Origin of the sequence: Prevotella herbatica, from assembly GCF_017347605.1 — a bacterium.
Lineage (GTDB): Bacteria > Bacteroidota > Bacteroidia > Bacteroidales > Bacteroidaceae > Prevotella > Prevotella herbatica.
Window position 1 is genome coordinate 3448946 of the sequence record NZ_AP024484.1, and the last position, 57671, is coordinate 3506616.

At 38.4% G+C, this 57671-nt stretch carries 45 protein-coding genes, 1 pseudogene and 1 riboswitch (2 of these 47 running past the window's edge); of the genes and pseudogenes, 16 read left to right on the forward strand and 30 right to left on the reverse strand.

Annotated features, from left to right (window positions below):
- From prwr041_RS13300 to rhuM, 6 genes are all read right to left on the reverse strand, one after another.
- Positions 1 to 18 carry the beginning of a FimB/Mfa2 family fimbrial subunit gene (locus prwr041_RS13300; RefSeq protein WP_207154263.1) on the reverse strand. 699 nt of this gene lie to the left of the window's left edge, so the window shows 18 of its 717 coding nt (coding positions 1–18); it begins with the start codon at positions 16 to 18; its stop codon lies off the left edge, out of view.
- A gap of 212 nt (positions 19 to 230) precedes the next feature.
- Positions 231 to 1403 carry a fimbrial protein gene (locus prwr041_RS13305; protein ID WP_207154264.1) on the reverse strand — a complete coding sequence of 391 codons (1173 nt, stop codon included), beginning with the start codon at positions 1401 to 1403 and terminating at the stop codon, positions 231 to 233.
- Positions 1404 to 1449: 46 nt separating this feature from the next.
- Complete coding sequence (locus tag prwr041_RS13310) at positions 1450 to 2919, reverse strand: tetratricopeptide repeat protein (RefSeq protein ID WP_207154265.1); 1470 nt, start codon at positions 2917 to 2919, stop codon at positions 1450 to 1452.
- A 41-nt stretch (positions 2920 to 2960) separates the two neighbouring features.
- Positions 2961 to 3560 (reverse strand): DUF3575 domain-containing protein, encoded by a 600-nt coding sequence (locus prwr041_RS13315; RefSeq protein ID WP_207154266.1) that lies wholly within the window; start codon positions 3558 to 3560, stop codon positions 2961 to 2963.
- A 378-nt stretch (positions 3561 to 3938) separates the two neighbouring features.
- Positions 3939 to 4817: a tyrosine-type recombinase/integrase gene (locus prwr041_RS13320; RefSeq protein WP_207154267.1), complete on the reverse strand. Its 879-nt coding sequence runs from the start codon at positions 4815 to 4817 to the stop codon at positions 3939 to 3941.
- 438 nt (positions 4818 to 5255) lie between these two features.
- Entirely contained in the window at positions 5256 to 5393 is a 138-nt protein-coding gene (gene rhuM / locus prwr041_RS13325; RefSeq protein ID WP_237072255.1) for a RhuM family protein, read from the reverse strand.
- Between the two features lie 705 nt (positions 5394 to 6098).
- Between rhuM and ligA the strand changes: the two genes are divergently transcribed.
- The 10 genes from ligA to trmD all read left to right on the forward strand — a co-directional run bounded on the left by ligA (position 6099) and on the right by trmD (position 20676).
- Complete coding sequence (gene ligA, locus prwr041_RS13330) at positions 6099 to 8126, forward strand: NAD-dependent DNA ligase LigA (RefSeq protein WP_207154268.1); 2028 nt, start codon at positions 6099 to 6101, stop codon at positions 8124 to 8126.
- A 32-nt stretch (positions 8127 to 8158) separates the two neighbouring features.
- Positions 8159 to 8788, forward strand: a complete 630-nt coding sequence (locus tag prwr041_RS13335) for a DUF3575 domain-containing protein (RefSeq protein ID WP_207154269.1) — start codon at positions 8159 to 8161, stop codon at positions 8786 to 8788.
- The gene (locus prwr041_RS13340; protein WP_207154270.1) at positions 8785 to 9837 is read left to right on the forward strand and encodes a DUF5119 domain-containing protein; all 1053 of its coding nucleotides are present in this window, start codon (positions 8785 to 8787) and stop codon (positions 9835 to 9837) included. Before prwr041_RS13335 ends, prwr041_RS13340 begins: the two co-directional genes overlap by 4 nt.
- Positions 9838 to 10065: 228 nt before the next feature.
- A complete protein-coding gene (locus prwr041_RS13345; RefSeq protein WP_207154271.1) occupies positions 10066 to 11208 on the forward strand; it encodes a fimbrillin family protein in 1143 nt (380 codons plus the stop codon).
- Positions 11209 to 11561: 353 nt separating this feature from the next.
- On the forward strand, positions 11562 to 12713 hold the full coding sequence (locus tag prwr041_RS13350) for a fimbrillin family protein (protein ID WP_207154272.1): 1152 nt from the start codon (positions 11562 to 11564) through the stop codon (positions 12711 to 12713).
- A gap of 191 nt (positions 12714 to 12904) precedes the next feature.
- Positions 12905 to 13951 (forward strand): fimbrillin family protein, encoded by a 1047-nt coding sequence (locus prwr041_RS13355; RefSeq protein WP_207154273.1) that lies wholly within the window; start codon positions 12905 to 12907, stop codon positions 13949 to 13951.
- Positions 13952 to 13961: 10 nt separating this feature from the next.
- Positions 13962 to 15644 carry a fimbrillin family protein gene (locus tag prwr041_RS13360; protein WP_207154274.1) on the forward strand — a complete coding sequence of 561 codons (1683 nt, stop codon included), beginning with the start codon at positions 13962 to 13964 and terminating at the stop codon, positions 15642 to 15644.
- A 16-nt stretch (positions 15645 to 15660) separates the two neighbouring features.
- Positions 15661 to 17916: a fimbrial tip adhesin FimD gene (gene fimD / locus prwr041_RS13365; protein WP_207154275.1), complete on the forward strand. Its 2256-nt coding sequence runs from the start codon at positions 15661 to 15663 to the stop codon at positions 17914 to 17916.
- Complete coding sequence (locus prwr041_RS13370; protein WP_207154276.1) at positions 17913 to 19916, forward strand: hypothetical protein; 2004 nt, start codon at positions 17913 to 17915, stop codon at positions 19914 to 19916. Before fimD ends, prwr041_RS13370 begins: the two co-directional genes overlap by 4 nt.
- 85 nt (positions 19917 to 20001) lie before the next feature.
- A complete protein-coding gene (gene trmD / locus prwr041_RS13375) occupies positions 20002 to 20676 on the forward strand; it encodes a tRNA (guanosine(37)-N1)-methyltransferase TrmD (RefSeq protein ID WP_207154277.1) in 675 nt (224 codons plus the stop codon).
- Here the strand turns inward: trmD and prwr041_RS13380 are convergent.
- Positions 20668 to 21519 carry a patatin-like phospholipase family protein gene (locus tag prwr041_RS13380; protein WP_207154278.1) on the reverse strand — a complete coding sequence of 284 codons (852 nt, stop codon included), beginning with the start codon at positions 21517 to 21519 and terminating at the stop codon, positions 20668 to 20670. The two genes, trmD and prwr041_RS13380, sit on opposite strands and share 9 nt — an antisense overlap.
- 107 nt (positions 21520 to 21626) lie before the next feature.
- Between prwr041_RS13380 and prwr041_RS13385 the strand changes: the two genes are divergently transcribed.
- The 4 genes from prwr041_RS13385 (at position 21627) to prwr041_RS13400 (ending at position 28071) form a co-directional block, all read left to right on the forward strand.
- A complete protein-coding gene (locus tag prwr041_RS13385) occupies positions 21627 to 23027 on the forward strand; it encodes an aminopeptidase P N-terminal domain-containing protein (RefSeq protein ID WP_207154279.1) in 1401 nt (466 codons plus the stop codon).
- Positions 23028 to 23043: 16 nt separating this feature from the next.
- A complete protein-coding gene (locus tag prwr041_RS13390; RefSeq protein ID WP_207154280.1) occupies positions 23044 to 24246 on the forward strand; it encodes a C1 family peptidase in 1203 nt (400 codons plus the stop codon).
- Positions 24247 to 24424: 178 nt separating this feature from the next.
- Positions 24425 to 26170, forward strand: a complete 1746-nt coding sequence (recJ, locus tag prwr041_RS13395; RefSeq protein ID WP_207154281.1) for a single-stranded-DNA-specific exonuclease RecJ — start codon at positions 24425 to 24427, stop codon at positions 26168 to 26170.
- Complete coding sequence (locus prwr041_RS13400) at positions 26170 to 28071, forward strand: RecQ family ATP-dependent DNA helicase (protein ID WP_207154282.1); 1902 nt, start codon at positions 26170 to 26172, stop codon at positions 28069 to 28071. Before recJ ends, prwr041_RS13400 begins: the two co-directional genes overlap by 1 nt.
- A 40-nt stretch (positions 28072 to 28111) precedes the next feature.
- On the opposite strand, the gene prwr041_RS13405 is transcribed toward prwr041_RS13400, so the two are convergent.
- From prwr041_RS13405 to prwr041_RS13425, 5 genes are read right to left on the reverse strand one after another with little or no spacing between them, the layout of a single operon-like run.
- A complete protein-coding gene (locus tag prwr041_RS13405; RefSeq protein WP_207154283.1) occupies positions 28112 to 28597 on the reverse strand; it encodes a cob(I)yrinic acid a,c-diamide adenosyltransferase in 486 nt (161 codons plus the stop codon).
- An 11-nt stretch (positions 28598 to 28608) separates the two neighbouring features.
- A complete protein-coding gene (locus prwr041_RS13410; protein ID WP_207154284.1) occupies positions 28609 to 29619 on the reverse strand; it encodes an iron ABC transporter permease in 1011 nt (336 codons plus the stop codon).
- 1 nt (position 29620) lies between these two features.
- The gene (locus tag prwr041_RS13415) at positions 29621 to 30757 is read right to left on the reverse strand and encodes an ABC transporter substrate-binding protein (protein ID WP_207154285.1); all 1137 of its coding nucleotides are present in this window, start codon (positions 30755 to 30757) and stop codon (positions 29621 to 29623) included.
- Positions 30757 to 31854 (reverse strand): YncE family protein, encoded by a 1098-nt coding sequence (locus prwr041_RS13420; protein ID WP_207154286.1) that lies wholly within the window; start codon positions 31852 to 31854, stop codon positions 30757 to 30759. The genes prwr041_RS13415 and prwr041_RS13420 overlap by 1 nt, the downstream gene beginning before the upstream one ends.
- Positions 31855 to 31880: 26 nt before the next feature.
- Positions 31881 to 33851: a TonB-dependent receptor plug domain-containing protein gene (locus prwr041_RS13425; RefSeq protein ID WP_207154287.1), complete on the reverse strand. Its 1971-nt coding sequence runs from the start codon at positions 33849 to 33851 to the stop codon at positions 31881 to 31883.
- Between the two features lie 18 nt (positions 33852 to 33869).
- A riboswitch (cobalamin riboswitch) is annotated at positions 33870 to 34047 on the reverse strand.
- A gap of 133 nt (positions 34048 to 34180) precedes the next feature.
- Between prwr041_RS13425 and prwr041_RS13430 the strand changes: the two genes are divergently transcribed.
- A complete protein-coding gene (locus prwr041_RS13430) occupies positions 34181 to 35650 on the forward strand; it encodes an SLC13 family permease (protein ID WP_207154288.1) in 1470 nt (489 codons plus the stop codon).
- 83 nt (positions 35651 to 35733) lie between these two features.
- On the opposite strand, the gene prwr041_RS13435 is transcribed toward prwr041_RS13430, so the two are convergent.
- Entirely contained in the window at positions 35734 to 38700 is a 2967-nt protein-coding gene (locus prwr041_RS13435) for an outer membrane beta-barrel protein (protein WP_237072256.1), read from the reverse strand.
- Positions 38701 to 38842: 142 nt separating this feature from the next.
- Here prwr041_RS13435 and aroB point away from each other — a divergent pair, with 142 nt between their 5' ends.
- Positions 38843 to 39889 (forward strand): 3-dehydroquinate synthase, encoded by a 1047-nt coding sequence (gene aroB, locus prwr041_RS13440; RefSeq protein WP_207154289.1) that lies wholly within the window; start codon positions 38843 to 38845, stop codon positions 39887 to 39889.
- Here the strand turns inward: aroB and prwr041_RS13445 are convergent.
- From prwr041_RS13445 to metH, 17 genes and pseudogenes are all read right to left on the reverse strand, one after another.
- Complete coding sequence (locus prwr041_RS13445; RefSeq protein WP_207154290.1) at positions 39866 to 40840, reverse strand: AMP-binding protein; 975 nt, start codon at positions 40838 to 40840, stop codon at positions 39866 to 39868. The genes aroB and prwr041_RS13445 overlap by 24 nt on opposite strands.
- Positions 40837 to 41868, reverse strand: a complete 1032-nt coding sequence (locus prwr041_RS13450) for an o-succinylbenzoate synthase (RefSeq protein ID WP_207154291.1) — start codon at positions 41866 to 41868, stop codon at positions 40837 to 40839. The genes prwr041_RS13445 and prwr041_RS13450 overlap by 4 nt, the downstream gene beginning before the upstream one ends.
- 51 nt (positions 41869 to 41919) lie before the next feature.
- A complete protein-coding gene (gene menB, locus prwr041_RS13455) occupies positions 41920 to 42744 on the reverse strand; it encodes a 1,4-dihydroxy-2-naphthoyl-CoA synthase (protein ID WP_207154292.1) in 825 nt (274 codons plus the stop codon).
- On the reverse strand, positions 42741 to 44381 hold the full coding sequence (menD, locus tag prwr041_RS13460) for a 2-succinyl-5-enolpyruvyl-6-hydroxy-3-cyclohexene-1-carboxylic-acid synthase (protein ID WP_207154293.1): 1641 nt from the start codon (positions 44379 to 44381) through the stop codon (positions 42741 to 42743). The genes menB and menD overlap by 4 nt, the downstream gene beginning before the upstream one ends.
- Complete coding sequence (locus prwr041_RS13465; protein ID WP_207154294.1) at positions 44368 to 45372, reverse strand: chorismate-binding protein; 1005 nt, start codon at positions 45370 to 45372, stop codon at positions 44368 to 44370. Before prwr041_RS13465 ends, menD begins: the two co-directional genes overlap by 14 nt.
- Before the next feature lie 2 nt (positions 45373 to 45374).
- Positions 45375 to 45797 carry a PaaI family thioesterase gene (locus prwr041_RS13470; RefSeq protein ID WP_207154295.1) on the reverse strand — a complete coding sequence of 141 codons (423 nt, stop codon included), beginning with the start codon at positions 45795 to 45797 and terminating at the stop codon, positions 45375 to 45377.
- Between the two features lie 769 nt (positions 45798 to 46566).
- On the reverse strand, positions 46567 to 48411 hold the full coding sequence (locus prwr041_RS13475; protein WP_237072257.1) for a DUF4906 domain-containing protein: 1845 nt from the start codon (positions 48409 to 48411) through the stop codon (positions 46567 to 46569).
- 34 nt (positions 48412 to 48445) lie between these two features.
- The gene (locus prwr041_RS13810; protein ID WP_394370800.1) at positions 48446 to 49345 is read right to left on the reverse strand and encodes a FimB/Mfa2 family fimbrial subunit; all 900 of its coding nucleotides are present in this window, start codon (positions 49343 to 49345) and stop codon (positions 48446 to 48448) included.
- Between the two features lie 48 nt (positions 49346 to 49393).
- Positions 49394 to 50599 carry a hypothetical protein gene (locus prwr041_RS13485; RefSeq protein WP_237072259.1) on the reverse strand — a complete coding sequence of 402 codons (1206 nt, stop codon included), beginning with the start codon at positions 50597 to 50599 and terminating at the stop codon, positions 49394 to 49396.
- Between the two features lie 111 nt (positions 50600 to 50710).
- Positions 50711 to 51787: a hypothetical protein gene (locus prwr041_RS13490; protein WP_237072351.1), complete on the reverse strand. Its 1077-nt coding sequence runs from the start codon at positions 51785 to 51787 to the stop codon at positions 50711 to 50713.
- 147 nt (positions 51788 to 51934) lie between these two features.
- A pseudogene (locus tag prwr041_RS13695) lies at positions 51935 to 52177 on the reverse strand (DUF3868 domain-containing protein); the annotation flags it as partial.
- A 27-nt stretch (positions 52178 to 52204) separates the two neighbouring features.
- Entirely contained in the window at positions 52205 to 52804 is a 600-nt protein-coding gene (locus prwr041_RS13495; RefSeq protein WP_207154297.1) for a DUF3575 domain-containing protein, read from the reverse strand.
- A 378-nt stretch (positions 52805 to 53182) separates the two neighbouring features.
- A complete protein-coding gene (locus tag prwr041_RS13500; RefSeq protein WP_207154298.1) occupies positions 53183 to 54061 on the reverse strand; it encodes a tyrosine-type recombinase/integrase in 879 nt (292 codons plus the stop codon).
- A gap of 551 nt (positions 54062 to 54612) precedes the next feature.
- The gene (locus prwr041_RS13505) at positions 54613 to 54942 is read right to left on the reverse strand and encodes a heavy-metal-associated domain-containing protein (RefSeq protein WP_207154299.1); all 330 of its coding nucleotides are present in this window, start codon (positions 54940 to 54942) and stop codon (positions 54613 to 54615) included.
- Positions 54943 to 54963: 21 nt separating this feature from the next.
- On the reverse strand, positions 54964 to 56964 hold the full coding sequence (locus prwr041_RS13510; protein WP_207154300.1) for a TonB-dependent receptor plug domain-containing protein: 2001 nt from the start codon (positions 56962 to 56964) through the stop codon (positions 54964 to 54966).
- Positions 56965 to 57054: 90 nt separating this feature from the next.
- On the reverse strand, positions 57055 to 57432 hold the full coding sequence (locus prwr041_RS13515; protein ID WP_207154301.1) for a hypothetical protein: 378 nt from the start codon (positions 57430 to 57432) through the stop codon (positions 57055 to 57057).
- Positions 57433 to 57600: 168 nt separating this feature from the next.
- A protein-coding gene (gene metH, locus prwr041_RS13520; RefSeq protein WP_207154302.1) for a methionine synthase crosses the window boundary here: on the reverse strand, positions 57601 to 57671 show its 3' end. It continues 2692 nt past the right edge of the window; the window shows 71 of its 2763 coding nt (coding positions 2693–2763); its start codon lies beyond the right edge, outside the window; its stop codon occupies positions 57601 to 57603.

The window sequence follows — 57671 nt, forward strand, 5'->3', positions numbered from 1 at the left end:
ACGACCCGAGAGAAACATATAGGTATGCACCGTTCCCGCGACGGAATCAGGCAGAAGCGCTCCCGTCTTTGTCACAAGGCGCACGCCGACACTATACTGCACACGACTACTATCGTCGTCGTTTATGCAGCCGGTCAGTAACATCAGCAGTGACAGTATCGGGATTATCATTATTTGCCTTTTCTTCATCGCGTTACGTGAATTTCGTTGTTATTCTTTTTTCTTTCGTATTAATTGAATGTATTCGACTGAGTGGCATCAACGAACGAATTAACTGTGACGATATTGGCTGTAACAGTCTCTGGGTCCAAAGATTTTGTTGGACTGTCTGCACCCTTACCCTTAATGATTACGTCTACAATATAGTTCTTGTTTGGATATACCTGCTTAGGGGTTGTACCTTCAGCGGCATTACCGTTATCAGAGTTGTAGTTGATGTTAACTGGATAGTAGACTGGAACTGTAGTACCTTTACCGTCAGGATCAAAGGAACCTTTGATAACAAGCTGTGTGGGCTTTGTGGAATTGTTGGGCATGGTATAAAGATACAATAGGTTCGTACCGGCTGTGCCCCAGTTAGACGTCGTCGCAAGTGTCTTATCCTTAAGGGTACCATCAAGGGTACCTGTTCCCAGATAAGACTTTAAAGAAGCATCACCTATCAGACCATTATAATAATTAGGGGTATTGGTAGGGGTTGTCAAATAATTATAGACGTATGAGGTCGGGGTATTTGCAGGATAGAAATCGAAGTCTAACTTATCAGGGACATTGTACATAAACACCTCTGTTGGAGTGAATGTAGCGTCCTTGTAGGCTCCGGTTGCATCAAAGGCTACTTTGAGAGATTTCAGGGTTACCTTTGCTACCATGTGGGATACAGCTACGTCTGCCGTGTAAGCTGGGGTGGTCCCGATTTGAGTTATTTTTGCAGCACCAAACATGGGAAGATTTGCTGGGTCTACAGTTCCAGTACCACTTACAGGGAGAGCATCATCAATCCCGAGAGTACTTTTTTCGAAGGCTAATTCGGTAAGAACACCAGTGAAGGTTCCAGCTGGAGCATTCACCGCTACAAGTATATGATCGTCTGCAACAAGCTGACTGGTGATGATTTCAGGAGCAGCTGCATTCAGGGCATCCTGTATTGTCTTTACGGCACCTGTTGTCTTATCAAAGATGCCTATCGTGACGCGGTTGATTTTATTCTCAGCATCCGTACCAGGATCTGTATAGGCTGCCGCACGAGTGTCGGCAGGTTTAAGATTTATCTTCAGGGTCTGAGTACCCGTTGAAGGCTTCTCTGTGCTCAGGTTTTCATCACTTGAGCATGATGTAAATAAGCCCTGCGTGGCTATGGTTGCCAATGCGAAGAAGGCTAGTATTGCTGGTTTTGTTCTCATAATTATAAATCAATTTAATTATTAATATTATTTTTATTCCTTTTCGTTATTTCATCTTCATCAGTTCGCTCAAAGCTTTGTCTGCCTGAGTAACTCCGGCTGCCTTTGCCATCTTTAGGTAAACCTCTGCCTTATCGCGGTTGCCCTCGCTAAGATAAAGAAGTCCCATATTGCAGTAGGCTCTTGAATCAGTCTCCCAGCGCTTAAGATACTTATGCGCAAGGGTTACATCGTTACGTGTGAGAGCCACACCGGCTGCATTGATGTTTGCCTCGGGATTATCAGGGAAGAGACGGGCTGTCAAGTCCACGATATCGTTGTATTCGCGAGAACCTTTCTTATAGAATCCTGCTGTGGCATAGAGTTCACCCAGCGTCATCGTTGCAGGGTTTGAACCAAGATGCTGCATGGCAGAGTTGCTGTCGAAACCATCGTGACGGAAGGTCAGCGTATATTTGATGCGGTATACCTTCGGGAAGATGAACTTCACCATATACTCATAAGGCATACCGTGACCGATGTTCTCAATTTCACGCTCACGACCGTTGACTACGTCGATACTCTTGATGATGTCTACAACTGCTTCGCGGAGGTTCATGCCGCTACCAGCTACAAGAGAAGAGATGCTGTCCCAGTCTTCAGCTAGCCAACTCACGTTAAGGTCGTTGCGATTGGTGAGCTTCTGCTTCATCAAATACTTCTTTAAATCAAGGGAACGTTCCATTGCCTCACTCTCGTTGCGGCGGTAGTTGCCGATAGGAGCACCGAAACCGTTGATGCGAAGACCTACGAGGCTCGTACCGTAACGCTGCAATTCACTTTTCACGTCAGTGGCGATGGTATTGAACACGGTGCGGTTGAATCTGCTGCCGCTGAGTTTGGCGAGCGACTTGTTACCGAAGATTTGAATCTCACCGCTGCGATGGAACTTGTCAATGTCGGAGCCCTGAGGCTGAAGAAACTGAACATAGTCCATCAGGTTATAATAATGTACATTGGGATCGGGATTATCATTGCTCATGTCGTGAAGATAGATGTTCTTCAGCACAAGGTCCTCATAGACGTGTCCGCGGTGACCGGTACAGTTAAGTTCCTCACTCTCCACATACATGCGGCACTCCTGCATCCAGTCCTTATAAGGAACTGTGGTGTCGTAGATGAAGTAGCGCTTGGCAGCATGGCTGTCCTTGACAACGATGGGCATGTTGCGGCGATTGTCGGAAAGGACTTCTGTGCGATGAGCATCGCGCTCACGCTCACGACCATTGATGACCACTGAAGACAGGACTGAGACGGCACTGTCTGTCTTCAGGACAGGAGTGAAGACGAGCGACTCACAGCTGCCAACGACACTGCTGTCGTAGCTTACCTTCATGCGGACACGGAGTAGGTCGCCCTGACGGGTGAAGTTCTCGGAGTTGACGTAGATCTGACCGCCGTAGACAGTCTGGGCGGATGCTGCGGATACCGTTCCGCTGAAGGCAAGAAGAAAGAATGCAGATTGTAATAGTTTCATTTCTCTATAAATATTATTTCATTGTTATTATCTTATTATTATCACTTAATGATATACACCAGTGATACCGAAAGGGAGACAGGACCGACATAGTCCCTACCCTTTGTATATTCAAGGTAGCCATAGGTTCCCTCACGGTAATGGCGATAACGCAGATGGAGATAGCCCGCAGAAAGGGATGTATCTATGCCCCAGTGGGGAGAGAGAATCCTGTGCCAGCCGAAGGTGAGTCCGGCACCGTTGAAGTTGCCTTCAGCACGATGACTGGTAAGACGAAAAACGGGAATGCGGTTTAGGTTGAAACCTCCATGAATGCCAAAGACTCCGATATAGGGACCACGGAAGGACTTACGGAACCAATGACGGGCTTCGTACTGGACTGACCAGTTCTTCCATTTACGGTCACTGCCGTAGGATATAGGGCAGTAAGTTGAGGAAACGCTCAGGGTAAGAGTACTGTCAAGGCGGACCTCAGCACCCAGGGATGGAATGCATAATGCGTCATAAAGCAAATTGGACTTCAGCGCGACATGCTGCGCATGAAGGCGCAAGGATGGCATAGATACCAATAAAAGCAAAAATGACTTTAATATAATATCACTCATCCTACATTTCGTACTATGAAATTTTAATTTACTCATCCAATTATCTCTTCTATAATTACACGTTCCGTTACTTTACAAGTAACAGAAAGGAACATAAGACTTTTAGGGTACAAAATTGCACGAAGAGGGCTGGCACGCGTAAATTGTTGTTACGTGTGACAGGAGGATATAGATGAGAAAATATTTAAAATATGTTCAAATACGAGTATGTTTTGAACGTCTGTGTCCTCATTAATATGTTTTTCCGCGGTTTTTGGTTAATTAATGCAAAATTATATGTAACTCAATAAATTAATCACTACATTTGCCAAATAATATTTATAGCTGTTACTTGTAAAGTAACGGCTGTTTTTATTTGTACCTGAGAGTCTGTGTTATGGGCGTAATCGCCTGTCAAAAAGACAATTCAACACTTCATTTATTTTCCACGCACCTGCATACCTTTCTGTTGGCAAGCCCGATCTCTTTGGCATTGAAGCCCTTGAGATATATCTGCGTGGTCTTGATGTCGGCATGACCGAGAGCGGAACTGATCACCTCCACAGGAACATGACAGTACAAAGCTGTGGTAGCCCAAGAATGGCGGATGGTGTAGGAAGACACATGAGCCTTGATACCAAGCTTACTGGCAAGACGCGAAAGACTGGCGTTGAACTTGCGAAGCAATGACTGGTAATGGCGATAGCCCTCCTCGGTATTCATGTCTGAAGGGCATACTGCCGCTTTCTCTATAAGAGCAACAGTTTCTTTATTAACAGGAATACTCACACAGACACCCGTCTTACGGCGACTGTAGTTCAGAGATCCGTCTTTGACTGAATCAGCGCCGACATGCTGAAAATCAACAAAGGGAATACCACAGAGACAATACATCAGCCTGGCGATCTGCTGGGCACGGATAAGGGCTGGACTGCTTACCTTGCCAAAAAAGAGTTTATTCAGGTCAACAGGCGACATCGCCTTCTTATGGCTTTTGTCAATGCCCGTAAAAACATCGTGAAACAGGTTATAGACATGTTTGGCAAGCCCTGCATAAACAGCTTTGTTATATAAGGCACGGAGCATGCGCATATAAGTGGACTGAGTATTGGGGGAATAATGCCGCTCTATAAGATACCTTTTAAACAGATAAAGTGAATTACGGTTTATCTCACTGAAACGGATAACATCGTGACCGAGACATTTACAGAATGAGCGCAGTGAAATGTCATAAAGGTGCGCGGTTGCAAAACGACCCTCTTGCCGAAGGTCATAAATACAGGTTTGGGTAAAAGATGAGAATGTTACTGACATAATAATTAAAATAATATTTAAAAAGTGAATTACAAATTTACAAATCAAAGACCAATAAAAAGAACCTACAATCTCATTTTAAATTTAATAACAGACGAATCACTGTTATTTAAGTACAGATTATATATGTCAGTCAAAATAATAGACAAAGGGGGTTCCTTGCAGTTCCCCACTAATACTCTTTACTGTATATATTTGCAGTATCTGCTAAAACAGATGCATATTCCCGCAGATTTCTTTCTCTTTGTATGTAGCTATACTATCTGTAAAACGGCCTATTCTCCCGCAGATCTCACAGATAATCGCAGACGAACCACAATAGTAACACTAACTGTCTTTCTCTGCGTAAATCTGCGAGAAAATTACCAGATAACCAAACCGTTATTAGATATGTGCAAAGATAGAACTATTGTTCATACAAAGCGCCATAATAACGCACTAGAAAACAACTTTACCTTTCCATGATGTTAATCCCATATTATCACCTGAAGCATCAGCACGGTTCACAATAATTTCTGCTGCAGTTTTATTGGTAACAGCATATAATAATTTATTTTGTGTTTCTGCAAAAAACATTTGTACAAATGAGATGAATTTTCATAAAATACACACATTTTACAATCTACAGCAAGCTTTTTATGTTTTAAATTCATCATAAATAACGAAGAGACAATAGGGGAATTAGAAATAATGTAAAATATATTTAAAGCAATTTTATCTTAAAGTGATACATATATATTTATCAGCATCCGAATATTTCTTAATAGTTTACAAGAACGTGGAGGATAGTGGAGGTTGGTGGAAGCACATCTTCACCGCTAATACACTATCAATCAAGCATTTATATTACCAATAGAGGTTGTTTGCTCTTTTTAAAAGTTTTGGGATTTTTTTATTTTTCATAATTTAGTATGTAAAAGAATACTCATCAATATTTTTTTTACAAGTAAGTCGTTGCACCTTACCAGATTGGTTGTTATTCATTCTTACATGATGTGTGTACAGAAAGAACTTTAAATATCCAAACATTTAAATCTTTCTATAAGAAATACTATAAACCTAAATCGGTATACTTAGAAAAACATTTAACGATAAGCTGCACAACACATTAATGATCAAACAAATCCAGTTATATAATAACCACTTGTACCATGTCGCTATAAAAAGTTTCTTAATCAAAACTTTGTAACACTCATCAAGTCATTTAGTTAAAGTACAATAACTATTTTGGCGAATTATAATTTTTTATTTAACTTTGCCGGTTAAAAGGAAAAATTGTATATGGCAGAAGATAAACTCAGGCTAATGCAGCAATTAGTTGCTCAACTTAACAAAGCAGCAGACGCATACTACAACGGACAAGGTGAACTCATGACTGATTATGAGTGGGATGCCATGTTCGATAAGGTTAAGCAATTAGAAGCTGAGACTGGGCAACGTTTTCCTGACTCTCCAACCAATCGCGTTTCTGAAGACAATATAAGTGGCAATAAAGAAGAACATGAATTTGCCGCTCTTTCACTTGCAAAGACAAAAGATCCTCAAGAACTAGCGAAATGGGCTGAAAGTAAACCAATATGGTTAAGTTGGAAACTTGACGGATTAACATTAGTAGTTACATTTGACAATGGCAAATTGACAAAAGTTGTTACTCGAGGAAATGGACATATTGGAACTAACATAACTAATTTAGCATCAGCTATAGATGGCATTCCTCAAAATATAAATTCTGAGGGACATGTTGTTGTACGTGGAGAATGCGTAATCAGCTATAAAGATTTTGAACAATTCAATATCGAAAGCGAAGAAGAATATGCTAATCCAAGAAATCTAGCCTCAGGCTCTCTTACTCTAAAAGACCTGAACGAAGTGAAACGTCGCCATTTGAAATGGATACCATTTACATTAGTATATACCGACGAGGAAATACTATCATGGGGTGCAAGAATGGATTGGCTAGAAAGAAATGGCATGAAAGCTGTTGAGAGACAATTTATAGAAAATCCTGATTTAGAAAATATCACTAAGGCTATTGACAACTGGACAGTAAGAGTAACTGGAACTTCAAAAGATGACACTAATGAAAATAACTCCAACCCCTACCCTGTTGACGGACTTGTGATTACATACGATGATACTGAATATGCACAAACTGGCAGTATCACCGGACACCATGCTACACGCGCAGGATACGCTTTCAAATGGAAAGATGAAAGTGCTGAAACAGAATTAGATCATATTGAATGGAGCTGTGCAGCAAGAACGATTTCGCCTGTTGCTGTTTTCCATCCAGTAACATTGGAAGGTACAACTGTAAAGCGTGCATCATTGTGCAATATCAGTGAATGTGAGCGACTGGATATTGGTGATAAAGGCACTCGCATCAGCGTAATCAAAGCAAACAAGATCATACCAAAAGTCATTAAAGTTGACAACAAAGTTGGACTATTACAGATTCCAGACAAATGTCCGGTATGTGGTTCACCCACAGAGGTGACAATAAGTCCTGCTAGTCAGACAAAGACATTGCATTGCACAAACCACAAATGTCCTGCAAAACAACTAAGAAAGTTTGCAAGATTTGTAAGCAAGGATGGAGTTAACATAGACGGTATTTCTGAACAGACTGTCGCAAAGTTCATTAATCTAGGATGGGTTAAAGAGTATGCAGATTTGTTTAAGTTGAAAGCTCATGCTATTGAATTATCCTTCATGGAAGGATTTGGAGACAGAAGCGTACGAAACTTATTAAAATCCATCGAGGCTGCACGTAACGTGGAGGCACATCATCTGTTATATGCTCTCAGCATTCCATTGTGTGGTCAGGATGTATGTAATCGTCTTCTCAAAGTTTATCCGTTGCAACAGTTAATAGAAATTGCAAGTGGAAATAGTCAGGGAGTTGTTGCTGGAGGAGATACTCCTTTCGCTGTCATTTCAGGAATAGGACCTGAAAAGAGCGCACGAATTGTAGAATGGTTTCACGATGAGAAAAATCAAACTATTGTAGCCAACCTCCTTAAGCAGATAAATGTCACACAGGAAGATAAAGACACTGAAGGTGACTTATGCAATGGACTTACATTTGTAATAACGGGTGATGTATACGAATACAAAAATCGCAACCAACTAAAGGCATATATTGAGAGCCAAGGGGGAAAAGTAACGGGTAGCGTAAGCAAGTCTACAAGCTATCTGATAAACAATGACTTACAATCCGCCAGCTCAAAAAATCAAAAGGCAAATCAACTTGGCATTAAAATAATTTCGGAAAAAGACTTCATGGAGAAGTTCACACAAGTAAAGTAAAGTAAATAAAATAAATAAGCCCCATACGACTCATGGCAAATTTTAAGAGAATCATTTTTATTACTATATATATAATATGTATAGCCATACCGTCACTTGCTCAAGATGTCGGTAGCAATAGTTATTCTCCCAAAATAGCACTCAAAACGAATATGCTATTTGATGCAGCAATAACTCCAAACTTAGAAGTAGAAACCACTCTAGGCAAGCAAAAACGAATGAGTATAATGGCTGAGATTTGGTTTCCTTGGTATAAGACAAAAAGTAACACGAAAGCTTACGAGGTTAATATGGCTGGTATTGAAACTCGATACTGGATGAGTAAACAAGATATTAGTCATCCTTTATTGGGACATTTTATTGGGTTATATGCTGCAATTGGCAAATACGACTTAGAATGGAATGCAAAAGGTAATCAGGGAGAATTTTACAGTACAGGTATAACCTATGGATGGACTCACAAACTAGGTAGGAAACTTAATATTGAGCTTTCTCTATCTTCAGGTATTGCTGTTGGTCCTTACAAACATTATGAGGCAATGTATGAATATCAGCATCTTATTTATCAATATAGCAAACACTGGACATACGTTGGTCCAACTAAAGCAAAAATTAGTTTGGTATGGTTATTAGGAAAAAGCAAGAAAGGAGGCGCTAAATGAAAAAGTTGATTTTTATATTAATCGCATCATTGGTACTTGTTTGCGCTTGTGACCGTAGACCATTAGAATATGTTTCTGATGATAATGCTGTAGTTGCAATAAAATATGACTGGGAGACAGCCGTTGGAGCTCCTCCATCGGGAGTAACGTTAATGGCTTATGGCAGCGATGGCTCTACGCAACAGAATATATCAAACAACACGACCAGTATGCCATTAAACCTGGGAGTAGGAATGTGGAAAATGTTATCTTTCAATCTTAGCACCACTGAATTCAATTCATTCACATTTAACAAAATGAATAACTATGATTCAGCACAAGTGAAATTGAATGATATTGAATCAAGTACTTACACAAATGGGACTTGGGATGCAGGAGTTGAATATAAACAGGAGCCTGAGGATCTTGCTGTTATCACTGATACAATAATAATAACAGAAGAAATGATATCAGGTTCAAAAAACTTCAATACAACAGGAAGTGATTCGACAACTAAGAAATATGTCATAAAAGAAACGCCAAAACCTGTAAATACAAAACTAACTATAAGAATTAGGGTTAACAACATTAATAGTATTAAAAGTTCAATAGGCTCCATAAATGGTTTGGCTGGAGGATATATCCTTACAACACACCATGCCTCTACAGACAAGGCAACATTTCTATTACAGGACATGAAGGCTAGCGTCGATTCAACAGGAGCCACAAGCGGTTGGTTGACTATAAACTTGTCAACTTTTGGCTTACCATACGGTAAAGAAAATATTAATTCACGAATTGATGATGACAATGTACTAACGCTATATCTCCAACTGAACGACAACAAAACAGAAAAACTATTTACCTACAATGTAGGCAAAATTATAAATTATGCACAAGAAGTAACAAGAGCATTGGAGCCAACCTCTAAGGTTACACAGAACTTATTACTTATCATTAACGACGGTCCTGAGTTACCTAAGATTGACAATCATAATTCAGGAGGTAGTGGATTTGATGCTGAAGTTGATGACTGGGGAGATGGCGGTACTACTGATATCAATATATAGGAAGGTAGATCTTTAACATAAAATACTTAATTGCGGCGTTAAACATGTTAAACAAAACTAAATAACAAGAGAAGATTTGGTTGATACATGATTATCACATAATTTTGCATCGATTTTTAGGAACCATAATGGATTTATAAGTATCCTAGTTCAAGACAAGTAAATATTTAGATTAAATTTAAGCTCAAAAAAGGAGCAAATAAAAATTCAAGTAAATTAAAAACACTTATGAAAAAGATTCTATTGTTTACTGTTGCTGCTGCAACAGTAATGGCACTAGCTGGTTGTTCACAGAATTCAGACTTGGCTGATACAGAAGGAACTACACAAACGCCAGTTTCATTTGATACATATTTGGCAAAAACCCGTGCTGGGGCGATTGGTTCGGAAACTACAGAAACTCTTAAGACAAATGGATTTGGAGTGTTAGCCTGTTATACAGAAGGTGATTATAACCAAACCAATGATGCACCTAACTTTATGTACAACACTAAAGTTACTGGAAGCACTGCAGCAGACGGTTCAACAACTTGGAGTTACGATCAAAAACGCTATTGGCCAACTAGTGGCAAAATCAGTTTCTTTGCATACGCACCCTATGTTAATATTCAGGGCACAGAGACTTCTGGTATTATAAGTCTTAGTAACAACTATACCAGTAATCCCAATATTACTTATAACTTAGGTGGTGATATAACAAACTGTGTAGACCTGCTTAAAGGTGTTAAAAAAGGAACAGACGCTGATAATAATATTAATTTAACGAGTGAAAGCGGCGTTGTTGGATTCACGTTCAAACACGCCTTAGCTAAATTTAACATTAATGCTGTAGCTTCATCTGCAGTTGATGCAAATACTAAGATTACTATTGATAATATTACAATCACAAATACAAATCTTTATCAATCAGGAACTTTAAGTCTTGTTGATGGCACTTGGTTATATGGTGGTAGCGGAAATATTAGTCTTTCGATTGATAAAACCGGCATTAATAAAGATTTTGCAGAACCTGGAGACCCAACTGCTATACAAAATGTAAACGGAGTAACAACTGTGGCTGAGTCTATACTGGCTGATAATAAATCATGTTATTTAATACCTTTAACATCATACAGTACCCCGAAAATGACCATAACGGTAACATATTGGGTTAGAACGTTTTATAAGGACATACCAGCAGAAGCTAATATAAGCCAAAAGTATACTGTTACAAAAGATATCACATTTGCGGGCAACTTTGAGGCAAACAAACAATATAGTTTAAATTTAACCATTGGTAATGCTCCTAAAGCTATTACATTCGATGCAAATATTTCAGATTGGGGTACAGGTACGACAAATCCTAGCGGTCTTGATTTATCGGTCAACTAAGCAGTAGAATCAACTAATTATATATAAAGAGGGGGACAAAGCCTACAGGCTTTGTCCCCTCTTTGTATTATATATATGTTAACGAATATTTATTAACATAATGTTAGGGCACACATAGTTAAACTAAATTAACCAAACTTCTATATATTTTTGATTTAAATAAAAAAGGACTATATTTGCTATACACAAAAATAAAAGAAAGAAGATTTAGCATTAAAAAGTCAAAGAAGCATTAAAAGTTAAGATTAAAATATTTTAGAGCGATAAAATATCAAAGTGATCACAATATTACTAAATTCAACTTTATCTTAGATAGATTATTAAAACTGTTGAACGCATTAAACATTTTGATTATGAAACAGATCGCACTATTTATCATGATTGCAATCGTTAGCTTGTCATCATGTTCAAATGAAGAACTCATAGATTCTGCAATAAATGGAACAGAATCAAAAAATGAGTATAAGCCTGTTGTTTTCGGTACCTATATCGAGAAAGCAGTTTCAAGTCGTGCGGTCAACAATTCAACAACCACTCTATCTGCAAAAAACGGTTTCGGCGTCTTCGCATTCAATAGTTCTGAAGCTGATATTAAAGACATCTCTCCAAACTTTATGTACAATCAGAAAGTCGCCTCAACAAATAAAGGTGATTCATGGAACTATAGTCCCGTAAAATATTGGCCGACAAGTAGTTCATCAATGGAAAACCAAAATAGCTTCTTTGCTTATGCCCCGTACGTAGACTCAAGTGTAAATTCAGAGGGTATTACAAGTATTACATCTAACAGCAGTTTAGGTGCCCCAAAACTTACCTTCACAAATTCTTCAAACGTAGAAAACACAATCGACTTGTTATGGGCTGTTTCAAAAGAAAGCGGTAAAGCTCTGAAAGACATGACTTCATTAAACTCTAATGGAGAAGTGAATTTCAACTTCCGCCATGCCCTAGCAAGACTTAGCCTAAACATTCAAGGAGTATTCAATTCTAACTCAAATGAGAATATTGCAGATGGAAACAAGATTACTATTGAGAATATAACTATTTCAGGTTCATTCCCAAGCAACGGAACATTGAATCTTGACAACGAAATAGCTTATACTCCACAATGGGAAAATACAAATGGAGAAACAGTATTCAATATAAATAATAATCAAATAGCTGAAAATATAAGAGATGGAGGCGATTGCAAGGGTACTGATAGCATAAGTGGCGTAACAAATATCACAACAAATCTTTTGGCAAATACTTCTGATAATAAAGAACGTTATCTAACGTTCATACCTTCAAAAGGAAATTTAACAATAAGTATAACTTATTGGTTAACGACTAAAGATAGCAATTTGGCTGGAGGCTATTTTAGAGTTAAGAATAATGCGGAAAAAACAATATCAAATATGACTTTAGAAGCAGGCAAAAACTATTCTATAAATGTATTACTTGGAATGAGCGGAATACAGTTTGACTCAAATGTTGCAGAATGGGATACCACTATTGCCGAATAATTAGTTAAAAGTTAAAGAAGAAACCTAAAAAGCTTGGTAATATATCTCTTTTTGACTAATTTTGTGGACGAATTGACGAAGTAAATGATTGATCAAGTAAGTGATTGACTAAGTAAGTGAAAATTTTATTATATTTTATTCTAATTTTAGGGTTGTCATTGGTAACATCAGGTTGCAGTGACAATTCTATTATGGAAAGTGAAAGCATATTAGCAAATACACTTTCTATGGATTTTTCGTGCTATACCAGTAAAGCAACAACTAGTCGTGCCAATAGCAATTACATTGTTGATGGAACCAACACAACCACCATTCCAAGTGGTAATTCAATTGGTGTATTCTCTTTCTATCAAGGTCCAACAAAATGGGATGACATAACATCTCATGTTGCGTCATTTATGAATAACCAGAAAATGGTGGCTAAAGCGTTAAACAACACAGTAAGTTTCACATACTCACCTACAAAATACTGGCCAAGTAATCCTAACGATAAACTTAGTTTCTTTGCCTACTATCCTTGGAATAACCTTTCAAACGGTAGTCAAGATATTGGTGTTGAGAATATTGAAGATGAAAGTAAAATGTGTTTAAGATTAAACGTTGAGGATAATCCTAGTGACCAAGTAGATGTGATGCTTAGCGATTTAATAAAAGACAAGACATACCAAGACACCAATAATGAAGGAAAAATAGATTTCAACTTTCATCATATACTAAGCTTTGTAAACATAAAACTCATCATTGATGATAATATGAAAAGCATAGCAAAGCTTAAAGTTAACAGTGCCATGATATCGGGACTGTACAATGCAGGCACTTGCCACCCTAGCTATGATCAAAGTTCTGGGAAAACAGTATTTACATGGACTCCATATTTCAAAACAGGAACGTCAGATCAGCAGTATGTACTTGATACCAGTGCACTATCTTCAACTACTTCTAACCAAACAGGAAATATTCTGTTAATGGTTCCACAGCAACTGAGTACAAACGTGGTATTCACTATAAACTATGATATAATATTTATCGACAACAACGGTAACGAAAAGTACAAATACACGAATAATGAGCAAAATGTAGTGCTAAAAAACACTGGGAACATAACGGATTGGTTACCTGGAAAGAAATATACCTACACATTTACTATAGGTTTAAAGCCTATAAAAATGGATGCTACGACCGACGAATGGTCTAACAGCGGATATGACACTGATGTAAGCGGACCTAGTACTAATTGATAAAGTAAAAATGAAGATTACACGACCATATATTACCTTAATACTGTTTGTTCTATGCATAGTTTCATGCACAGAAAAAAGTGACATCGCGGATAATAGCTATGCTAATAATATCAGCGATAATGCTATCGACATCTCAGCAGAAACAGACAGTATGAAGACTCGTAGCGTAACATCATCTCCATTCTCCATAGAAAATAGCGCAGATCTTCAAGCTAACGGCTTCAAAGTTTACGCATACTATCATGGTACTGACAATTTCGTTACTGCCAACCAAAGCCTTTACACGCTTATGGATAACGTAAACGTAAAATATAATAACGGTGCATGGGGTTATGATGGAGACACAATGTATTGGCCTATTGGAAAAAATATGCTATCTTTCTTTGCAACATCATATAACCCAAACTTAGGAAGCAATCAATTAACATTAAACAAAAATACTAGTACTGGTAATCCGGAAATAACTTACATTGCATCAACTGACTTAGATAAACAAGAAGACATACTTTGGGGAACTAGAAGTAACGGAATGCCATACACTAACGAGACAAGGCCTAGTGACGAAACAGTACACTGGCACTTCAAGCATGCCCTTGCCAAAATTATACCAACTATTTCAAGCACACTATACACAGAACCATACTCAACGATTGTACCACATTCAGATATTTCTCAAAGTATAGATTACATTCAGACAAAATATCTAATTAAGAGCGTTACTATTTCAAACGCTAACAAACAAGCTACGCTTTCATTGCAAAATAGCGTAGCTAGTACTCCAGCATGGAATAATAAAAGTGGAACTTTGGAATATCTTTTAGACTCAGAATTAAATGATGATATAAAATATGCTCAAACAGCTGGTCAAACACAGAATCAAATAAATACGAATAACTGGTATAAGAACGGTGTCAACACTACGACAATGACCTTATTACCAGAAGGTAAATATCTTACCCTAATACCAAAATTGGCTGCAGAAAACGGGAATTTGAAAATAAGCATTACTTATGAAGTACTAACACAAATTACAGAACAAAAACAAACTAGAAATGTGATTTTGTGGTGGTATGGACCTTGGAATAATAGTGGTACACCAACAACAACATACACAAACACAGAAAAAATTATTTCTGGTGATGTAAACACTGATTTCATTGGAAACAGAAAATATAATCTCAATATAAATATTCAAGCAAATTACCTTGAATTGACAGCAATTCCACAACCATGGGAGGAAATTTCACAAGTAATTGATACAGAAACAAATCTTATAACCATTGCACCTGGCGGTGGTATAGAATTTGATGCTGTTCAATATGGAGATTCAATTGATAGAACTAACGGTATTATTTATCTAAGGAACAAGACTTGTGCGCTAAGTTTCAACATTGCCACACCACGTGGAGCTACTTGGCGTGCAGCACTTATACAATCTGGAGATATAGATGCATTCCAATTTGTTGATGAAAACGGGACTGTACTTGCAAATCAAAATCCTCAAGGTGCTATTGGAACACAAGCAACTTTAAGGATAAGGGCAAAAAACGCAACAAATTCTACAGATAACTCGGCTATATTAAGAATATACGTTATTCAGCCGAACCAATCTACAATAGTAAAGACGCTTACAGGAAGCGACATATTCAAAGAGTATAAATTTGTTGAACCCGCTAACGCAAAAAATTAAAATAGTTAGACAGAGTATGATGAGAACTATTATAAAATATACATATATACTTGCAATGTCATTCATAATTATGACATTATATAGTTGTTCAGAAAAGGATATCGCAAATGATAGTGAATCCACTCTGAAAGACGGGTATATATCTTTTGTATTATACCATACTACTGCAGAGAAAAATGGTATAGAAACATCTACCCGAGCAACAATAAACGGTGAAGACCAATTGAACGAAAACTATATTGAAAACGCAACGATATTCATTTATAATGATACAACACAAGCAGCTGTACAAACAATACAAGGGCAAAGCGTTTCGATAAACAATGATGGGTCTTATCTCGTAAGAACGAGAATTACAGATGAACTAAAATCAGCATTATCAAATGGTGGATATGCATATATTATTGCTAACCCTACCAATAATTTCAACGATGGAATGACCCTTAATGAAGTTAAGAATTCTATTGTATCTTCTGATTTCACAATTAGTAGTTCTGGAGTTCAAGATAAATTCACAATGTCTGGCGGTGAAGACATATCTTGGAATAACAACGCTGCATATTCTACAGTGCCTTTGTATAGATGTGCAGCTAAAGTTGTGGTGTATTCAAACATTAAGGAGTCTGTAGATGAAAATTCAACCAATACTACTTTAACTTATACACCTAACTTTGAAAGCATGACTATAAGTTTGCTAAATGGATTAAATAAAGGGAAGGTTGATGCTAGCTATGTATCCTCTGATGCAGATTATTTCAACAAACAAGAAATTCTACAAAAGACAGATGCATCAAAGACCTATGCGGGAGTTGAATATGCATATTCTCATGTTCCATTTTACAGTTACCCAACATCATGGGGAGAAGTTGATCCAAGAGAGACTGTTGTAGAAATATGTATACCATGGACCGTGAAAGGCGAAAACAGATATATCAACACTTATTATCAGTTAAGTATAAATGCCCAAAACAGAAAGATAGAGCGCAATCGTCAATACACTATTTATCTAAACATAAACGATATTGGAAGTACTAACAAGGAAACGCCTATAAAACTTAGTCCTTCAAGTTTCACTATTCTACCCTGGGGAACTGTTGATGTTGGTGCAGGCAGCAAGACTGACGAGAATGTTAGCGGTGATTTTCATAAGTACCAGTATCTAACGGTTGATCCACAAAGTATAATATTGAATAACCAAACTTCAACAACAATAAAATATACAAGTTCATCTGCTTTAGATAAGACAAACACAAAAGTTACGCAAGTAGATTACTACACGTATGAAACCTCAGGTACTCCAAGATCCAATGTGCTTACAAATGCCGCAGATTTAGCTAAATATAAAGTAGACATAACATCTGATAAAGAAATTACGTTTACTCATGAGTTTGACGGTACATACACATATCAGAATATACATCTTCAAGTAACAAACAATGAGGGGCTAACCGAGACTGTCATTATGACTCAATATCCATCACTATATATTTCCACAGAAGATGGTGGAAACGCATTTATTGATGGTTACTTTGCTAGAGTAACAAATGCAACAATGTCAGGTGCTGCAAAAAATTCAGACGGAACTTATTATAGTAAAAACAATTATTATAGCTATTCTAAAGATAATTACGTAGTAACACCTTATGGTTATTTATTTACTTCCTTAGGTAATTTAGCACAGACACAAATAACAAATGTCTATGTTACAGCATTTAATTCAGAAAATGGATACTATACCGTAGGTGGAGAAACATATTACTACAAGATTGGTGACCCAAGAGTCAATGCAGGTTGGAGTTCGTCTTCAATTACTAGATATCTTTCGACATCATCAAGTACTAATTCATGGACTTCTACAGATTGTGCCAATTTAATGATAGCCTCAACAGCAGATTCATATCGTTCTGTAATAGCTCCGGCATTCAAAGTATCATCTGCATGGGGACAATGCTCGCAAAACGGAGTAAAATTCTCTGATGCTCAGAAGCGTGCTGCAACATATCAAGAAAACGGTTATGCAGCAGGAAGATGGAGATTACCAACTGAGGCTGAAATAATGTTTGTCGCTTATATGCAATCACAAGGTAATATTCCTACTCTATTTATTGATGGTGCAAATTACTGGGCTAGCAGTGGAAGATACTACAATAGTGGTAATTTCTATGAAGCAGGTAGTAATGTTCAATGTTATGTAAGAACAGTTTATGACACTTGGTATTGGGGAGGTACTAAATGCCCTAGTGGAACTTATACTATAAAGACTACAAAATGATGAAAAGTAAATTACATTATATATTCTATCTGATTGCTATAACATTATTTTTTACGGCATGCTCAGAGCACGACTTTCTAACAGATTACAACATAGTTCAATCTAATGGAAAGCCTGTAGACATTAATGGTTCGCTTAATACGCCAGACCTACAAGTGATGAGCACTCGTAGTCTTGGAGAAACTCCTGATATTAAAAAGTTGTATGCTATAGTTTTTGATAACAATGGATTACTAATGGAAGTTGATACTTGTAAAGCGGCTAATAGCAATGGCGATAACATCAATAATTTTTCAACGGCGAGTAATGGTCTCACATATTTTCATGTAACACTGCATACATCAACAACTCCGAGAATCGTACATCTTGTAGCAAATTTCAATCCTACTTTCACCACAATTCTTGATGAAGCTTCACTTATGAGAAAGATGATTGTAACAGATTCCACTGACTCATATTGGCAGAGAATAGTGTTTGACGAAGGTATTTATATGAATTCAGACGGAACTGTAGACGTAGAAAAGACTTTACCTAAAATGCAAAACTTGAAATTGATAAGAAACTTTGCAAAGGTAACAGTAAGTATCGCTGACAGTATAAAAAATATATTTATACCACAGGGATATTATGTCTTTAATCAACCTAAATCAGGCACCGTAGCTCCATATAATGTAAATACAGCGATAAGCGACGATCCTTTGACAAGTAGATTTGCTGACTATATTGCCAGTGATGGGACAACGATGTCATACAAAGAATTACTTGATCAAAAATACTACGGATACGAACCTGAGACAAGAACTTTTAAAGATAATCCAGATCCAACTAGCGCAAGTTTTCCGTGGAAAAACGTTTTAGAGCCGACATATATATATGAAAGCACCCATCGCAATGATCTTGATAACCCTTATATAATAATTAAGGGTACATATATCTCAGGTACAGGCTCTACAGGAGTCCCTACCTATTACAAGGCTGACTTCTGCTACCCTACTGAACAAACAGGTAGTACTGACCTCACATCAATGACTTACTATAACCTGATAAGGAACTTTCAATACAACCTAAAAGTAACTAGAATCTCAGGGAATGGTTCAAAGACTTTGGCTGATGCAATCGTAGGTGGTCCAATGAATAATTTTATGGGTGTAACAACAGCAGGGAATATCACCAATATTGCCAATGACATATCGCGCTTATACGTAAGTTTCACAGATGAAATGTTTACAACAAAAGATCCTATTGTGATAAAATACAAAAACGTATTCAACATGCACGATCCATCAACCACAAGCGATGATGAAATTTGCAATTTGAGGCGAAGAGAACTTAACACAACAGATTATACAGGTAAAAATTACGTCAGAATCGTTGGGCTTGATGAAGAGGACAAATCACCTATTGGAACTATTAAGGGCCCGATAGCAGCATCAGCAACAATAAGCAGTGGAAACGATGCAAACGGATGGCGAACAATAACAATACAACCTACAGATTTGCCAACAAGTAGTCTTGAACAGAAAATTCAAACTATCAGCATATATAATTCTGACGGACTAGAAAGAAACATAAATCTTTACTACCGTCAACCTATGAACTTTTCAGTAGAGCTAAATCCTGCTACGGTAACGTCTTCGGAAGATCAAGAGGTGGATGTCATCATTGGTATTCCTGGAGATTTAACAGCACCTCGCTTTCCTCTTACATTTAAAATAGAACACAATAGTAATGCCATATATCCAAACGTACAAGCTACTGGATTTAACGAGCTACCTGTCGTTGTTGGAAAATCAATTATTGATGGAACGACCGACTCATATTATTATACACGAAATATAAGTTGGAATGAATACAAAAATACAGGTACTAGTAACGACGGACTAAAACGTTTCCATTGCTATTTCAAAACTTATAAGGCAAATAGCACGGGAAAAATATATGTGACTACAGATAAATATTTCATAACACAACCTATCACCGCAACGTTGGCTAACAACTAGCGTTTAAGTAACTAAAGCATATAAAAAATCATTATATCTATCAACATGCTTGCAAAATAATAAAAAAAGTATTAATTTTGCAGCCATGAGAATAGACATTATTTCAGTAATACCAGATATGATGGAAGGATTCATTAATGAATCCATTTTGGCACGTGCACAGAAAAAAGGATTGGTAGAAATTCATCTACACAATCTAAGAGACTATACTCTTGACAAATGGAGACGTGTAGACGACTACCCTTATGGTGGCAGCGCTGGAATGATTATTCAATGTGAACCTATTGACAGATGTATTTCTGCATTGAAAGCTGAACGCGATTATGATGAAGTTATCTATACAAGTCCTGATGGAGAACAGTTTGACCAACATGTCGCAAACGATCTTTCACTAAAAGGTAACATCATTATTCTTTGTGGACATTACAAAGGTATAGATCAACGAGTACGCGAACATCTAATCACACGTGAAATTAGTATTGGCGATTATGTACTTACAGGTGGAGAACTTGCTGCAGCTGTAATGACAGATGCTATAGTTAGACTCATTCCTGGCTCAATAAGTGATGAACAAAGCGCACTTAGTGACTGTTTTCAAGATGATATGCTTGCTGCACCAATATACACTAGACCTTCAGAATATAAAGGATGGAAAGTTCCAGACGTACTTCTTAGTGGGAATGAAGCTAAGATTCGCAAGTGGGAATTTGACAGAGCGATGGAACGCACGAAAAAAATACGTCCTGATTTATTAAAATAATATTGTGTTATTTTTGATAAATTCCTCGCCAATTGTAAACCCTTCTTCGTAAAGTCTTTCCAACTTATCAATATCTTTTTCTATTCTTCCAACCTCAATAGGACGCAATGGACGAATACACTTTATTTGTCCATTATCTTCTAATTTATCAACAAGTTCAATCTGTTGATTGTAAGCTTCATGGCGTCTACTCAATGCGACCCTCAATCGTGGGTAATTTTTATAAACAAAATGCGGAACCTTTCTATCCTTCCCCTCATCTCGCCAACCTTTGTTCCGTGTCAAAATAACTACATTATTAGAATATCCCATGTCTATGGCATGTTGTACAGGTATGCTATCGGCAATACCTCCATCAAGCATCGGAATTCCATCAACATTAACTATTTTGCTTACATATGGGAGACTACTAGAAGCTCTTACTATATCAAGCGAACGCTGACGATCTTCCAATTCTCTCAAATACATTGGTTGACCAGTTAAACAATTAGTAGTTACCATTTCAAAGTTATCTGAATGTTTAAAATATTCATCAAAATCAAAAGGCAATAGCTGATTTGGAAATTTATCATAGAGGAGCTTACTATCGAAAATACATCCCTGTGAAACAAGATGGCGTATACCTATATAATTATAACGCGCAAGATAATCAATATTTGAAATACGTGCACGTCGCGGCTGACGGCTAACATAACTCATTCCATTACATGCTCCAGCAGAAACGGCAACAATATATTTAAAATAAATATTATGCTTCATGAAAGCATCAAGAACACCACTTGTAAAAACTCCGCGCATTCCCCCACCTTCAAGAACAAGACCAATATTTCGAGTAATAACCATATAATCTAATAATTTTGCACCAATTTATTCAAATTTCTTGCAAAGATAGTGTTTTTTAATTAAAAAAGTGTAACTTTGTAGGCAAATCAATAAAAAAATCGCATTATATGTTTGATACAGCTACTTATGTGAGACGCCGTAACGAACTTAAAAAGCTCGTTAAGAATGGTGTCATCATTCTTTTCGGAAACAATGAATCACCAGCCAATTTCCCTAACAATGGGTATCACCCTTTTCGCCAGGATTCATCGTTTTTATATTATTTTGGACTTCAAAGAGATGGTCTAGTAGGAGTAATTGATATTGACAATGACAAAGATATACTAATTGGTGACGACATAGATATAGAGGATATTGTTTGGTTTGGGTCAGTTGACAGCATTCACGACATGGCACAAAAGGCAGGTACAACAGATTCTGCTCAGATGAAAAGCCTAAAGTTAATTTGCAATGATGCAATGAGCAAACACCGCAAGATACATATTCTGCCACCATATAGACATGACATTAAGATTCAGATATTCGACTTGCTAGGCATACATCCTTGCCAACAGAAAGAATCAGCAAGCATGCCGCTAATCAAGGCTGTTGTGAAGATGCGCTCTACAAAGGAACTGCAAGAAATTGAGGAACTTGAGCGTGCTGCCGTAATAGGTTATAAAATGCACACAACGGCTATGAGGCTCACTCAACCAGGTATCACTGAGAAATTTATAGGAGGACAAGTTGATGGCATAGCAAATTCTTATGGTTCAATGGTTAGTTTCCCTACTATATATACTCAGCATGGTGAAATTATGCATGGTGCCCCATCAATGAACGTGCTTGAAAAAGGTAGACTTGTACTTTGTGACGCTGGTGCAGAAACTATAAACAATTACTGCAGCGACAACACACGAACAATGCCTGTAAGTGGAAAGTTCACCCAAAAGCAACTGGAAATATATTCAATTGTAGAAGCATGTCACGACTATACTTTGGAAGTAGCAAAACCAGGAACAAAATATGCTGATGTACACTTTGCTGTTTGCAGACTGATGTTTGACAGATTAAAGGAACTTGGGCTTACCAAAGGAGATACAGACGAAGCAGTTAGAGCTGGAGCACATGCCATGTTCCTTCCACACGGATTAGGACACATGATGGGAATGGATGTACATGATATGGAAAGTCTTGACCAAATTAACGTAGGATTTGACGAAGAAACTCGTCCTAACCTAGAGCAATTCGGAACAAACTGTCTAAGAATGGGTCGCAGACTAGAAGAAGGATTTGTTGTTACAGACGAACCTGGTATATATTTCATCCCAGCACTGATTGACGAATGGAAATCAAACGGACACTGTAAAGATTTCTTGAATTTCGATAAATTAGAGACTTATAAGGACTTTGGAGGAATAAGAATAGAGGATGACGTTTTAATAACAAAAGACGGATGTAGATTCATCGGTAAGGATCGTATTCCTTATCATCCAAAAGACGTAGAGAATTTTATGGATAATAAATAACATTATATTGGTTTAAATGAGAAAATTATTAGTAATGACACTCCTTGCCATAACGGCAATTGGTGCAACAGCACAGGAAAAGAAGGCTGAGATAAATGTAAACAAGCCGGTATTCACTGTAGTAAGAGAGAACAAAATTACAAGTATTAAGAACCAAAGCCGTAGTGGTACATGTTGGGACTATTCTACGCTAAGTTTCTTTGAGGCTGAGATTCTTAAAAAGACAGGCAAGACTTATGACCTTTGCGAGTCATTTGTTGCGAACAAAACTTATATGGATCGTGCCATTCAAGTAGTACGCCTACACGGAGATTGCCAATTTTCTGAAGGTGGCAGTTCTTATGATCCTTTGTATTGCCTAGAGAATTATGGTATCTGTCCAGAAAACGCTATGCCATCTGCAGGTAGTCTTTACGGAGATTCACTGAACAATTATAATGAGTTTTTCCATTTAATGACTCCTTATGTAATGGCTGTTGCAAAAAGCGATTCAAAAAAGTTGTCTACTCAATGGAAAGCTGGACTACAAGGCATCCTTGATGCTTACCTAGGCAAATGTCCAGAAAAATTCACTTATGAAGGCAAGAGTTATACTCCAAAGTCTTTCGCAGCAAGTCTTGGCATAGATTTTAATGATTATGCAAGCATAACAAGTTACACCCATCATCCTTTCTGGAAGGGATTTCCTGTTGAAGTTCAGGACAATTGGCGCAACCCTCTTTCATGGAATATCCCAATGGAAGACATGATGCGCATCATTGACAATGCAGTTATGAATGGATATACTGTAGCTTGGGGCGGTGACGTTTCTGAAGACGGTTTCACACGTGACGGTTTGGCTTATAATACAGACACAAAGAAAGTACAAAGTCTCACTGGTAGCGACATGGCTCGTTGGTTGAAACTGACAAAGACTCAGAAGAATAATATGATAGACTCTTTGGGCTGCAAAGTTCCAGAAATAATACCTACACAGAAAATGCGTCAGGAAAGATATGACAACTGGGAACTTACAGACGATCACGGTATGCTTATATACGGTATCGCCAAAGACCAAAATGGCAAAGAATATTACATGGTTAAGAACTCATGGGGAGAAGCTGGTGAATATAAGGGAATTTGGTATATGACAAAGAACTTTATAGCAGCAAACACTATGGATTTCATGGTTAATAAAAATGCCATACCAAATGATATCCGCAAAAAACTTGGTATCTAACATTTGATATCAAAAATAAATAGAAGGCACAAACTGAAAAAACATTTCAGTTTGTGCCTTTTTTTTGTTTTTATTTTGTAACTTTGAGCACAGTTTTTTATTTCATAAGCAATAAAAAATCATAAAAGACATATGTTTTAAACATATTGTAACCAAGAAGAAAATAAAAACGATATAAATGCATTTCAAATGGAATTACGAACCACCAACACCAGAAGAGAAACTAGCAGCTAAAGAACTTGGTGACAAGTTGAGTATCAGTCCTATTTTAGCGCAACTCCTTATCAAACGCGGTATTAATACCGAATATGCTGCAAAGAAATTCTTTCGCCCACAATTAGCCGATCTCATAAATCCGTTTCTTATGAAAGATATGGATATAGCAGTAGAACGACTGAATGATGCAATGGGCAGGAAAGAGCGTATTCTTGTTTATGGAGATTACGATGTTGACGGATGCACAGCTGTTGCACTGGTGTACAAGTTTCTTCAACAGTTTTATTCAAACATAGATTATTACATACCTGACAGATATGACGAAGGATATGGAGTAAGCAAAAAAGGAATAGACTATGCGAAAGAGACTGGTGTAAAACTTATTATAATACTTGACTGCGGCATAAAAGCAATCAAGGAAATAGACTATGCCAAAAGTCTTGGTATAGATTTTATTATTTGTGACCATCATGTTCCTGACGAGACAATGCCACAAGCTGTGGCTATATTGAATCCCAAGAGGCATGATGACACATTTGCATATAAGAACTTATGCGGATGTGGTGTTGGATTCAAATTTATGCAGGGCTGGGCCAAAAACAATGGTATTCCATTTTCAAATCTTATACCTTTACTTGACTTATGCGCTGTTTCGATAGCAGCTGATATTGTTCCAGTAACTGATGAAAATAGGATCATTGCATTTCATGGATTAAAACAGTTAAACCAAAATCCAAGCATCGGTCTGAAAGCTATTATTGATATTTGTGGTCTAAACGGGCGAGAAATATCTATGAGCGACATCGTATTCAAGATTGGACCAAGAATAAACGCTTCTGGAAGAATGGAAAACGGAAAAGAAAGCGTCGACTTGCTTATAGAAAAAGATTACGGAGTGGCTATAAAAAAGGCAAAGCACATTGATGAATATAATGAGCTACGTAAGGATATTGACAAACAAATGACTGAAGATGCTAATACGATTGTCTCAAAACTCGAAAATCAGAAGCATCATTCAAGCATAGTTCTTTATGACGAAAACTGGAAGAAAGGTGTTATCGGAATTGTAGCCTCTCGTCTTACAGAGATGTATTTTCGCCCAACTGTAGTTTTAACTAAAGACGGTGATTTTGCAACTGGGTCAGCTCGTAGCGTAACAGGGTTTGATGTTTATGCTGCAATAAAGAGCTGTCGTGATTTACTTCTTAATTTCGGCGGTCATACCTATGCAGCTGGCTTAACTCTTAAATGGAATGATATACCGAAGTTTAGACAGAGGTTCCAAAGTTATGTTGAAGAACACATAGAACCAGAACAGACAGAAGCTAATATCAATATAGATAGTCATATAGATTTTAAAGACATAACTAAAAAGCTCCACAATGACCTAAAACGTTTCTCTCCTTTTGGCCCGGAATGCACCAAGCCAGTCTTCTGCACTCTCGGTGTTTATGATTATGGTACTAGTAAAGTTGTAGGAAGAGAGCAAGAGCATATTAAGCTAGAACTTGTTGATTCTAAGTCAAGCGATGTTGTAAATGGAATCGCATTCGGTCAAAGTGCATCCGCACGATATATTAAAAGTAAAAGATCGTTTGATATTGTATATACGATTGAAGAAAATGTTTTTAAGCGAAACCAAATTCAATTACAAATAGAAGACATTCGTCCAGAAGAAATAAAAGAAGAAAATAAAACTGAATTATAATGGAATGCCGGCAGATACTACAACAATATTGGGGGTATCCTGATTTCCGGGGAATACAAAAGGACATTATTGAAAGTATTTGTGCCGGACATGATACCCTTGGGCTAATGCCTACAGGTGGAGGAAAATCAATAACTTTTCAAGTACCAGCATTAGCAATGGATGGAGTGTGCATTGTTATCACTCCACTTATTGCGTTAATGAAAGACCAAGTTGACCACCTACTAAAACTCGGTATCAAAGCTGCTTCTATATATTCTGGCATGACAAGACCTGAAATAATAAAGGTTCTTGAAAATGCCGTGTTTGGAGGAGTAAAGATTTTATATGTATCACCAGAAAGACTTTCTTCAGAACTTTTCCAAGCCAAATTAAAACACATGAAAGTGAGTTTCATCACGGTAGATGAGGCCCACTGTATAAGTCAATGGGGGTATGACTTTAGACCATCCTATCTTAACATTGCAGATATACGCAAATTAAAACCTGATGTTTCCATATTGGCATTAACGGCTACAGCCACAACTAAAGTTGTTGATGACATACAGGAAAAATTAGGATTTAAGGAAAAGAACGTCTTTCGCATGAGTTTTGAAAGAAAGAATCTAACTTATGTTGTAAGACTTGCATCAGATAAAGACCAACAACTTATTCATATTCTAAATTCTGTAAAAGGCTGCGCAATTGTTTATGTAAGAAGCAGAAAGCGCACAAAGGAAATCGCTCAAATGCTTAACGATAATGATATTAAAGCGACTTACTATCACGCAGGGCTGGAACATTACACGAAAGACTTGCGACAAAAGGAATGGCAGAATGATAAAACACGCGTAATAGTGGCTACAAATGCATTCGGTATGGGCATTGACAAACCGAATGTAAGAATAGTTGTCCATATAGACTGCCCAGATTCTATTGAAGCTTATTTTCAAGAAGCAGGACGTGCAGGACGAGATAGCAAAAAGGCTTATGCTGTTTTGTTATACAATGACGGAGATTGTAGAAAGCTACATAAACGTATTACAGATAACTTCCCAGAAAAAGAATATGTTAGAAAGGTATATGACAGTTTAGCTTATTTCTATCAGATAGGTGTCGGTAGTGGTATAGGCCATACGTTCGCTTTTGATATAGGCAAATTTTGCCATAACTTCGGACTATCTATGATTCTTGTAGACTCTTCATTAAGAATTTTAGAAAGAGCAGGTTATATTATCTATGAGAACGATCCCAAAAACAGTGCAAGACTTATATTCCTACTTAGTCGTAACCAGCTTTACATACTTGAAAATATTACGAGTAATGAAGATAAAATAATAACAACCCTGCTCCGCCTATACGGTGGACTTTTCAATGATTACACATATATTGATGAGGGACTGATCGCTCAGAAATCAGGACTCACACAACAACAGGTATATTTGATATTAAAGAATTTGAGCATGAAAAGGATAATTCACTTTATTCCACAACGGAAAACTCCTTACATCTCATATTCAAAGAATAGAGATGACGGTGAAAGGATTATTATTTCAAAGAGTGTGTATGAAGACAGAAAAATTGAATTTGAAAAAAGAATTGATGCAATCATAAAATATGCAACAAATGATAGTGTATGCAGAAGTAGACAGTTATTAAGATACTTTGGTGAAACAGATAGTAATGACTGTGAATTATGTGATGTTTGTCTTGAGCACAATACAGACCAAGCTTCTGAAGATAGAATTTCTTTACCGAAAAAAAGGATACTCGAAATGTTGAAAGACGGAAAAAAACATCATATTACAGAACTAAATGAAATGGACATTCCTGATAGACAGTTAGATGAAGCATTAGAATTCTTAATTAACGAGGAATACATAATTAATGATTGTGGATATATTATGCTAAAACAGAAATAGGTTTTTATATAAAGAGTTAAAGTTTAGTCTTCACTTTCCTTTATTCTTTTGTTGCCGCAACAAATAACCAATCGCTGAGACGATTCATAAAGACCATGATGTTATCTGCTAGTTCATACTGACGACGCATGGTTATCAGTCTACGCTCAGCGGTACGGCACTTTGTCCTCGCTACATGGAAATAAGCATTCGGGATACTTTCCCCTGGCATGACGAAACAGAATTTACCATCATTCTTATTTTCATCTATATCACGCTCCAACTGCAATGTAATACTATCCAAATCAAATTTCAAATCCATACTTCCCCCCGCTACAACTCCCATTATACGCATGATGATATTCTGAAACAACTCTATTTTCAGCTTTGAATCACTGTCATTAATGTAAACCTTGACAAGACCCAACGACGCATTTAACTCATCTAAAACTCCGTTAGCTTCAATTCTCACATCATCTTTTTCAACATGAGCCTCACCTTTCAATGATGTAAATCCTTTATCACCAGTCTTTGTATATATTTTCATAGCATTTAAATTTATCGTTTTTTTAATATAACATATATTATCACAGGAGCACCCATTATCGGTGTGACAGCATTAAGCGGTATCATTCCTCCATTTGATGGCAAATAGCACAACACATTGCATGCAAGAGCTATCAACGCTCCACACAACATTGTTGCCGGTAGAAGCATGCGATGATTATCGGTTTTTAAAAGAAGTCTCGCTATATGAGGAACTGCTAAACCTATAAAGGCAATAGGTCCACAAAAAGCAGTGACTATAGCTGTGAGCAAACCCGTGATTATCAATAATATGTTTCGTGTCTGCCTGACATTGATTCCCAGGTTTTCAGCATATTGATCGCCTAGCAACATTGCATTTAAAGGTTTAATCATCATCAGCGAGGCAACAAGTCCAACCAACGTTATAACCGAAAATAAAGGAATATTATCCATAGTGACCCCACCAAAGTTTCCCATTCCCCACACCATATAACTCTTCACACCATCCTCTGTGGCGAAGAAATTAAGAAGTGATATTGCAGAATTTGCAAGATAACCAATCATCAATCCGATGATAAGCAACATAACGTTGTTACGAACCGTTGAGGAAAATCCAAAGACTATAAATGTAACTATCATTGCTCCAGCAAAAGCTGCCAAGAATATAGCTATAAATCCTGAAACAGAAAACATTCCCACAGACATGTTACCACCCAAAGCCAACATCACAAAAGCAACTCCTAAGCCAGCACCACTATTGATACCAAAGACATCTGGACCAGCCAATGGATTACGGAACGTGGTCTGCAGCATCAAACCACATGTTGCCAAAGAAGCTCCAGAAAGAAGTGCAGTAATAGCTTGAGGAAGTCTTGATTGCAAAACAATAAATTTCCAAGACTCCCGTAAGCAATCACCTCCTGACAATATAGTAACAATATCCTCAATAGGAATTTTTACAGATCCTATTGCAATGTTAGCTATAAACATCAATACAATGCCTAAAGATAACCATATAAGGTATATTGCACCTTTTGTCATATCAATATCCTAACTTATGATAATATCTCAACTTACCAAGTTTTAAATCTGGATGAAGTATGATAATCATGTCCTTTAATAATCTGTCTGGATGAAAACTGGCTTCCTCATAATATTTTGTCAATGTGCAATCAGCACCGTAAACCTCATTCGTCTTAAAAGCCTTCATCTCTCCGTATCCGCTATAATCAGCCTTCAGTTCTGCAAGAGTAGACGGATGAAAATCATATTTGTACATCCACACATCTGCTTTACCAGCATCATCGAGTACCCTTTCAAAAGGTAAACTCAGAGATCCAGAACTCTTATCAGCAGCATATACATACTTGCCGTTTGCATCACTAATCATTTGGGCTATCGTACTCTTGCCTCCTGGAACATACCATACACTACCTGTTTTAAGTTCGGTAATAACAGAACGTCTAATCCTTGATTTTATTGCCTCTGCTTTCAAAGCCTTATAATTATCGTCAATCGACTTAAATAAGTTTTCAGCTTCTTTTTCCTTACCATAAAGCATACCATAAAATATCATCCATTCTGCCCTACCCAATGCTGTGGGTTCCATATAATCAGCAGCCTCAACAATTGGAATATTTATATCCTCAAGTTTGCCATACCCACCACTATTTTCAAACGGAGAGATGATAATAGCCTGTGGTTTACTGTCTATAACTTTCTCAACATCAGCACTCATACCGTTCCCGCAATCAACGATATCTTTACCTATTCGTTTGTGAATATCAGGAATATTAATGTATTTAAGATCACAGACTCCAGTTATTGATTTCTTGCAATTCAAGTCATAGAGAAGAGCACAATGTACGGTTGAAAAAACAACACTACGCTTAATAGGAACATTTATTACAGAAGCACCTTCTGACTTCAGGTCACCAATAGCTTTGGAATCCAAAGCTTTATTTTCAGCCAACACATAAGTATGCAATATTCGAGACGGCTTCCATGGATCTTTAAGTTTTACGACACTATATCCATCATATTTCACTGCCTCTATATTCCTTGCATACTTGAAATGTAATGTATCCCCTCCCATTGCATAACGGTCTGTTTTACCGCTAGTGCATGAGGAGAAGATACATACTAAAAATGAAATAAATAATAATAAATATTTCTTCATTAATTTACCTTTTCATATCCATAGTTGAAGAATATTGCTGTTGGTGATGCACCGCAAACATAATCTTTAACTTTTGTACCCATAGAAGTAAACTCTCTTACATATCCGTTTTTATTATAATCAGGATAAGAATTGTCAGCATTCATACTGTTTGATGCAATAAACACACGACCAGTGATTGGATCAACAGCAATTTGTGCTGGACTATCTACTGTTCCAGCAAAAGCAGTTGTTGTTTTGGTTGCAAGAGTATAAATTCCGTAAGTTACATCCTTAGCTTTGTAAGCAGCATTCACAAAATAGAAATTACCTTGATACAAATCGGCCATCGTTGCATCAAACAAAGTAGTTGAAGATGTGCCTGATATCAGCTTCACCCCAGCACCAACTTGTTTATAGTTTGCATCATAAGAACCATAATCCAAAACATACAAACTATTATTAGCATAGAATAACTTTACAGGATTAGTTACGCCAGAGATTGTCTGTGTATCAACAGATCCATTAGTAAGATTGATTGCTGATATTGTACCCTTACCCATACCATAATTAGAATTGGCTACATAAATATAGTTACCAGCTCCTACCAACCCCTCAGGATATGAACCTACGGTGTATTTATTTGCAAGAGCATAAGTTGTTGTATCTACTGCAGCGACAACACCATGGTAAGTAGTAAAATATATCTTACCGTTTCCTGCAATGATATGACGAGGATTAGTACCAAGATCTGTTCCCAGTAAATCAGTAGTCTTAATCTGTTTAATGCTCTTCAAAGTGGTTTTGTCTACAACCTCAATCGTTGCCGAACCATCAACAACAATATACATTTTACTACCATATACAAGTCCATCGTTAGCTCCCGTTCCCAAAGAACTACCATTAGCCTTAGTAAAAACATTAGTAGTTGACTCACTATTTTTATAATCAATATAAGAGAGATTAGCTGGATTCGTTGATGTGCCATAGGCTACAACATAAGCACCATCGCTAACTGCTTTTAGTCCTACACCCTCATATTTATCATCTTCACCACAAGAAGCCAATCCTAAGATGGCTGTCACTAGAAACAAAACATTTAAAAATTTTCTATTCATAATATTTTTATAATTAATTATTACACTTAAAAACTATACGTAGCCGACATCGTAAAACTTCTTCCAGGCATAGGATACATATATATGATATTATATTGCTTATTAAATATATTCAGTATGTCGCCACGCAAAGTAAGTTTGCCTCCTATATCAATCGTCTTATACACAGACAATCCAGCTTCTATATATCCAGGAAGACTATTTCCATTATAATGCTCATTGTTAACCCAGCGCATTGTCATTCCTGTCCCATGAATACTTAAATTCACCAATGGATTCTCATAGCTCAACGAGGCACTTCCTGAATGAACCGGCATATAAGCTAACTGATTGAGATAGTATTCAGAAGTCTTGCTTGTTCGGTTCTCACATTTATTATACGTATAATTACCAGATAACGAAATAGTCTGCCGTGAATCAAAATGATATGAGGCAAGAATAGACGCATCAACACCTTGAACAAGAACTTTTCCCACATTAATATGTGTCCATACAAACATATTATAAGGTACTGCTACAATTTTATCTTTTACATTATTAATATAAGCATCTAAAGTAGCTTCAAAATCCATGCGATGAGAGAAACTCTGTCTCCACGTAACGCCCAAGTTAAATTGCTTTGTGATTTCAGGTTTCAAGTCACGACTACCATAAAGATAATAATAGCTTTCCGTAAACGTTGGAGCTCTGAAAATGCTCTTGTAAGAAGCCCTAACAAACAAATCGCGATTTTGAAGTAATTTATATGACAACGAGAAACTAGGTGACAATCTTCTCATATCTTTACTACCCTCCCCTTCCTTTTCACCATTGAGGTAAACTGAATGAAGAAGACGAGCCACGGCAGTGAATCTACTTAGAGCATATTTTGCCGTGAAACTCTGCAAGATGGTGTTTCGATAAGGTCGTGTATCAGTAGCAAGACTGCTATTGAGATTATTATAAGCATAATCCAACGAATAATCAAGAGCCAAATGATCAATGGGTGTATACAACAAACTTGCACTGGCATAATATTCACGTTGCCAATAGCTAGCATCCTTAATCCCATCAGGATAAACATCATCATTATATATTGAAGCTGCCCAATTTACTTTAGCATTCACCTTCAGACTTAGATTTCCGCTATTATTTCTTGTAGTGAAAAAGGTCTGCAAGAAAGCGTTTCTGTCACGCAGACGCTGACCGCTTATATTCGTATAATATATCACCTGACCGGGCAATAGTCGGCTGTTATCATAATAATATATCTTCGTCCATAGATTAGACAACTTGTTAATGCTCCATCTCAGATCCATCTCTCCGTGATAGCTATCCATTTTGTTATGGGTACGCTTCTCATGAGTAATCAGACTGATATTCTTAAGCGTAAATGGGAAGTTATTATCTGCGTGAGTGTATTCAGAAGAAACACTAGCTACAAAAGAGTCACTATATCTTTGAGTATATTTTACAAAAGGATTAAACAATCCAAACGAACCAGTCTTTATCTCAGCAAGAATATGCGCACGATAATCCAACGGTAACGTTTTAAGAGTTTCTATGGAAAGAACAGCGGGATAGGCTGCTTGACGAGCTGGAATAAATATATCGTCATTGTCTCCTATAGCAAGACTCACACTCCCTACATTATTCAAAGCATAGCGTGATAAATCTATTTCACCATTCTGGCATTCACTCAATAAGATACCGTCATAGGATACACCAGTATGCTGGCTTCCAAGCCCTCTAACAGAAACCGTTTTCATTCCACCAGTGCCACCATAATCACGAATATTTACACCAGCAAGACGATGCAAGGCATCTGAAATATCAGTAACTCCGAACTTCAATAAGTCTGCGCTTCCAATATATTGTACAGGAGCAGTTGAAAGCACACTACTTTTATGAGCACTGGCTATAACCTCTACATCATCAAGTAATATAGAGTCACTTTGAGCCATGACGGAATTGCCATAAGCCAAACATATTATAATACAATAAGAAATCTTTCTCATTCTTCCTCGAGAATTGGAAAATATTAAATTACAAAGGCAGGTCTTCTGACTACACGACTTAAAACAAGCACCTTCCCGGTATTTTACCAGTGGCATAAACTTATTCATCAACATCGCTTACAGCAGCGGGACTGTTAAGGATTTTCACCTTATTCCCTTTTAATCATTCTTTTGAACCATTTGCGTTGGCGAATTTACTATAAAACGATGAGATATGCAAATAAAAGAAACTTTTTAATAAAAAAAACAGTTATTTCACTTGATGCAAATATATTTAAATTGTATATTTGCCAATGACTAACATCTGTATAACCATAAAAACATATATTATGCAAGATTCTTTAAAAAAAGTTTTATCGGGAGGTTTTGACAAAAAGAAGTTCATAATGTTTGCCATTACGGCTTTTATAACATTATTAGTTTGGAATCTCCCGATTAGTGTATTCGGCATTGACGGTTTAACTATTGTGCAGCAACGTGTCATAGCCATATTTGTAATGGCTGTACTTTTATGGATTACTGAAGCCATACCAGCTTGGGCAACGTCTGTTACAATTATCTTCGTACTGCTGTTCTGTGTTAGCGACTCTTCGTTTTCTTTTCTTCAAGGAAAGGAAGGGCAATATGGCAAACTTCTTGACCATGTCGGTGTCATGGCTTGCTTTGCCGACCCAACCATCATCCTGTTTCTTGGTGGATTTATCATAGCTATTGCTGCCACTAAAAGCGGACTTGATGTGCTCATGGCCAGAACACTTATAAAACCATTTGGTAACAAAAGTGAAAACGTATTATTAGGTTTTCTACTTATAACAGGAGTATTCTCCATGTTTATTTCTAACACTGCTACCGCTGCAATGATGTTAACATTCCTTACCCCTGTATTTAAAGCGTTACCAGCAAACGGTAAAGGGCGAATGGCTTTAACAATGGCAATTCCTATAGGTGCTAACCTTGGTGGCATGGGTACCCCTATTGGAACACCACCTAATATATTTGCTATAAAATATTTAAACGACCCAATGGGTATTAATCTTGGTATCACTTTCACGCAATGGATGATAATAATGATTCCTTTGGTTATAATCCTGATGATTGTTGCATGGAGACTCATTCTTCATTTCTTCCCATTCACACAAAAGACTATTGAACTTCAAATAAACGGAGAAGTTACACACAATTGGCGAACTGTTGTTGTTGGAGTTACAATTGTAACAACAATATTACTATGGATTTTCGGCAGTCAACTTTTCGGCATAAATGCCAATACAACAGCAATGCTACCTATTGCAGTATTCGCTCTTACTGGTGTCATCACAGCAAAAGACCTTCAAGATATAGACTGGTCAGTTATCTGGATGGTTGCCGGAGGCTTTGCATTAGGAATGGCTATGAATGGAACAGGGCTTGCAGAGAATGCAATAAAGAGTATTCCTTTTGGACAATGGAATCCATTTGTTATCCTGATTATAGCCTGTCTTATATGCTATGGCTTAAGCAACTTCATCAGCAACACGGCAACAGCTGCACTTCTACTTCCTATATTGGCTGTTGTTTGCAAAGGTATGGGTGATAAACTTGGAGCTATTGGTGGAACAGTAACTGTCCTTGTTGGTATAGCTGTTGCAGCAAGTGCAGCAATGTGTCTACCAATTAGTACACCTCCAAACGCTATTGCCTTCTCAACTGGTTTGATTAAACAAAACGACATGCTGAAAGTTGGTCTATCAGTAGGCATCGTAGCGCTTGTCTTAGGCTTAGGAACATTGATCGTGTTTGGAAAATTAGGCATATTCTAAAATAAATATAATAAAAAGTTACCCCCCGAAAGTTATATATAACTTTCGGGGGGTATTTATAGGTATGTGATCCTATTATTTCTTTAAAATGGACGACCACCGCCGAAACCGCCACGGTGTCCTCCGCCTCCCATACCGCCACGTGGCATACCACCATGACGTCCACCTCTTCCTGGGCCTCCGTCAGGACCATTACCATTCATACGTGCATCCTTGCCTCCAAAGATGTTAAGGCGATAGATAACATGCAACATTGCATAACTGTTTATGCTATTATATTGTGTATCGCTGCGCTGTATAGCACTTATCGTACGGCTGAAATTGCTCTGATTGTGTAGAATATCATATAATTGCAAACTCACAGTAAGTGCACTACCTCTAAGGAAGCCTTGTGACAACTGAGCATTCCATACAAGTTCATTCGTATTCATTGCGTTATCACTATATCCCCTACGGCTATTATTGTGAAGATCCGTAGCCAAACTTGTACCCCAAGGTAAAGTTATGTTGATAGAACTACCATAAGCAAACTGCCATGTATCAAGATTATTATTTATTGATAATCCATTACGGCTATGAGTATAATTCAACGAACCGTCAACAGCAAATTCCAACCAGCCATTACGATAGCTAGTCTCGATTCTTTCACCTAAAGATGAAGAACGAGTCGTTGTCTTTGTTGATTCGTTATTCAGGAACGTAAACGCAACATAATTATTATAGTTCACATTTGTGAATGTGTTCACATTGAAAACGCCAGCTGAGTCTATAGCCGTATTAAACATAAATGCACCTCTTACATTCCAGTTGCCATTAATGTTTTCAGGACGAGTAATGCGCCCACCGGTAGCCTCGTTATAGGTAACCATACTACTTATATCATTACTGGTATTAGTATAATTGATGAATGTCATTATTGCACGCTGCTTCTTCTCAATGTAATTATTATAGAATAATCGTAAATTATTAGTAAACGAAGGCTTCAACCCTGGATTACCCTTTGATATGTTCAATGGATCACTGTCATCAGTTATATCAAGTAATTGAGTCATACTAGGTTGAGAAGTTGTTCCACGATAGTCTATGCGAAGATTACTTACCTTACTGAAACGATAACGGAAATCTAATGTTGGAGTTATGTTTGTAACATTGCGGGTTGTATCTACATGCACTCCTTGATAATCCTGCATATAACTAGACTTCTGAGGTTCAACCATCACACCTAGGTTAAACGTATATTTTGTGCGAATTATTCTCAACATCAATTCTATGTCATGAATATAATTCTTATATGCGGAATAACGACTAAGATTTGCATCAATATATGATTCAACAGGATTTGCCAATCTTGAAAGATAAGAATTCCAACCGCCATAAATCAAAGGTAGTCCAGCAAAATAGTCTTCCCCAAGATTACTGAAATCATAAGTTGATCGGTCACTCTTACTATATTTATATTGGAATTTATAACTAAACTGAAGGAAAGTAGCCCTCATTATAGGTTCACTATATGTAAATTGCAAATCATACCCATAGTTTGTTGTAGGAGTAACATTCCATCTATTAGTCTGATACGTTGAGTCCGCATTACTTGAGTTCATTATCTGATATAAATGTACATTGCTTAGTGATAAACTCTTGCTATCACTCTTGCCATAATTTACATCTCCCTTTAATGTTAAGTTGCGCCCTTTAGTTCCAAATTTTCTATTATATTGCAACATAGCACCAATATTTTTATTGTTGCTATTGCTAATACCGCTGTTATCACGAGTATTAACCATTAGATTATCCGCAGAAAGTTTATCTATTGATTCCTTTGATAAAGGATCTAAAACATACGAATAAGGATCTGCATTATAAGAACCAGACGTACTCTTATTTATACCATCGTTATTAGAATATGTAAATGTAGGACGTAACATGATATCAGTCATAGAATCAGGATTCCATTCCAATCTCATTCTTGCATCCCAACTGTCATTTCTACTAAAACTCTGATTAATACTATTTGAAAAGGCACCCTTTGAACTTACAAAATTTTCAACGGAACTCGTTGTATTTACGTCGCCATCAGCATGTTGCCAACGTACAGAAGCATCGATTTGAAGTTTATCTTTATTCTCAAAATTATAATTCAAACCTAACATTTTAGATGCATTCAAACCTTGCTTACCTGAACCAAACCTACCATAACCACCACCACCAGGAAACCCTTGGTCATTGGTGTTATTAGCATTGGCAAAGATCATCAACCTATTTTTATCATTAAAATAAGCTCCCATAGCCCTATTAGAATAACGATCTTTACTACCTGCAGAAAGATCTATGTTACTGAACATACCTTTATTCATTCCTGGCTTCATACCAAAGTCCAATACCGTTTCCTCTTCACCATCATCAATACCGGTAACTTTTGCTAAGTCACTTTTCTTGTCATAAGCCTTAATCTTATTAATCACTGATGTTGGGATATTCTTTAATGCTGTTTTCGTGTCACCGGTCATAAACTCTTTTCCTTCAACAAGAATTTTCTTCACTTGTTTACCATTAATAGTAATTGTACCGTCGTCAGCAATCTGTGCTCCAGGAAGTCGTTTCACCAACTCTTCAATCGTAGAACCTTCAGGAGTACGATATGCCGAAGAATTATAAACAAATGTATCTTCCTTCAACGTCACCTTTGAAGCTTGTCCAACTATTGTTGCCCCTTTCAACATAACAGCATTTGATCCAAGAACTATTTTACCAAGATCAACATTACCAGAGTTCGCTATATTTAAACGCTTTATAACCGTTTTATAACCAATGCTAGTTATACGAACAAAATAACGTCCGTCGTCATTTGCTTTGACAGAAAATTTTCCATCGTTATTAGAAATTGTACCGGCAACAAAAGTACTGTCTTTCGCACGTAGCAATTGCACTGTTGTCTGCGTTAGTGGCTCTTGGGTATCACGATCAGATAAACTTCCAGTGATAAGGCGATTTTGCGCATACGAGGCAACAGCAAAAAACGCCATTAGAAATAGTATTAAAGATTTTTTCATCTAATGTATAATTTATTTACGAAAGGTTAGACTCTATTTTTTGCAACAAGTTTAATCAAAATTATCAAAAGATGAGTTAAAATTTTGTTATTAAACCAAAATGATATATTTTTGCATCGGAAACTTACGTTATAACGTATATATGGAACAAAGAATAATAATATCAAAAAATATTGGAGAAGAATTAGCTAAGGCTATTTCAGAATGTGAGCACGACAAGCTTTTTGTACTTACTGATGAAACTACGCATGAAAAATGCTGGCCCACCATTGGCAAACTTATAAGAATGAGAAATGCCAAAGTCATCACAATAAAAGCTACAGACTCACATAAGGACGTTGATTCTCTTGCACAAGTATGGCAGCAACTAGGTGAAGGCGGTGCCACGAGACATTCGTGCATGGTTAATCTGGGTGGTGGCATGGTTACAGACCTTGGCGGTTTCGCAGCCTCTACATTTAAGAGAGGTATTGATTTCATTAATATTCCAACTACCCTTCTCGCTATGGTTGATGCTTCTGTAGGCGGAAAGACAGGCATTAACTTTAATGGATTAAAAAATGAGGTTGGCGTATTCAATGATAGCAAGTATGTTATTCTTGACACGGAGTTTCTAAAGACGCTTGACAAAGAAAATATTCTTTCAGGGTATGCAGAAATGCTTAAACACGGTCTTATATCAAACGATAAGATGTGGGCACAGTTGGTTAATTTTGAAATCAGTAACCCTGATTTCGAATTACTACAAACGATGGTTGCCGACTCTGTAGAAGTGAAAAAGAATATAGTAAAAAAAGATCCTTATGAAAATGGCATAAGAAAGGCTTTGAATTTAGGACACACCTTCGGACATGCTTTTGAAAGCTGGTCATTAAAACGTAAACCTATACTTCATGGCTATGCAGTTGCATACGGACTTATATGCGAATTATATTTAAGTAGTGTAAAGGCTGGATTCCCTACTGACAAGATGCGACAGACCGTTAATTTTATACGTGAGAACTATGGCAAGTTAGGAATAACGTGTGATGATTATGACGAACTTATAGAACTGATGACTCATGATAAGAAAAACACTGCTGGAATAATCAATTTCACACTTCTTGAAAATGTAGGTAAGATAAAGATAAACCAAACTGCTACTATCGAGGAAATAAAAGATGCTTTAGACTTCTTCCGCGAGGGATAAAGCTTTAGCACGTGCTGGTTTACCAGTTTCTGTGAGAGGAATTCTTTCAACATAAAGATAATCGTGAGGACACCAATATTTAGGTAACACACGTTTACATATAGCTTCTACTTCGGCGATATTGTCGTTTTCTGTAATGAGGACCACAATCTCGCCGAATTTTTTATCACTACGCTTTGTTATCATAAAATTCGACTCCATATAAGGTCTAAGGACACGCTCAACTTCTTCCATCTGGATTTTGATACCACCGCTACAGATCACATTATCTTTCCTGCCCAATATTCTGAATTTCCCATCTTTAAGTTCAACGATGTCATTGGTTACAAGCTTGCCTTCATGTACCAAAGGTGCATCAATAACTAAGCATCCGTCTTCGTTTTGCGAAACATCAACACTGTCAAAAGGAGTGTACCATTCTGAAGCACCATCGCCATTCAACCTACGAAGGGCTATATGCGAAAGTGTCTCTGTCATACCATAAGTGCTCCATACATGATTTGGAAAACTGCGTAATACTTTTGCCAGTTCATCGTCTATCGCTCCCCCACCAATAATCAAATGGGTGAAACTGCGTAATTTTTCAGCTTCAGCAGCAACATTCAAAGAATTATAAACTTGTAAAGGGACCATTGCTGCTAAAGAAGGTTTATCAAAAGATAAAGATATATCCTTCAACGGATGACCGCTTGGACTTACACTCACTAGATTAAGTTTGCGCTCTATGCTGCGTACAACCATCATTTTTCCGGCGATATAATCTAAAGGCATACACAAAAAAGCAGTATCACCAGAACATAGCCCAAGAAAGTCACACGTTATTCTTGCAGAATTCAACATACGTTTTTTTTCAACATACATTGGTTTAGGATTTCCTGTAGATCCACTAGTATGAACAAGTATCATATCTGATTCATTGTTCCATTCTGTCAAAAATTCATCTAGCGTCATTCTCTGTACCAAATTTTATCTCCATCAATCACCAATGGCATATCAATGTTATCAGTAAACAGTTGTCCTGTACCAAGTCCCTGTGGCATTGAAACAGAAGGACCGTAAGTATTCGCACAATAATGAGCAATCGCATTCAGTCCTATATTACTTTCCAGTGCACTTGTTATCCAACTGCCGATACCTCGTTCTTTAGCCAGCTTTATCCATTCGTCGCACCCATACATTCCACCATGAAGACTGGGTTTGAGAATTATATACTGTGGACGTATAGCATCTAAAAGATATTCTTTCATGCTCTTCACGTTCACACCAATAAGTTCTTCATCCAATGCTATTGGCAATGGAGTTTCCTTGCACAAGCGTGCCATGTCTTTCCATTGATGTTGCTTGATCGGTTGTTCTATTGAATGAATATCATATTGAGCTAATGCCTCAAGGCGTTCCATCGCATTGTCAGGCGTAAACCCGCCATTGGCATCAACTCTCAACTCTATCGTATTTTTATCAAAAGCCTCACGGATATGCTTTATCAAATCAAGTTCCTTATCAAAGTCTATTGCGCCTATCTTCAATTTCACGCAATGGAATCCTGCCTTTAACTTTGTTTCCAAGCGGGAATACATCTCTTCAAATGTTCCCATCCATACAAGTCCATTAATGGTTATTCCTTCCTCACCGCGTGCAAAAGGCGTATCATATAACCGTGTAGAACCATTTGCATCCAACTGGGCAAAAGCCGTTTCCAGCCCAAATAATATTGAGGGATAAGGACGAAGTATATCATAAGGTATCTTGCCAGTCTGTTCAACCATTAAACAGATATCCTTTAAAATCTTATTGTATTCAGGAACTGCATCACATGAAAGATCAGGCAACGTTGCACATTCACCAACACCCTTTATTCCAGGACAGTTATCATCCGTGATCGTGAGATAATAACTTTGGCGCGTTGTATAAATACCACGCGAAGTACCAGCAGGTTGTTTAAAATGTAATGTTCGTTCTGAAATTTCTATATGTTTCATATTCTAAAAGATTCTAAATCAAGATAACACGATTACGATATACCCTTAATATCAAGGGAATTGTGGATACTTATCAAAATCAGGCTTACGCTTTTCAAGGAAAGCCTTGCCGCCCTCTTGAGCCTCGTCCATCGTATAATACAACATTGTGGCATCACCGGCTAATTCCTGTATTCCTGCCTGACCATCAAGTTCTGCATTCAATCCAGCCTTAATCATTCTTAAAGCAAGCGGACTGCGCTCCATCATAATTTCAGCCCATTCCACGCATGTATCTTCTAACTCGTCAAAAGGAACCACCTTGTTTACCATGCCCATTTCTTCAGCTTCCTTTGCAGAATACTGCTTACATAGGAACCATATCTCACGCGCTTTCTTCTGTCCTACCATACGGGCAAGATAACTTGCGCCGAAACCAGCATCAAAACTTCCAACTTTAGGACCTGTCTGTCCAAAGATTGCATTCTCTGAAGCTATTGTGAGGTCACACATCACATGAAGTACGTGTCCACCACCTATTGCATAACCATTAACCATTGCAATAACTGGTTTTGGCAAACGACGTATTTGCATCTGAACATCAAGTACGTTTAGGCGTGGCACACCGTCGTTACCAACATATCCTCCGCGTCCCTTCACATGCATATCGCCACCTGAACAGAAAGCCTTATCGCCAGCTCCTGTTAGTATCACTACACGAACGTCAGTGCATTCACGGCAATAATTAAATGCCTGGCTCATTTCCCATGTTGTCAATGGGGTGAAAGCATTGCGATAGCGTTCTCTGTTAATCGTTATCTTTGCAATATGATTATATTCCTCGAAGAGGATTTCCTTGAAATCAAACCCTTCTATTTTTTTCCATTCTCTTGTCATATACTTGTATAATATTCTTTTATCACATTCATATCATTTTCGGCATCTGTGAATACTTCCAACAAAGTAGGATTATCCGACTTCATATTGATTAGTTTGTCAAGACCTACCTTCAATGTTTCAGCATTAAATGCCTCAATATGATTTATATGGTTTGCTATGCATATTCCCCCTGCACTGGTATCGTGCTTTGCCATCACAAGATTGTCACGTGCATTGCTATCTTTTAGTCCTTCAAACTTTCCGAAGATTGCTCCTCCTCCATTATTAAGCAGTAATATCTTTAAGTTTCCACCTATATTTCTATTCCAAAGAGCATTCTGATCATAGAAGAAGCTGAGATCGCCAATCACGCAATATACATCTTTGTCACTTGCCAGAGAATATCCTGCAGCTGTTGAAAGAGAACCCTCGATACCGTTTATTCCACGATTCACATATAGATAACCTTTTGAATAGATACATCCAAGACGTACTGACATGCTATTAGCGTAATGTCTTATAATATCATGATGTGCAATAGCTTCCTCAAAAGCTTTAACAGCAGACATCTGAGAATATTTAGGAATAAACGAACGGCATTTTTCTACAATGTTCTTCACCTCTACGGAATCATGCCAAAGCTGATAATAGTCTTTGCAATTATCAAAGACGATAGTATCAAGCAATCCCGAAACATTACCTTCAATCACGCCAACTGCATTCATCAATGTGTCGGCAATCTTTCCATCTTCACTAGCCATCCACACCTCTGCCTTGCGTGCTGCCTTGCGCAGAAACTTCTTTATAGACTTACTTACGATGCAATCTCCGATGTATAAGATGAAATCAGGAGAATAGTGCTCATCATTCTCAACACATCTCACAATCTCGTCCAGATATCGCTGAGCACCACCCGCACTTAACGGTTCAATTAATACTACAGCATTAGACTGCAAATACTTTGATAATCTTTCACTTAAACTTTCAGTATGACTTTGTCCTATAACGATCATCGGTCTGCTTGAATGTGCAAATCTATCAAGCATCAACGTTCTTGCTTTTGAGGTATCAGCATTTGCTGAGACAAATTCTATCTTGCGTTCAACGGGTAACTTTGTTTGAGTAAAACTATAAAGTGGTTCAGTTATCGGAACGTTTATATGTACAGGACCACAAGCTCCGCATGCACATGAAATCAAAGCTTCGTTAATCATTCGATTACAAAACCATCTTTCTTCCTCATCATGAGGTTCAGGCAAATTAATCGACTTCTTTACAAAGCTCCCCAAAGCTCCGTTTTGCGGTATTGTCTGTCCATCAAGTTGATTAATCCATTGAGAAGGACGATCGGCTGAAACAACAACAAGTGGCAAATGCTGATAAAAAGCCTCTGCAACAGCTGGTAATAAATTTAGCAATGCTGTTCCTGACGTTACGCAAACAACAACTGGGCTACCTGTAGCCTGTGCAATTCCTAAAGCATAGAAACCCGCACTGCGCTCATCTGTAACTGGATAACATTCCACATCCGGGCATTCATTGAGGTTGTGTACTATCGGAGCATTTCTGCTTCCAGGACAGACAACCGCTTTGTTCACGCCATGATTCACAAGGAGTGAAGTTAGGATATTTACGTTTTCCTTATCTGAGTACATCAAGCATTGTATTTAGTTTATATTCCGTCTCTAACCATTCATGTGCTTCATCGCTATCAGGAAGTAAACCGCCACCGGCATAAAGTCTGCAACAACTTCTTTCAATTTGCATACAGCGTAATGACACATAAAGATGAGTAGTTCCTGAATAATTCAACGGACCACAGAAGCCACTGTAATAATGGCGCCTACTATGTTCATTTGAGAGAATAAAAGAACGAGCCGCCTCTTTTGGAATACCGCATACAGCAGGAGTAGGATGAAGTTCATCAATCATCTTTCCCAGTAACTTTTCATCACGCATTGAGAAATAAAAGTCTGTGCGTAAGTGAAACAGGTTTGCCGCAGTAGTCACATGAGGATCAGATGCTTCTATGTCATTTGAAAACATCTCAAGACATCTCCTTATATAGTCAGCAACATATTTCTGTTCTTTCTGATTCTTATCACTCCAAGGTCCTGGTGTTTTCATCGTTCCAGCCAGAGCCATTGTGTGCCATTTAGATAATTCAGAATCTTTTTCTATCAGCACTTCAGGTGTAGACATAAGCCACGTTCCACTTTCAGGAGTTGACACAAGAGCAACAAACTGATGAGGATACATCCTGCATGCTTTCATGAATAATGCCATAGATTGTTTCTCGAAATCAGCATCAACACTTATATGACGAGAAAGTACAAGTTTATCAAAACTACCGTCAAGCAACTTAGAATGGAAGCACTCAAAGTCTTTTCGATACGCTTCCCTGTCATAAGACACATTTAAATCTGTTTCTTCATCAGCATTGCCTATTTCGTCGCACTTTGTTACCTCAATTTTATCTGGGCATATCACCAACAGACTATCACTATCAAGGCAAAAAGGAGCAAAGACAAAACCACGTTTATCTTCCAGTTCAGCATACGAAGAAAGGCGTTGCGGCATAGAATCCGAACAAATCTTCACACAGGTATCTGTGTCAGGCAAACGATAAATAGCAAAACTAATCATTCTTATTTTTTCGGAGCAGTAGATCTCATTATATAATTAGTGACATGAACTGTAGAAATCAAGTTTCCTTCACTATTTTTGATATCTATTTGCCATTCATGCAAAGTATTTCCCTTAAATTGCAGTTTACCATAAGCAGTAACGGTATCGCCTTCAAGCACGGCACGTAAATGGTTTCCGCTTACATTAATTCCTACGCAAATCTTTCCAGGGCATAAAGCCAAACTACCGACACCAGCCAAATTCTCTGCCAATGCAAGAGAAGCACCTCCACTAAGGAAGCCAAACGGTTGACGATTACGTTCATCAACCTTCATCCTAGCCATACATGTATCTGGTTCTGGAGTAGAAATAAATTCCATACCGAGGGTATTTGACAACCCATCATCTTTGAGCAATATTTCTTTTTGTTTTTCTACATTCATAATGTTATCTTTTTCTTTATTTCAAAGGTACTGCAAACGATAGCAGAATAATCCAACTTACTTGAATTTCATACCAATTACAGCTGTATCTTATGCAAAGATATAAATAAATTGTGGAACAACCTAAATATTTTCTCAGAGATTATAATGTAAACCGCCAGTCTACAACCACAAGTTATCATAAGCAATATAAAATATAATTAGCTAATTCTGTCACTATAAGTAAAATTAAAAGGCCCCTCCCCTCACGGGGAAAGGCTTTCGAAAGACACACACTCTTGTGTATCGCCTGTTATACGACTCATATAAACAGGAAACGATAGAATAATGTTCTATCTAATTTATAGTGATAATTATTCAGACGTCCTTCGATTCTCACAAACCTACTCTTCACATGAACGAGTCATGAGGGACATCGTAGAATTGAGTTTTCTTTTTGATCCAATGCGATAAAGCATTGTTAATATCTTATACTTATCTAGAAAATCAGACAGTGTACTTATTTTTTCGTAACTGCTGTTTGCTCTATAGATTAGAGGCAACCTATCCAGATTGATATTCACCATTTTTTCACTGACCTTATAGCGGTAAAAGCATAGATAACATTTTGTTTTTTCTATTGTTAAACCCTATAACTTAATTGTATCACGTTAGCTCAGTAATTCATTAGATAATGCCATAAAGGATTATTTTTTTTATTTGCAACCGCCAAAGACATTTTTTAATATGCTGTATACACATAAAATATTTTTTTAAAATAGATAAATAGTTAAAAAGCCAAGACAGGCCTGAGATAATAGTTACCACCATTCTTATAGTTGGAGTTCAAGCGCACGAACGAACTGTTGAACCTGAGTACCATAGCGCTTTCACTACTATACTCTGAAGCACACCAAAAATACCCATTATCCGGTACTATCTGATCTCCACCTGCTACACTTAATTTGGAATTCAGCGCATTAAGATATGTACCATCAAGGTTTTGTATTATATAATTACCTACACCCATTGTGCTGCTACGCTGACTTATTAATGTTGTTTTCTGGTCATCCGTCCATGTACCTAAATTTTCCATTATATCCCACAAGTCACCTACACTTGGAAAATACCAGACCCCTACATTATTGGGAGCATTAACAAAAGTTTTAGAGGCAACTCCGTCATTATAGGTCTTACAATAATACCATGCATAATTACTACTGTTAGCTACATAGCTACTGTTAGCGCTCATGGCATCATAGCCACTGTTCACATCCGCAAAACTTGTCATAAAATCTGAGACGTATGGGTGACCTGCACTACTATGGTCTGTATAAGGAGAATTGTAACTACTACTCCAATAGCAATATATACTATTATTTGTATTTTTAAGAGCCATCACCCTGCCATGGCGGCAGCCAGCATTATACTGAGCTTGAGTAAGTTCGCTCGAATAGATGATACCCACCGTCTGACCAGACTTGAATGTAGTTCCGTCACTACCGTCAGCATAAAGATAGTTGCCTATAGTAGCATCGCCCATGTACATATTACTTCTTCCGCTTGTTACTGTTGCTGTATAGGTTACCCTTACATCTCCGTTACCACCGTTTGCGCCAAGGTTAATATTGCACTGATAGTTCAGATTGCGATAGACGTTGAAATTAGTAAGATCGGTCACAGGAGTAGCGGCATTGGTGACGCCACCGAGATAAATTTTATAGGCAGAGGCCCATCCATGCCCCTTGGCATTAACAAGGAGATAGCTGGCACTGGCTGAAGCAGAAACAGGAACATTGCTGCTGTTACGAAGTACTTGTGTGGTGGCATTGCTGTTGCTACCACACAAGTTCTCATATACATAGTAGGTTTTTGACAGGGCTGTAGTCTGGCTCAAATCAGTTACGGCTGTAAAGTTACCATAGCTACTTGCTCCTGCTGGAGGACCAGCAACAACAGAAGCTGTTACTGGAACATGACTGTCTGTGATATAACTGCTTAAGGGAACGTTGCAAAGCTGATAGCCGGTGATTGTTACTCCGCTTGCTGGGGTTATCGTGAAGCCGAACTTACTACACTGATGATATAAAGGGATAGCAAACTGATTTGCTCCGCCTGTTGTGATATTGGCAGATGCCTTGCCTATCATTAAAGCTCCTGTACTGCCGACAATACTGCCGCTGCTCTCCAAAACATCGGCACTGGCCAGCGTGGTGTACATCGTATTGAGTTTAGAAATTGTATTCACACCTGCAAAATAACTCGAAGAACCTGTATTGGCGATAGCATAGATAGTGCATCCTGTCGCTGAACGTGTTGTCACAGGGACCGAAACTGAGGTAGCTGCAACGGATGACACATACTTGCTGCCGATAAGGGATCCTTCAGCATCAAAAACCATTACTGTGATATCGCTCACAATATTCTCATTGGCTGAAGTGATGGCACGTGTCTGGTTGCCATCACTAATACAGAAGGTCAGCTTCACCATTGTTGTGGCTTCATCACCCTGTGAAGCCAACGAGATATCATCGCCAGCACAAGATGCAAGGAAAAGGCACAGGCTGATCTGCACGAATGAGACTGAAAGGGAATATGTGATGTGAGTAATATTCTTCATTATTATACTAAACATTATTATTACCGTATTGTTATTTCAACTGACAGACTTAGTTGAAGACTATACCGCTGTTAACTTCGCTCCAAGGCATAATCCTAAGGTTTACACCCATCATGCCCACATCAACGACAATTACCTTGTCGTCTTCAGGGGAAAGGGTTATAGGATCTCCAGAGGAATCCGTAGTACTCTTGAATATGGGGTTGTCGTTTTTGTAAAGGGTGAAAGTTACGTTCTCGCCATTAGCCGTGGGAAGGGCATTGATGATATCCGTAGAGAACACACCATCACTATCAAAGCTGCCATGAGGCTCATAGACCACACTGTCACCTGTAGTATTTCCATTAAAGGTAAGAGCGCTACGGAAGCCCTCAAGCTTCACGGTATAGTTACCCTCCCCCATCTGGCTGAGAAGATTACGAATAACGATATGGATGCGCACGTTCTTGTTCTGCATAGTAAGCGTGGCAAAGCTGGAGTCGCGAAACGCATCTCCGGGACTGTAGCTAAAACCACCGTAACAGATATAGCTCATTGGAGTGACCTCAGTTATTGTGCCTGCGGACCCGCTCACTGAGCGAGAGGCACCGGAATAGCGCAAGCGGGCGCAGACGCTACCCAGAGAATCTCCCAGTACGGGAGGTACGAGGGACACGCTGTCGCCGCTGCCTAAGCCCACTGCCACAAGACGCATCGCTTGACTGTTATCGAAGCTGATATAGTAGCGACCATTACTTTCAGGAAGAACCTCCTGAACGAAACGCCCCGAGAGAAACATATAGATATGCACCGTTCCCGCGACGGAATCAGGCAGAAGTTCACCCTTCTTTGTCACAAGGCGCACACCGACACTGTACTGCACACGACTACTATCGTCGTCGTTTATGCAGCTGGTCAGTAGCATCAGCAGTGAGAGTATAGGGATTATCATTATTTGCCTTTTTTTCATCGCGTTACGTGAATTTCATTGTTGTTGTTTTTCTTTTTTTCTTTCGTATTAATTGAATACATTCTCCTGAGAAGCATCAACGAATGACTTAACTGTGATGTTGGCTGTGGCACTTTGAGGGTCTATAGGAACAGTTGCACTAGAAGACCCCTTACCCTGAATAGTGACGTCCAGAATATAGTTTTTGTTTGGATAAACAACCTTTGCCGTACCACCGTCGGCAGCACTTCCGTCAGCTGACTTATAGTTAATGTTCACAGGATAATATACTGTGGATGAGTTGGCATTCGTGCCATCAGGATCAAAGGTACCCTTTATCACAAGACGGGCCGGGGTGGTGGCACTACTAGGCATGCTATAAAGATAGAGAATGTTGGTCACTGACGGTGATACTGTTCCCCAGTTATAAGTGCTACCTGTATTCACACCGCTCAGCGTAGCATTCACAGGAGAGTAGCCTATAGGTGAAGCTGTGCCAAGATATGCCTTGAGGTTTGAAGAAGTTCCAGATTCTCCCTGCTGAAGGGTTCCCACAGTAGCAAAGGTAGAGTAGCTTGTCATATTAGTGGCGTCTACAGGATAAAAGTCAAGCTTATCAGGAACGTTTGACAGGAAAACAGCCGTTGGGGTGAACTTTGCAGCTGAGTAGGCACCAGTGGCACTGAAGTTCACACTCAGGGATCTGAGGGTAATCTTGGATACCATGTGATATACGTCTACAGCGGCTGTAAAAGTAGTTGATGATCCAGCAATGGTTCCTGTACCGAACATAGGAAGATTGCTGCTGGCTACTGTTGTGGCTGAGCCATTACCACTTGCAAGGGCGTCGTCAATGGCGAGTGTCTTGTTCTCGAATTCGGTCAGATTCTTGGCACCAGTAAAGGTTCCTGCCTTCGCATTCACAGCCACAAGGATCTTATCACCGGCAACAAGCTGACTGGTTGTAATGGAAGGACTGGTGGAACTAGTGGTTACCTCCTGAATAGTCTTTACCGGATAGTTACCATTTCCATCGGCAGTCTGGTCAAAGATACCGATGGTCACAATGCTGATAGTGTTCTCTGCGGTCGTGCCGGGATCGGTATAGATGGCAGCACGGGTACCGGCAGGTTTCAGATTCAGGGTTAAGGTCTGAGGACCCGTTGAAGGCTTCTCGGTTGCAGGAAGCTCCTCACTTGAACATGAGGACATTAGGCACAGCACTGACAATGCAGGCACTGCAAAGCAGGCGGTCATGATGGTTTTAATTCTCATAATTTTATTTCCTTTTAATTGTTAATATGTTATTTACTATATATATATATATTGACAGTTTGGGGTGTAAGCACACTGTAGGTCTGTTGATTATAACATCGTATCCCGACTCTATTTACCTAGCAGTTCATTCAATGCCTTAGATGCCTGAGGAACACCAGCTGCACCAGCCATCTGGAGGTAGACCTCAGCCTTATCACGGTTGCCCTGAGCAAGATACATCAGCCCCATGTTGCAGTAGGCTCTTGGGTCGGTCTGCCAGCGACTCATATATTTATAGGCGAGCTTCGTGTCGTTACGTGTCAGAGCTACACCGGCAGCATTGATATTTGCCTCTGGATTATCAGGGAAGAGGCGGGCTGTGAGGTCAACGATGTCGTTGTACTCGCGAGAACCCTTTTTATAGAATCCTGCTGTGGCATAGAGTTCACCCAGCGTCATCGTTGCTGGGTTTGAACCAAGGTGCTGCATGGCGGAATGACTGTCGAAACCGTCATGGCGGAATGTAAGGGTATACTTGATGCGGTAGACCTTCGGGAAGATGAACCTTACCATATATTCATAGGGCATACCCTGATTGATGCCTTGGATTTCACGCTCACGACCGTTCACTACATCAACGTTCTTGATTATGTCTACAACAGCATCACGGAGGTTCATTCCGCTACCCGCTACAAGAGAAGAAATACTGTCCCAGTCCTCTGCAAGCCAGCCAACGGTGAGGTCGTTGCGGTTGGTAAGCTTCTGCTTCATCAGATACTTCTTCAAAGAAAGGGCACGGTCCATGGCAAGGTTCTCGTTACGGCGGTAGTTACCGATTGGAGCACCGAAACCATTGATGCTAACACCGACAAGGCTCGTGCCATAGCGTTGAAGCTCGGTTCTGATGTCGGAGGATACCATATTGAACACGCTACGGTTGAACTTAGAACCGCCGAGCTTCTCAAGTACCTTGTTGCCCTGTATCTGAATCTCACCCGTGCGGGTGAACTTGTCGATGTCGGCACCCTGTGGCTGAAGGAACTGAACGTAATCAAGGAAGTTATAGGAACGCACCTTCGGGTCGGGCGTGTCAGTACTGCGGTCGTGAAGGTAGATGTTCTTCAGGACAAGGTCCTCATAGGTATGACCACGGTGACCAGTGCAATTGTACTCCTCGCTCTCTACATACATACGGCAGTACTGCATCCACTCCTGATAGGGAACGGTGGTGTCATAGATAAAGTAGCGCTTGCCCGCATTGCGGTCCTTGACAACAACGGGAACATTACGGCGGCCCTTGGAAAGAATCTCTGTGCGGTGGTCATCGCGCTCACGCTCACGACCATTGATGATGACCGAGGATAGCACTACCGAGAAACTGTCGGTCTTCAGCACGGGAGTAAAGGTCAGCGACTCGCAGCTGCCCACGACGCTACTGTCATAACTTACCTTCATCCGCACACGGAGAAGGTTGCCCTGACGGGTGAAGTTCTCTGAGTTGACGTAGATCTGTCCGCCGTAGACAGTCTGAGCGGATGCTGCGGATACTGTTCCGCAGAAGCTAAGAAGAAAGAATGCAGATTGTAATAGTTTCATTTCTCTATAAATATTATTTCATTGTTATTATCTTATTATATACACCAGTGATACCGAAAGGGAGACAGGACCTACATAGTTCCTACCCTTTGTATATTCAAGGTAGCCATAAGTTCCCTCACGGTAGTGACGATAGCGCAGATGCAGGTAACCAGCAGAAAGAGATGTGTCTATGCCCCAGTGGGGAGAGAGAATCTTATGCCAGCCAAAAGTAAGTCCGGCACCGTTAAAGTTGCCTTCAGCACGGTGATGGGAAAGATGAAAAAAGGGAAGTCGGCTTAAGTTGAAACCTCCGTGAATGCCGAAGGCTCCAATATAGGGACCATTGAAGGACTTACGGAACCAGTGACGGGCTTCGTACTGAACTGACCAGTTCTTCCATTTACGGTCACTGCCGTAAGATATCGGGCAGTAGGTAGAGGAAGCGCTCAGGGTAAGGGTACTGTCAAGGCGGACCTCAGCACCCAGAGATGGAATACATAATGCATCATAGAGCAGATTGGATTTCAGCGCTACATGCTGCGCATGAAGGCGCAAGGATGACATAGATACCAATAAAAGCAAAAATAACTTTAATATAATATCACTCATCCTACATTTCGTACTATGAAATTTTAATTTACTCATCCAATTATCTCTTCTATAATTACAAGTTCCGTTACTTTACAAGTAACAGAAAGGAACTGAAGACTTTTAGGGTATAAAACTGCACGAAGAGGGCTGGCACGCGTAAATTGTTGTTACGTGTGACAGGAGGATATAGATGAGAAAATATTTAAAATATGTTCAAATACGAAGATGTTTTGAATGTCTGTGTCCTCATTAATATGTTTTTCCGCGGTTTTTGGTTAATTAATGCAAAATTATATGTAACTCAATAAATTAATCACTACATTTGCCAAATAATATTTATAGCTGTTACTTGTAAAGTAACGGCTGTTTTTATTTGTACCTGAGAGTCTGTGTTATGGGCGTAATCGCCTGTCAAAAAGACAATTCAACACTTCATTTATTTTCCACGCACCTGCATACCTTTCTGTTGGCAAGCCCGATCTCTTTGGCATTGAAGCCCTTGAGATATATCTGTGTGGTCTTGATGTCGGCATGACCGAGAGCGGAACTGATCACCTCCACCGGAACATGACAGTACAGAGCTGTGGTAGCCCAAGAATGGCGGATGGTGTAGGAAGACACATGAGCCTTGATACCAAGCTTACTGGCAAGACGCGAAAGACTGGCGTTGAACTTGCGAAGCAATGACTGGTAATGGCGATAGCCCTCCTCGGTATTCATGTCAGAAGGGCATACTGCCGCTTTCTCTATAAGAGCAACTGTTTCTTTATTGACAGGAATACTGACACAGACTCCGGTCTTACGGCGGCTGTAGTTCAGAGATCCGTCCTTGACAGAGTCAGCGCCGACATGCTGAAAATCAACGAAGGGAATACCACAGAGACAATACATCAGCCTGGCTATCTGCTGGGCACGGATAAGGGCTGGACTGCTTACCTTGCCAAAAAAGAGTTTATTCAGGTCAACAGGCGACATCGCCTTCTTATGGCTTTTGTCAATGCCCGTAAAAACATCATGAAACAGGTTATAGACATGTTTGGCAAGCCCTGCATACACAGCTTTGTTATATAAGGCACGGAGCATGCGCATATAAGTGGACTGAGTATTGGGGGAATAATGCCGCTCTATAAGATACCTCTTAAACAGATAAAGTGAATTACGGTTTATCTCACTGAAACGGATGACATCGTGACCGAGACATTTACAGAATGAGCGCAGTGAAATGTCATAAAGGCGCGCAGTTGCAAAACGACCCTCTTGCCGAAGGTCATAAATACAGGTTTGGGTAAAAGATGAGAATGTTACTGACATAATAATTAAAATAATATTTAAAAAGTGAATTACAAATTTACAAATCAAAGACCAATAAAAAGAACCTACAATCTCATTTTAAATTTAATAACACACGAATCACTGTTATTTAAGTACAGATTATATATGTCAGTCAAAATAATAGACAAAGGGGGTTCCTTACTGATTCCCGCTGATACTCTTTACTGTATATATTTGCAGTATCTGCTAAAGCAGATGCATATTCCCGCAGATTTTCTTTGCATGCATAAACGGCATTTGTCTCCCGCAGATTCACGCAGACAAAAGACAGATTGGGCAAATGATTCTGCTAATGCTGATAACGCAGAGAAAGACAAATACAAAATAAGTTTTGTTTTTGCACAAAGAACTAGACTTTTACCGGATTTGGCTTATTAGCAGATATTATCAGTCGAAGAAATAGAAAATAACATAAAGGCTATATTTACTTTAATAAAGTAATATAATCAAATATAAATAAAGGATGACTTAGCTAATATCAATTAAATATTAGCGAAACCATCCTTTATTATTTAAGCAAGAAAAAGTAGTTACATGTTGTTGCAAACTTCTTTTTCGTTCTTTTTCACCTTCTCCCCTTTTTCAACAACACGTGCTGAATAGCCAAATTTAGTGAAACCCTTTAGCAGTTTGGTCGGCGTAGTCTTATCTGCATCATACTGAATAGTAACAGTCTGATCAGAAATACTTGTATCGATCTTCTTTACTCCCTTTTCAAAACGCAGATTGCCCTTTATCTTGTTTTCACAATTTGCGCAATGCATTTGTGGAGTTGTTGTAACTACTACGGTCTTAATGTCTTTTGCAAAGCCTGCAACAGAGGCAAGCATTAATGCAAATAATAAAATATACTTCTTCATTTTTTTAATTATTTATATGGTTTATAATCTTCCTATGTTTACACGTATACCTAAATAGCCAACAGCACCATGAGAAGGTCCCCACACCATTGTTGGATCAAAAGTCTTACTCCATGGATTTTCTGCGTCGATGATGGTCTGCTTCTGGCGGAAACCAGTAAGATTCTCACCTCCTATATATACAGAGAAGTGGCGGAACCAACGTGTGACTTGTGCTGAAAGCTGTTCGTAAGGATGGAAACGCTCTTCCCATGACATGTTACCATTAGATAATTGATAAGGTTTTGGCATACGACCACCACCATTTAATTGTAGTGTTGCATCAAACTGCCATATCCCTAATGGAGTTTTATAGCTAGCAGTAAGCAGTCCCTTATATTTACTTGTAAGAAGCTTCTCCATCAACGTATTATTATAAGTAGTCTTGACATCATTAATTCTATAGGCGGCCGTAAGTTCCAGTCCTGTAAATAGAGGATAGCTAGCATCTATCTGAAATGTATTTGAATAAGACTTTCCAGAAAGATTCTCTATTCTAATTTGCGTAGGATTGCTATCATAGTCTATCACAGCCTGATTACCGAAACGAGTGTAATAATATTCAGCATTAAGTTTTAAATTCTTCCCAAGCAAAGGAATATTAAAAGAACTGCTGGCACTATAGTTCCAAGCACTTTCCTGACCCAAATCTCCTATCACTAGCTGTCTACCACTAGCAAGCAGATAATTATTCTCAGCCAAGGCATGAACAGTTCGATATCCCTTTCCTGCAGAAAGACGAAAACTTACTACATCGTTTGGAGCGAATCTCAAATGAAAACGAGGTGTTATAAATGTTCCGAACATACTGCTATGGTCAGCACGAATACCAGCCATGGCAACAAGCTTAGTTGAAAGACTATATGTGTATTGCGCATACACTCCTGGAGTAGTTTCCTTTTCATTCTGGGCATTAAATCCCACATTAGTCAATCGCTGTGACAGATAATCATGATTCAATGACAGTCCTACAGAAAGGTTATGACTGGGCGTGAAATTAGTCTCAAACATGATCTGAGCAAATGCATTCTTCTGGTTTACAGTATAATTCTTATCACCATATAAGGCATCACTCTGATGCATAGAAACATTACCCATGAGCGCAATATTCGTTCCATGTGACTTATCAAGTATAAAAGCATTTTTTAGATATCCTTCATATCGATTGTTAGTCATATCAATATTATATATACGACCTAGATCCATAGAATGATTGATTTGTCCGCCTTCACGTTCCTCTTTTATAATGCCTATACCAGCATGGAAGATATTGTTATCACTTTTAACCTTCCACCTATTCTGAATGTTCCACTGCTTGACATTAGGATTATCAAGAAAGCCATCGTGATTATCATCATGATGCCCAAAATTTTTCTGTTGATGCACTAACAACTCAGTACTTACTTTCTTGTTTACGTGTATATTTGCATCAGCATTAAACTCTTGGCGGCTTAAAGTATTTCCATACATATTTAACGTAAGTCCCTCGTCAGCATCAGGTTTAAGATACTCCACATCAATCTGGCCCGTTATACCCTCATAACCATTGCGTACAGACGACAGTCCTTTTGATACCTGTATGCTATTTATCCACGTTCCAGGAATATAATCAAGGGAATATGGAAGAGCTGCCCCACGGAAGTTGGGCATATTTTCGGTCATCATCTGCACGTAAGTACCACTAAGACCTAAAAGCTTAATCTGTTTGGCTCCAGTAGTAGCGTCCGAGTAATTAACATCAACAGAAGGATTAGTTGTGAAACTCTCACCAAGATTACAACAAGCAGCCTTGAAAAGCTCTTCTCGATTTATCTTTAAGCTGTTAACAGCTCCACTCATTCTACTTGTTCCAGCACGACGTGCAGTTATTGTTACATCACTGATATGATGTAATTTCATTGTATCGGCTTGCAAGGAATCATTGGTACCACCAAATACTGGTAGCCCAAGCATTATTGCAATGCCTGTAAAAACATATTTCATTTTATTTATGATTTTGATATTATACCATAAGTTTTACGGAAGCGGTTCTATTAAGACCGTTTCACAAAATAAAAACTGATATTATCAAAATCAAATGCGCAATACTTGAATGAAGTTAAGATACTCTCGTGGTGGTGATTCTCTCACCTCATAGAACACCTTAACAATCGTTTTGTTTAGAATGCATAATAACCATTCAGCAACAAAACCTGGTATAATGGCAAGAAGTGTTTGAACTGCATTAAAATCAAATACAGTATGATGTGCAGCATTGGATGGCGATAACTGCACATGTTGAACACTCATACAATCAGAAGTTGGAGCACATCCCATATTGGATTTATCCATACAGGTTGCTACCATCACCTTACCACTATGCATGCAGCGCACTACATTAAAGCCCGTTCCCATTAAGAGAATAGTCATTGACAGTAGAACTGACATCAATATGTGGATATACTTCTTCATTTCAGCTGCAAATATACAGCATTTTCTGCGAATCTAAAATACCATATAGTAGGTATTTTGAGAAATGAAACGCAATTTTTATATTTGTTGTATGTTACTTTATTGCCCATACACTTTGTGAATAGGGATTGTAATTATGGATTATAACAACTAATTGTTAGAAATCTTTTAGAACAGATTGAGCTTGTTTTTTCTTGCTTCCTCCAAAGATAATATATTTTCCTGCTTTTGCTTATAGT

Excerpts from the sequence above, each read along its gene's own strand:
- prwr041_RS13305 (WP_207154264.1), bottom strand. The coding sequence starts at position 1,403 with ATGAGAACAAAACCAGCAATACTAGCCTTCTTCGCATTGGCAACCATA.
- prwr041_RS13310 (WP_207154265.1), bottom strand. The coding sequence starts at position 2,919 with ATGAAACTATTACAATCTGCATTCTTTCTTCTTGCCTTCAGCGGAACG.
- prwr041_RS13315 (WP_207154266.1), bottom strand. The coding sequence starts at position 3,560 with ATGAGTAAATTAAAATTTCATAGTACGAAATGTAGGATGAGTGATATT.
- prwr041_RS13320 (WP_207154267.1), bottom strand. The coding sequence starts at position 4,817 with ATGTCAGTAACATTCTCATCTTTTACCCAAACCTGTATTTATGACCTT.
- rhuM (WP_237072255.1), bottom strand. The coding sequence starts at position 5,393 with ATGTTTTTTGCAGAAACACAAAATAAATTATTATATGCTGTTACCAAT.
- ligA (WP_207154268.1), top strand. The coding sequence starts at position 6,099 with ATGGCAGAAGATAAACTCAGGCTAATGCAGCAATTAGTTGCTCAACTT.
- prwr041_RS13335 (WP_207154269.1), top strand. The coding sequence starts at position 8,159 with ATGGCAAATTTTAAGAGAATCATTTTTATTACTATATATATAATATGT.
- prwr041_RS13340 (WP_207154270.1), top strand. The coding sequence starts at position 8,785 with ATGAAAAAGTTGATTTTTATATTAATCGCATCATTGGTACTTGTTTGC.
- prwr041_RS13345 (WP_207154271.1), top strand. The coding sequence starts at position 10,066 with ATGAAAAAGATTCTATTGTTTACTGTTGCTGCTGCAACAGTAATGGCA.
- prwr041_RS13350 (WP_207154272.1), top strand. The coding sequence starts at position 11,562 with ATGAAACAGATCGCACTATTTATCATGATTGCAATCGTTAGCTTGTCA.
- prwr041_RS13355 (WP_207154273.1), top strand. The coding sequence starts at position 12,905 with ATGGAAAGTGAAAGCATATTAGCAAATACACTTTCTATGGATTTTTCG.
- prwr041_RS13360 (WP_207154274.1), top strand. The coding sequence starts at position 13,962 with ATGAAGATTACACGACCATATATTACCTTAATACTGTTTGTTCTATGC.
- fimD (WP_207154275.1), top strand. The coding sequence starts at position 15,661 with ATGATGAGAACTATTATAAAATATACATATATACTTGCAATGTCATTC.
- prwr041_RS13370 (WP_207154276.1), top strand. The coding sequence starts at position 17,913 with ATGATGAAAAGTAAATTACATTATATATTCTATCTGATTGCTATAACA.
- trmD (WP_207154277.1), top strand. The coding sequence starts at position 20,002 with ATGAGAATAGACATTATTTCAGTAATACCAGATATGATGGAAGGATTC.
- prwr041_RS13380 (WP_207154278.1), bottom strand. The coding sequence starts at position 21,519 with ATGGTTATTACTCGAAATATTGGTCTTGTTCTTGAAGGTGGGGGAATG.
- prwr041_RS13385 (WP_207154279.1), top strand. The coding sequence starts at position 21,627 with ATGTTTGATACAGCTACTTATGTGAGACGCCGTAACGAACTTAAAAAG.
- prwr041_RS13390 (WP_207154280.1), top strand. The coding sequence starts at position 23,044 with ATGAGAAAATTATTAGTAATGACACTCCTTGCCATAACGGCAATTGGT.
- recJ (WP_207154281.1), top strand. The coding sequence starts at position 24,425 with ATGCATTTCAAATGGAATTACGAACCACCAACACCAGAAGAGAAACTA.
- prwr041_RS13400 (WP_207154282.1), top strand. The coding sequence starts at position 26,170 with ATGGAATGCCGGCAGATACTACAACAATATTGGGGGTATCCTGATTTC.
- prwr041_RS13405 (WP_207154283.1), bottom strand. The coding sequence starts at position 28,597 with ATGAAAATATATACAAAGACTGGTGATAAAGGATTTACATCATTGAAA.
- prwr041_RS13410 (WP_207154284.1), bottom strand. The coding sequence starts at position 29,619 with ATGACAAAAGGTGCAATATACCTTATATGGTTATCTTTAGGCATTGTA.
- prwr041_RS13415 (WP_207154285.1), bottom strand. The coding sequence starts at position 30,757 with ATGAAGAAATATTTATTATTATTTATTTCATTTTTAGTATGTATCTTC.
- prwr041_RS13420 (WP_207154286.1), bottom strand. The coding sequence starts at position 31,854 with ATGAATAGAAAATTTTTAAATGTTTTGTTTCTAGTGACAGCCATCTTA.
- prwr041_RS13425 (WP_207154287.1), bottom strand. The coding sequence starts at position 33,851 with ATGAGAAAGATTTCTTATTGTATTATAATATGTTTGGCTTATGGCAAT.
- prwr041_RS13430 (WP_207154288.1), top strand. The coding sequence starts at position 34,181 with ATGCAAGATTCTTTAAAAAAAGTTTTATCGGGAGGTTTTGACAAAAAG.
- prwr041_RS13435 (WP_237072256.1), bottom strand. The coding sequence starts at position 38,700 with ATGAAAAAATCTTTAATACTATTTCTAATGGCGTTTTTTGCTGTTGCC.
- aroB (WP_207154289.1), top strand. The coding sequence starts at position 38,843 with ATGGAACAAAGAATAATAATATCAAAAAATATTGGAGAAGAATTAGCT.
- prwr041_RS13445 (WP_207154290.1), bottom strand. The coding sequence starts at position 40,840 with ATGACGCTAGATGAATTTTTGACAGAATGGAACAATGAATCAGATATG.
- prwr041_RS13450 (WP_207154291.1), bottom strand. The coding sequence starts at position 41,868 with ATGAAACATATAGAAATTTCAGAACGAACATTACATTTTAAACAACCT.
- menB (WP_207154292.1), bottom strand. The coding sequence starts at position 42,744 with ATGACAAGAGAATGGAAAAAAATAGAAGGGTTTGATTTCAAGGAAATC.
- menD (WP_207154293.1), bottom strand. The coding sequence starts at position 44,381 with ATGTACTCAGATAAGGAAAACGTAAATATCCTAACTTCACTCCTTGTG.
- prwr041_RS13465 (WP_207154294.1), bottom strand. The coding sequence starts at position 45,372 with ATGATTAGTTTTGCTATTTATCGTTTGCCTGACACAGATACCTGTGTG.
- prwr041_RS13470 (WP_207154295.1), bottom strand. The coding sequence starts at position 45,797 with ATGAATGTAGAAAAACAAAAAGAAATATTGCTCAAAGATGATGGGTTG.
- prwr041_RS13475 (WP_237072257.1), bottom strand. The coding sequence starts at position 48,411 with ATGTTTAGTATAATAATGAAGAATATTACTCACATCACATATTCCCTT.
- prwr041_RS13810 (WP_394370800.1), bottom strand. The coding sequence starts at position 49,345 with ATGAAAAAAAGGCAAATAATGATAATCCCTATACTCTCACTGCTGATG.
- prwr041_RS13485 (WP_237072259.1), bottom strand. The coding sequence starts at position 50,599 with ATGAGAATTAAAACCATCATGACCGCCTGCTTTGCAGTGCCTGCATTG.
- prwr041_RS13490 (WP_237072351.1), bottom strand. The coding sequence starts at position 51,787 with ATGCAGTACTGCCGTATGTATGTAGAGAGCGAGGAGTACAATTGCACT.
- prwr041_RS13495 (WP_207154297.1), bottom strand. The coding sequence starts at position 52,804 with ATGAGTAAATTAAAATTTCATAGTACGAAATGTAGGATGAGTGATATT.
- prwr041_RS13500 (WP_207154298.1), bottom strand. The coding sequence starts at position 54,061 with ATGTCAGTAACATTCTCATCTTTTACCCAAACCTGTATTTATGACCTT.
- prwr041_RS13505 (WP_207154299.1), bottom strand. The coding sequence starts at position 54,942 with ATGAAGAAGTATATTTTATTATTTGCATTAATGCTTGCCTCTGTTGCA.
- prwr041_RS13510 (WP_207154300.1), bottom strand. The coding sequence starts at position 56,964 with ATGAAATATGTTTTTACAGGCATTGCAATAATGCTTGGGCTACCAGTA.
- prwr041_RS13515 (WP_207154301.1), bottom strand. The coding sequence starts at position 57,432 with ATGAAGAAGTATATCCACATATTGATGTCAGTTCTACTGTCAATGACT.